At 69.0% G+C, this 41,698-nt stretch carries 34 protein-coding genes, 2 tRNA genes, 1 pseudogene and 1 riboswitch; of the genes and pseudogenes, 24 read left to right on the top strand and 13 right to left on the bottom strand.

Features of this window, described 5'->3' with window-relative positions:
• Nucleotides 1–378, top strand: a 378-nt coding sequence (locus tag LBC97_02680; GenBank protein MDR2564962.1) for a hypothetical protein, incomplete at its 5' end; no start/stop codon positions are given.
• 132 nt (nt 379–510) lie between these two features.
• On the top strand, nt 511–2,907 hold the full coding sequence (locus tag LBC97_02675) for a right-handed parallel beta-helix repeat-containing protein (protein MDR2564961.1): 2,397 nt from the start codon (nt 511–513) through the stop codon (nt 2,905–2,907).
• Between the two features lie 456 nt (nt 2,908–3,363).
• On the opposite strand, the gene LBC97_02670 is transcribed toward LBC97_02675, so the two are convergent.
• The 4 genes from LBC97_02670 to gabT all read right to left on the bottom strand — a co-directional run bounded on the left by LBC97_02670 (nt 3,364) and on the right by gabT (nt 8,851).
• Nucleotides 3,364–3,681: a hypothetical protein gene (locus LBC97_02670; protein ID MDR2564960.1), complete on the bottom strand. Its 318-nt coding sequence runs from the start codon at nt 3,679–3,681 to the stop codon at nt 3,364–3,366.
• A gap of 431 nt (nt 3,682–4,112) precedes the next feature.
• Nucleotides 4,113–5,852, bottom strand: coding sequence for an APC family permease (locus LBC97_02665; protein MDR2564959.1), 1,740 nt, complete (start codon nt 5,850–5,852; stop codon nt 4,113–4,115).
• Between the two features lie 39 nt (nt 5,853–5,891).
• The gene (locus LBC97_02660) at nt 5,892–7,319 is read right to left on the bottom strand and encodes an aminobutyraldehyde dehydrogenase (protein MDR2564958.1); all 1,428 of its coding nucleotides are present in this window, start codon (nt 7,317–7,319) and stop codon (nt 5,892–5,894) included.
• 173 nt (nt 7,320–7,492) lie between these two features.
• Nucleotides 7,493–8,851 (bottom strand): 4-aminobutyrate--2-oxoglutarate transaminase, encoded by a 1,359-nt coding sequence (gene gabT, locus LBC97_02655; protein MDR2564957.1) that lies wholly within the window; start codon nt 8,849–8,851, stop codon nt 7,493–7,495.
• 324 nt (nt 8,852–9,175) lie between these two features.
• On the opposite strand from gabT, the gene LBC97_02650 reads away from it, so the two are divergent.
• The 4 genes from LBC97_02650 (at nt 9,176) to nagB (ending at nt 13,256) form a co-directional block, all read left to right on the top strand.
• Nucleotides 9,176–10,672, top strand: a complete 1,497-nt coding sequence (locus LBC97_02650) for an NAD-dependent succinate-semialdehyde dehydrogenase (GenBank protein ID MDR2564956.1) — start codon at nt 9,176–9,178, stop codon at nt 10,670–10,672.
• Between the two features lie 102 nt (nt 10,673–10,774).
• Nucleotides 10,775–11,800, top strand: coding sequence for a class II fructose-bisphosphate aldolase (fbaA, locus tag LBC97_02645; GenBank protein MDR2564955.1), 1,026 nt, complete (start codon nt 10,775–10,777; stop codon nt 11,798–11,800).
• Nucleotides 11,801–11,888: 88 nt separating this feature from the next.
• Nucleotides 11,889–12,290: a DUF3151 family protein gene (locus LBC97_02640; GenBank protein MDR2564954.1), complete on the top strand. Its 402-nt coding sequence runs from the start codon at nt 11,889–11,891 to the stop codon at nt 12,288–12,290.
• Nucleotides 12,291–12,470: 180 nt separating this feature from the next.
• Nucleotides 12,471–13,256 carry a glucosamine-6-phosphate deaminase gene (gene nagB / locus LBC97_02635; protein ID MDR2564953.1) on the top strand — a complete coding sequence of 262 codons (786 nt, stop codon included), beginning with the start codon at nt 12,471–12,473 and terminating at the stop codon, nt 13,254–13,256.
• Here nagB and LBC97_02630 read toward each other — a convergent pair.
• From LBC97_02630 to LBC97_02620, 3 genes are all read right to left on the bottom strand, one after another.
• Nucleotides 13,253–13,966 carry an ABC transporter ATP-binding protein gene (locus LBC97_02630; protein ID MDR2564952.1) on the bottom strand — a complete coding sequence of 238 codons (714 nt, stop codon included), beginning with the start codon at nt 13,964–13,966 and terminating at the stop codon, nt 13,253–13,255. The two genes, nagB and LBC97_02630, sit on opposite strands and share 4 nt — an antisense overlap.
• On the bottom strand, nt 13,963–15,897 hold the full coding sequence (locus tag LBC97_02625; GenBank protein MDR2564951.1) for an iron ABC transporter permease: 1,935 nt from the start codon (nt 15,895–15,897) through the stop codon (nt 13,963–13,965). The genes LBC97_02630 and LBC97_02625 overlap by 4 nt, the downstream gene beginning before the upstream one ends.
• A 6-nt stretch (nt 15,898–15,903) precedes the next feature.
• Entirely contained in the window at nt 15,904–17,091 is a 1,188-nt protein-coding gene (locus tag LBC97_02620) for a thiamine ABC transporter substrate-binding protein (GenBank protein ID MDR2564950.1), read from the bottom strand.
• A riboswitch (TPP riboswitch) is annotated at nt 17,060–17,195 on the bottom strand. Its footprint overlaps the gene before it by 32 nt.
• 23 nt (nt 17,196–17,218) lie before the next feature.
• On the opposite strand from LBC97_02620, the gene LBC97_02615 reads away from it, so the two are divergent.
• A complete protein-coding gene (locus LBC97_02615; protein MDR2564949.1) occupies nt 17,219–17,464 on the top strand; it encodes a DUF4235 domain-containing protein in 246 nt (81 codons plus the stop codon).
• Between the two features lie 22 nt (nt 17,465–17,486).
• On the opposite strand, the gene LBC97_02610 is transcribed toward LBC97_02615, so the two are convergent.
• Nucleotides 17,487–18,641 (bottom strand): DUF6177 family protein, encoded by a 1,155-nt coding sequence (locus tag LBC97_02610; protein ID MDR2564948.1) that lies wholly within the window; start codon nt 18,639–18,641, stop codon nt 17,487–17,489.
• A 132-nt stretch (nt 18,642–18,773) separates the two neighbouring features.
• Here LBC97_02610 and LBC97_02605 point away from each other — a divergent pair, with 132 nt between their 5' ends.
• On the top strand, nt 18,774–19,181 hold the full coding sequence (locus tag LBC97_02605) for a sterol carrier family protein (GenBank protein MDR2564947.1): 408 nt from the start codon (nt 18,774–18,776) through the stop codon (nt 19,179–19,181).
• Between the two features lie 10 nt (nt 19,182–19,191).
• On the opposite strand, the gene LBC97_02600 is transcribed toward LBC97_02605, so the two are convergent.
• Nucleotides 19,192–20,052: a hypothetical protein gene (locus tag LBC97_02600; protein MDR2564946.1), complete on the bottom strand. Its 861-nt coding sequence runs from the start codon at nt 20,050–20,052 to the stop codon at nt 19,192–19,194.
• A gap of 255 nt (nt 20,053–20,307) precedes the next feature.
• On the opposite strand from LBC97_02600, the gene purF reads away from it, so the two are divergent.
• From purF to gnd, 4 genes are all read left to right on the top strand, one after another.
• Nucleotides 20,308–21,840, top strand: coding sequence for an amidophosphoribosyltransferase (gene purF, locus LBC97_02595; GenBank protein MDR2564945.1), 1,533 nt, complete (start codon nt 20,308–20,310; stop codon nt 21,838–21,840).
• Complete coding sequence (purM, locus tag LBC97_02590; protein ID MDR2564944.1) at nt 21,841–22,968, top strand: phosphoribosylformylglycinamidine cyclo-ligase; 1,128 nt, start codon at nt 21,841–21,843, stop codon at nt 22,966–22,968.
• A 101-nt stretch (nt 22,969–23,069) separates the two neighbouring features.
• Nucleotides 23,070–23,267: a DUF3073 domain-containing protein gene (locus tag LBC97_02585; GenBank protein MDR2564943.1), complete on the top strand. Its 198-nt coding sequence runs from the start codon at nt 23,070–23,072 to the stop codon at nt 23,265–23,267.
• 69 nt (nt 23,268–23,336) lie between these two features.
• Nucleotides 23,337–24,233: a decarboxylating 6-phosphogluconate dehydrogenase gene (gene gnd, locus LBC97_02580; protein ID MDR2564942.1), complete on the top strand. Its 897-nt coding sequence runs from the start codon at nt 23,337–23,339 to the stop codon at nt 24,231–24,233.
• Between the two features lie 12 nt (nt 24,234–24,245).
• Here the strand turns inward: gnd and LBC97_02575 are convergent.
• The 3 genes from LBC97_02575 to LBC97_02565 all read right to left on the bottom strand — a co-directional run bounded on the left by LBC97_02575 (nt 24,246) and on the right by LBC97_02565 (nt 25,108).
• Nucleotides 24,246–24,321, bottom strand: a tRNA-Phe gene (locus LBC97_02575).
• Nucleotides 24,322–24,368: 47 nt separating this feature from the next.
• Nucleotides 24,369–24,442 (bottom strand) — tRNA-Asp (locus LBC97_02570).
• Nucleotides 24,443–24,529: 87 nt separating this feature from the next.
• Nucleotides 24,530–25,108, bottom strand: a complete 579-nt coding sequence (locus LBC97_02565) for an isochorismatase family protein (GenBank protein ID MDR2564941.1) — start codon at nt 25,106–25,108, stop codon at nt 24,530–24,532.
• Nucleotides 25,109–25,513: 405 nt separating this feature from the next.
• Here LBC97_02565 and LBC97_02560 point away from each other — a divergent pair, with 405 nt between their 5' ends.
• The 12 genes and pseudogenes from LBC97_02560 (at nt 25,514) to LBC97_02505 (ending at nt 40,048) form a co-directional block, all read left to right on the top strand.
• Nucleotides 25,514–26,572, top strand: a complete 1,059-nt coding sequence (locus LBC97_02560; protein MDR2564940.1) for an ABC transporter permease — start codon at nt 25,514–25,516, stop codon at nt 26,570–26,572.
• Nucleotides 26,569–27,543 carry an ABC transporter permease gene (locus LBC97_02555; protein MDR2564939.1) on the top strand — a complete coding sequence of 325 codons (975 nt, stop codon included), beginning with the start codon at nt 26,569–26,571 and terminating at the stop codon, nt 27,541–27,543. The genes LBC97_02560 and LBC97_02555 overlap by 4 nt, the downstream gene beginning before the upstream one ends.
• Nucleotides 27,540–29,288, top strand: a complete 1,749-nt coding sequence (locus LBC97_02550; protein MDR2564938.1) for an ABC transporter ATP-binding protein — start codon at nt 27,540–27,542, stop codon at nt 29,286–29,288. The genes LBC97_02555 and LBC97_02550 overlap by 4 nt, the downstream gene beginning before the upstream one ends.
• Nucleotides 29,289–29,321: 33 nt before the next feature.
• Nucleotides 29,322–30,986: an ABC transporter substrate-binding protein gene (locus tag LBC97_02545; protein ID MDR2564937.1), complete on the top strand. Its 1,665-nt coding sequence runs from the start codon at nt 29,322–29,324 to the stop codon at nt 30,984–30,986.
• 19 nt (nt 30,987–31,005) lie between these two features.
• Nucleotides 31,006–31,344, top strand: a pseudogene (locus LBC97_02540) (LLM class flavin-dependent oxidoreductase).
• A 462-nt stretch (nt 31,345–31,806) separates the two neighbouring features.
• On the top strand, nt 31,807–32,172 hold the full coding sequence (locus LBC97_02535) for a hypothetical protein (protein ID MDR2564936.1): 366 nt from the start codon (nt 31,807–31,809) through the stop codon (nt 32,170–32,172).
• A 54-nt stretch (nt 32,173–32,226) separates the two neighbouring features.
• Entirely contained in the window at nt 32,227–33,567 is a 1,341-nt protein-coding gene (locus tag LBC97_02530; GenBank protein ID MDR2564935.1) for an amidohydrolase family protein, read from the top strand.
• Between the two features lie 212 nt (nt 33,568–33,779).
• Nucleotides 33,780–35,648: a methionine--tRNA ligase gene (metG, locus tag LBC97_02525; GenBank protein ID MDR2564934.1), complete on the top strand. Its 1,869-nt coding sequence runs from the start codon at nt 33,780–33,782 to the stop codon at nt 35,646–35,648.
• A 14-nt stretch (nt 35,649–35,662) separates the two neighbouring features.
• Nucleotides 35,663–36,508: a TatD family hydrolase gene (locus tag LBC97_02520; protein MDR2564933.1), complete on the top strand. Its 846-nt coding sequence runs from the start codon at nt 35,663–35,665 to the stop codon at nt 36,506–36,508.
• Nucleotides 36,509–36,755: 247 nt separating this feature from the next.
• Nucleotides 36,756–37,880: a ubiquitin-like domain-containing protein gene (locus LBC97_02515; protein ID MDR2564932.1), complete on the top strand. Its 1,125-nt coding sequence runs from the start codon at nt 36,756–36,758 to the stop codon at nt 37,878–37,880.
• A gap of 100 nt (nt 37,881–37,980) precedes the next feature.
• On the top strand, nt 37,981–38,928 hold the full coding sequence (gene rsmA / locus LBC97_02510; protein MDR2564931.1) for a 16S rRNA (adenine(1518)-N(6)/adenine(1519)-N(6))-dimethyltransferase RsmA: 948 nt from the start codon (nt 37,981–37,983) through the stop codon (nt 38,926–38,928).
• Complete coding sequence (locus LBC97_02505) at nt 38,918–40,048, top strand: hypothetical protein (GenBank protein ID MDR2564930.1); 1,131 nt, start codon at nt 38,918–38,920, stop codon at nt 40,046–40,048. The genes rsmA and LBC97_02505 overlap by 11 nt, the downstream gene beginning before the upstream one ends.
• A gap of 440 nt (nt 40,049–40,488) precedes the next feature.
• Here the strand turns inward: LBC97_02505 and LBC97_02500 are convergent.
• Nucleotides 40,489–41,698 (bottom strand): DUF4143 domain-containing protein (locus LBC97_02500; protein ID MDR2564929.1); only part of this gene is annotated, 1,210 nt, incomplete at its 5' end.

Below are 41,698 nucleotides of genomic sequence, written 5' to 3'. Positions count from 1 at the left end.
GGTTATATCCGCCTCCAGACCCAGGGTTCGGGCAACCAGCCCGAGTCCTCCCAGTATTCGCGAACCGTGACCAACGTTTCTTCGATCAACTGTCCCCCCAGCGTGGAGATCGACTTGCGGGCCTGGCGCGACGTGCCGCCCTCGGCCACCAGCCATGACGCCATCTTGGCGTCCTCGGCCGAAGAACTGCATAATCACGCGCACCTGGTTTCCGGCACTGTCGTCTGGTTCACGTACACGGTCCGCAATCCAAGCGGCGTGCGCCTGGAAGACGTGGAGGTGCGCGACTCCGGGCAGGGGCAGGATCCGGTATGCGTGATTCCGTCCATACCGGCGCGCGGATGGGCCGGTTGCGCCCGCAGCCACCTCATCCAGTAGCGCCATCCAGTAGCGCCACCCAGCAGCGCCACCCCCCAACGGCCTCGCTCCGCAGCGGTCTTTTAGCAATACGGCTATTGCACAATAGGCCCAAAACCGGAATATCCGTTCCGCCGGCAGCGTTACGTGGGCATGGAAGCAACCCAGAGCTTCAACCATCTCAATACTCGACGAGTCGCAGTAGCCGCCGTCCTGGCCTTGGCGATCGGGCTGGGACTGGCCAGCGGACCGATGGGCGGGCAGACGGCATCGGCGGCGACAGTGGTCACCTACCAAGTGAACACGGCCGACTACAACCCCACGGGCGCCTCCTCCTCTTGTTCAAGCCCCGCCGCGAACGGCGAGGTGTGCAGTCTGCGCAAGGCGATCGAACTGGGCAACGCGGCCGGGGACGGCGTCGAGGTCCGGATCGAGGTCGCGAACAACATAACGGACGCGTGGGTGACCGCGCCCACCGCCGAATTGTCATGGATGACGACCAGCCCGCCCACGGGCGTCGACATTGGCGCCTACTATCACATCAAACGGACAATGACCATCGACCTGGGCAACCGGCTCCACGTCCAGGCTGGCAACACCCTCTCCGGAACGGCCTTCTGGGTGGACGCGCCAGGCGTCCAACTGCTCAACTTCACGAACGTCTTCTCCGGCGCCACCGCGATCGTGTTCTCGCCGAAGTCGGACGGCTCGGTGTTGGAAGGCGGCAGTTCCATCCAAAAGGCGAACAACCGCTGCAAGCGGTTCGCGCTCATCATGGCGGGCGCGGACAACGTGACGATTCGCAACTACAAGATCGGGCGGATCGACAAGGAGACCGCGAGCTACGACGGCGCGATTTCAATCTCCAAAATCTCATGGCAGTCGGAGAAAGTGATCAACAACCTCACCATCTCCGGCGTCACGATCGACGACACGCCTGACGGCTCGTCCACCGCGTGCTCCGATTCAGGCGCCGGCGGCTGCGCCACCCGTGGAATCACGTTCTCGCAGGGAATCATCGTCAACGGCCTCACGATCCAAGACACCTACTTCGTCAACTCCGGCAAGCAAGCCATCCACGTGTACAACTCCGACCTGACAGGCGTCGCCTTGGACAACGTCCATTTCATCGGCACGAAGGACGACGCCTGGTATGCGTACAGTTCCCCCATCTCGGGTCTTACCGTCAAGAACAGCGAGTTCGCCGACCTGGCGGGGGACGCCCTGTCCCTGTACGGGTCGAGCGTTTCAGGACTGGTCATGCGCTGCAACACCTTCTCCAACCTGAAAGCGTCCGGCATCCATCCGCGCGGCTCGTCAGTCGTGACGGCCCCGACGATCCGCCACAACGCCTTCTCCGGCGTGGCGGGCGCGGCTGTCCTTATGGACGGAATAGCGACCGTGTCCAACCTGGACTTTCGCCACAACAGGTTCACCGCCATGCCGGGCAACGCTTTCGCGACCTCTTCGATTTACGCCCACCTGAAGGATTCGTCGATCCACGACAACAAGTTCTCCGATTTCGCCTCGAACGTGTTCCGCTTCGAGAACGCCGACATCTCCTCCTTGAGCATCCTCGACAACGAGTTCACCAACATCCACGCGGGCCTGGGAGCCGCCAACGCCACAATCCTCCTCCCGACCAATGACAGCATTGCGGGCAAGAACACCATCAACGGCAACACCTTCGACAATTCCGGCAACGTCGCAACCGGTGCCCGCCAGGGGTACGCGCTCTACTGGGACTCGGACGAGACCGCCTCCTCCACCACCGCGTCCAACCTTTTCGTGGAGGGCAATGAGTTCAACGGTTACGCGGTAGCGACCATCGCGCTGCGTCAGGCGGGCCTTGCCACGGTGCGGGGCAACATCTTCGGGGTCGCCACCGAGTCGAGGTACCCGAACACGGCCGAGGAGGAGACCCAGGCGACCACCGTGATGTTCAACAACGACGACTCCAACCGCAACATCCCGACCTGGTATCCGACAGCCGCCGCCTGGTCGGCCGAATGCGAGTTGACGGTCACCCTCGCCTCGACCACCAAACCGGCCACCCCGGTCACAATCGACTTCTACTGGACAAGCCTGAGGACGGCGGAGAAGTACCTCGGCAGCGTCACCGGCCTAAGCGCCGCTGGCACCTTCACCGTGCCGGAGGAACCGCCCGCCGATGGCTACCTCCGCGTCCAAACCCATGGCCGGGACAACACCTCCCAGCCGGAGTCGTCGCAGTATTCCCGCACAATCACCAACCCCGACAGGGGCGCCTGCGAGCCCAAGATGGCGGTCGCCTTGCGGGCCTGGGTCGACGTCCCGGCCGGGGCCACCGACTACAACACCATCGTCGAGTCGGGCGCCCACGAGCTCGAAGACCCCGCCCACCTGGTCTCCGGCGCCGCCGTCTGGTTCACGTACGGGGTGGAGAACACCGGCCGGGTCCCGCTCACCGACGTCGTGGTGCACGATTCGCACCACGCCCCCGTCTGCGTGATCGACCTCATCCCAGCGGGTCAGACAAGGGGTTGCGCCCGCGCGGCGACGGTCCCGTAGTTCGCCTGGACCAGCGCCCACCGGTTCGGGGCGTTGCGCCCGCGCGGCGACGGCCCGGTAGTTCCGCCTGATGCCCGATGCCGTCCCCCCAAACCCCCCCTCTCCCCTCCGCCACGCTCGCCCCGGCTTGGGCACCGCCGGGCCTCCGGCCCAGTCGCGGCCTGGTCCGGATTGACCTGAAACGGCTGCGGGACCGGGCAGTTTTCGGCTTGCTTCGGGGAGTTCCGGACAGGTTCCCGTACGCGGCCCGACCGGGCCGGTCCTGTGACCTGGGACGATGCCGTGTGGCGGGTTGGCGGCGTCGGCGGGGGTTGTCCGTTTCTCCCCGAAGCGGCGGTTTTCGGTTTGCTTTGGGGAGTTCCGGACAGGGCCCCTTACGCGGCCCGACCCGGCGGACGGTACGACCAGCAGCCCGCCGACCTGCGCGGACGCCCCTGGCCTAGGTCGCCCCGAGTGTCAACCGAGAGCTTGACTGATGCGGGTGATAAAGGGCATGGGATTGAGGAAGTCGTCGTGGGTCGCTTCGATGATCGTCCAGCCTTCGGCCTGTGGCGCGCGGCGGCGGCGAAGGTCTTCGCGGGCTTGCTCAGGATCCGTGAAATGTTGGCCGCCCTGGTTCTCCAAGGCGGTTTGGCGGTCAACCCAGGCGAGGTCAAGGAAGCGACGCTGCCCCTGGGCCAAGACCCCAAAGCTGACCTGTGGCACGGGGAATCCCGCGTCCCACACCAACAGCCTGGTCTGGGCCTCGGTGAAGGAATCCGTTTTGGGCCGCACATGCTGGTAGACCCTTCGAACTTGCGCGGCTCCCCACATCCTCGGTGCGGCCAGGCCGGCGTCGAATCGGTCAGCGGCAATCCGAGGACGCTTCCGGCGCATGGCCCGTCGCCCAACTGGACCGCGAGGAGGAAGCCCCGCTTGGGGCCGCCAAGGAACAACCCGCGCGGGGAGGGGCAGAGCTGGCGGTCCCGGTTCCACGGTTCCGGCCCGATGAGCGACAGCGCCGTCTGCGACCAACAGTAGGTGGGGTGGGCCACAACGATCCCGGTGGCTGTCCGCCAAGACGTCAGCGGATTGACTGGTCGGTGAACCTGAATGCTGGCACGGCGTGGGCCACGACCCGACGACTGGGGCACCAGGACGTGGACCGGGTTTGGCCGGAGTTCCCCGACCCGCCGGACAAAGCCGCCCAACCCCGGGCAAGACGCCTATTCCGGGGGAGCGGCGGCGACCTCGGCGGGGTCTTCGGAGGCAGTTGGCGACGCGGCGTCGTGGCGCAGGGAGAAGTCCTCGCCCGCTTCGGCGTTCTCCACCTCCGCGTCGGTCAGGGCGTGGAAGTGCGGGTCCAAACCGTTGCCCTCGGCCGCGCCGACGGGGATCGAGGTGGTCGCGCGCCGGAAGAACTCCGGCCGCTTGGTCTGGTTGTAGATCATGAAGCCCACGCCCAGCACAAGGATGAGCACGGACAGGATGAACACCAGCCCGATGTCCGCGTGCCACCGGATGGAGAAGAGTCTCAGGGTGAACGACAGGCTGGAACCGGTGCCGTACTCCGGGTCCAGGGACGCGATCAACTCGTGCACAAACATGAACGCCAGGAACAGGCCGCCCACCAGCGGGAAGAACAACTGGAACCAGAAGTTCCGGAGCGAGGCGAACCATTGCCGCCGGAAATACCAGACGGCCGCGAAAGAGGTCAGCCCGTAGTAGAAGCAGATGAAAATCGCGGTGGTGTACATGGTGTCGGTCAGCACGTTGTCGCTGAGGGGCCGCATAACGGCGTAGTAGCCGGCGGCGACGGCGCCCGCCACGATGGTGGCGGTGCCGGGGGTGGCGAACCGCGAGGTCTTGGCGAACTTGGGTCCCAGCCCGCCGTAATGCCCCATGGCGAGCATGGTGCGCGCGGGCGACACGAATGTGGACTCCAAGGAGGCGAGCGAGGAGGACAAGATGGCCAGGAACACCAGAATCGCCAGGCCTTGGCCCATCACGGGCACGGCCAGGACGGCGAACACGTTCTCGCCTTGCTGGATGGCCTCGCCCCGCAGCCCCAGCTCGCCTTTGCCGACGCCGGCGAAGATGATCGTCGCGATCGAGATGAACAGGTAGTAAATGGTGATCAGCACAATGGTCCAGGCCGCCGCGCGCCCCGGGGTTTTCTGCGGGTCTTTGGTTTCCTCGGTCATGGTGAGCACCACGTCCCAGCCCCAATAAATGAAGACCGCCACGGTCAGGCCGCTGATCAGCGCGCTCATGCCAAAGCCGTCAGCCCGCAGAATGCTCAACGGGTTGAGCCAATCCATTGAGAAATCCAGCCCGGCGGTCGAGGCGGTGCCGTTGTTGTGCTTCACAATCGCGATCACGCCGAAGATGAACACCGCCACCAACTGGAAAGCCACCATGATGTATTGGAACCGCGCGGTGATTTGGATGTCGTGGTAGACGAACCATGTGGCGCCCACGGTCAGCAGAACGACGGACACAACGTTGAACGCCACGTTGTCGGTGTTGAGCGAGGAGAGCGCGTTCCATGAGTCGTCGCCCAACAGGCGGATTACCCAGTCGATGGTCTCGTACAGGAACACCGCCGCGATCTGCGCCAACGAGGCGAGCACCACAATGGTGGACGCGATCAGCCCCCACCCGGTCAGCCAGCCGAAGCGCGGCCCCAAAGCCCGCGCGCCCCAGGTGAACGACGTGCCCGAGTCGGGAATGGACCGGTTTAGCTCCCGGTAGCCGAGCGCCACAAAAAGCATGGGCACCAAGCCGAGCCACACAATCGAGGGGACCCATGTTTGCACCGCGTCGGCCGCGCCGCCCAGCGTGGCGGTCAGCGTGTAGTCCGGCGCTATACAGGAAATGCCGATCGCGACGGCTCCGACAAGGCCAATTGACCCCTTGGCGAGTCCCTTATGCGACAGCTCGCGCTCTTTGGTTTTTTCGCTCATTGAAACAGCTCCTTAAAGGTGATCAGGGGCTAAACGCGGTTAGTGGGCTGACATGACGTGCTTGACGCGGGTGTACTCCTCCAGGGCGTAGTGGCTGAGGTCCTTGCCGTAGCCGGAGGATCCAAAGCCGCCGTGGGGGAATTCGGCCGCCAGTGGAATGTGCGTGTTCACCCAAACGGTGCCGAAGTCCAATTCGCGGGTGAACCGCAATGCGGTCGAATGGGACGCGGTCCAAACGCTGGACGCGAGCCCGTACTCCACGTCGTTGGCGAGCGCGAGCGCGTGGTCGGCATCGTCGAAGGTTTGCACTGTGATGACGGGGCCGAAGACTTCCTGTTGGATCACCGCGTCGTCTTGGCGGACCCCGGTGATGACCGTCGGCTCGATGAAGTACCCGCGGTCGCCTTGTCGTTTGCCGCCAACGGGCACCTGCACATGGGCGGGCAGCGCCTCCAGGAAGCCCAGGACTTTGGCGAAGTGGACGGCGTTGTTGAGCGGTCCGTAGGCCGCGTCCGGGTCCTCGGGGCCGCCGGTCCGGGTGGCCTTCGCCTGCTCGACCAGTTTGGCGGTGAACGCCTCGGCCGCCTTGGCCTCCACCAGCACCCGGCACGCCGCCGTGCAGTCCTGGCCAGCGTTGAAGAAGCCCGCCGCAGCGATCCCCTCCGCCGCCGCGTCGAGGTCCGCGTCCGCGAAGACCACGACCGGCGCTTTGCCGCCAAGTTCCAGGTGGCAGCGCTTCAAAGTGTCCGATGCCGTCCGCGCCACCGCCCGCCCAGCCCGCGTTGAGCCGGTCAAGGACACGAGCGCCGGGATGGGGTGCGCCACCAGGGCTTCGCCCGTCTCGTTGCCGCCCAAGATGACGTTGAACACTCCCTTGGGGAGGATTTCGCCCGCGATTTGGGCCAGCAGCAGGGTCGACTCGGGTGTGGACGGGGCGGGTTTGAGCACAATCGTGTCGCCGGCGGCGAGCGCGGGCGCGATCTTCCAGATCGCCATGAACAGCGGGTAGTTCCAGGGGGTGATCTGCGCGACCACGCCCAGCGGTTCCCGTCTGACGTAGGAGGTCAGTCCTTCGGCGTATTCGCCGGCGCCAATTCCCTCTAGGACGCGGGCGGCGCCCGCGAAGAACCGGAGGTGGTCCACCGCCACCGCGACCTCGTCGGCGCGGATGGAGGCGAGCGGTTGGCCCGTGTTCCTGACTTGCGCTTGGACCAGGTCTTCGGAGCGTAGCTCAATGGCGTCCGCCAACTTGTTCATCAGTGTTTGGCGCTCCGCAGGTGTGGTCTTGCCCCAGGTCTTGAAGGCGCGCGCGGCGGCTTGGACGGCCGCTTCGACGTCCGCCAGGTCTGACAGCGGCGCGAGCGCGACCACTTCCTCGGTGGCCGGGTTCACCACTTCGCTGGTGCCGGCGCCGTGGGAGGGGCGCAATTCACCGTCAATGTAGTTCTGTAAGACTGGCAGTGACATGCGTGGGTCCTTTCGGTTCGCGGGTCGAACTGACGCTGGCGCGCGCCGCGCCAGACGCGAAGGTCGGGTCAGTCAACCACGGTGATGTAACGAATGCGTAACCAAATGGCATTCTATGCAAAAGGAGGCTCAACTGGAGTTCCTTTGCCCACGGCGTGGGGCGCACGGTCCGGTCAGGCGGCGCGCAGCGCCTCGGCGAGCACGTCCATGGCGTCCGTCAGCAGTTCGCCGCTGATGGTCAGCGGCGGCAGGAAGCGGATCACGTTGCCGTAGGTGCCGCAGGTCAAAGTCACCACTCCCGCCGCGATGCAACGCGCGGCCACCGCTTTGGCCAGCGCAGCCGCAGGGGCTTTGGTCGCGGGGTCAACCAGTTCGATCGCCATCATGGCGCCGCGCCCCCGAACCTCGCCGACACGCGGGTCCCACTCTTGGATCGCTTCCAGCCGAGTCCGGAGCACTTCGCCGATCACCCGCGCCTGACGCACCAGCCCGTCCCGTTCGATCACGTCCAGCACCGCCAGCGCCGCCGCCGTGGCGGCTGGGTTGCCGCCATAGGTGCCGCCTATCCCGCCTGGCCCGGCGGCGTCCATGACCTCCGCTTTGCCGACCACTCCGGACAGCGGCATGCCGCCGCCAATTCCCTTGGCGACCGCGATCAGATCCGGGGTGATCCCGCTGTGCTCTATGGCGAAAAAGTTGCCGGTGCGGGCAATTCCGGATTGGATCTCGTCAGCCACGAAGATGACACCGTTGGCGCGGCTCCACGCCGCGATGTCTTCGATGAAACCGGGCGCGGGGACAATGAACCCGCCTTCGCCTTGGATCGGCTCGAAGACGACAGCCGCGACGTTCGCCGCCCCGATTTGGGTTTCGATTTGGGCGATGGCCGCCTGGGCGGCCGCCCGCCCGGTCAGCCCGTCGCGGTACGGGTAGGACGGCGGCACGCGGTAAACCTCGGGTGCGAAGGGGGCGAACCCGGACTTGTACGGCTTCGCCTTGGCGGTCATGGCCATGGTCAGATTGGTGCGCCCGTGGAACGCGTGGTCGAACGCCACCACCGCTTCGCGCCCGGTGGCCGCGCGGGCAATCTTGACCGCGTTCTCGACCGCCTCCGCGCCGGAGTTGAAGAAGGCGGCCCGGACCGAATCGGCGGGCAGTCCGGGGTAGCGCGCCGCGAGCCTTTCCGCCAAGGCGACGTAGCTCTCATAGGGACTGACCATGAAGCAGGTGTGGGTGAACCGCGCGACCTGCTCCTGGACCGCGCGCACAACCGCCGGGTTGGCGGCGCCCACTGTGGTCACGGCAATGCCGGAGCCCATGTCGATCAACGAGTTGCCGTCCACGTCCACCAGGACGCCGCCGCCGGCCTGCGCCGCGAACACCGGCAGCGTCGGGGACTGGAGCGCCCTTGGGACGGCCGCGTTCATCCGCGCGGCCAGGGCTTTGGACGCCGGCCCCGGTATCTCGGTGACAAGCTTCCTCGCCTGCGGCAGGGCGGGCGGGGCTGGGATGGGCTCAGAGTTGTTCGCCATGAGGGCTCCTTCGTTTGGCGGGCTTCGAGCCAAGCCTAACGGGCTGGCGGAAGCCCGCCCGCGCGCGCGGCGCTCGATCAAAGTGCGGTCCTCGGCTGCGATCACCGCGTTCGGCCCGCCCGCGCGCGCGGCGCTCGATCGCCGCCTCGTCGGCGGCCCCCCGCTGCCGGAAGCCCGCCCGCGCGGGCGGGGCGGTGACGGAAGCGCGCGCCTCCAGAACCAGGGCAACGCCGGCCTCGGCGCTTCCGCCCGCGCGGCGCGGGCGGAAGCGCGCCGGGATTACGCTTGTCGGCAGCCAAGAACCTCGGCCCGGAAGGCGGATTCGTGACCCAACAAGAGCAGACAACTGACCAGACCCAGGAGATAGAGGAACTGAAGGGGCGGGCGCTCGGCCTGGCCCCGGCGGCGCTGCTGGTTGGGGGGGAATGGCGGGGCACGGCATCGGGCGGGGAAATCCTGGTGGAAAACCCGGCGACCGGCCAGGTGATCGCGGCCATTCCGGCGGCGGGCCAAGAGGAGGGCGTGGCGGCGCTCGACGCGGCGGCGGGCGCGGCCAAAGCGTGGGCGGCGACGGCCCCCAGACAGCGCGGCGAAGTGCTCCGAAAGGCGTTTGACCTGATCACGCTGCGGGAACGCGAATTCGCCGCCCTGATCACGCTGGAAATGGGCAAGCCACTGGCGGACGCGCTGGGGGAGGTCCGCTACGGCGCCGAATTCTTCCGCTGGTACGCGGAGGAGGCGGTGCGGCTCTACGGCCGGACGGCGACCTCGCCGGAGGGCCACCTCGACATCTTGACAGTGCCCAGGCCGGTCGGGCCGTGCCTGTTCATCACGCCGTGGAACTTCCCGTTGGCAATGGCGACCCGCAAGATCGGCCCCGCGCTCGCGGCGGGCTGCACCTGTGTGGTCAAGCCGGCCTCGCTGACCCCTTTGTCAACGTTGGCGGTCGCCAAGGTGCTGGAGGAGGCGGGCGTCCCCCAGGGCGTGGTCAATGTGGTCCCCGCGCGCGGAGCGGGCGCGACGGCCGCGATCCTGGCGGACAACCGGCTCCGCAAACTGTCTTTCACCGGGTCCACCCCGGTTGGCCAGCGCCTGTTGGCGGACGCGGCGCCCGGCGTGTTGCGCACCTCCATGGAGTTGGGCGGCTGCGCGCCCTTCATAGTCTTCGCGGACGCGGACTTGGATGTCGCGGTTGACGCGGCCGTGGCCGCGAAAACCCGTTCCAACGGCGAGGCCTGCAACGCCGCCAACACCTTCTACGCGCACGCGTCCGTCGCGGACCAGTTCGCGGAGCGCCTGGCGGAGCGGTTCGCCGCCATCCGGGTGGGCGACGGCTTGTTGCCGGGGGTCGGTTTGGGCCCGCTGGTCTCCAAGGACCAGCGTTTGACCGTCGCCGGTTTGGTGGACGCCGCCGTGGGCGGCGCCGCCCGGCCGCTGACTGGCGGCGAGGTCCCGGAGGGCGCGGGGTACTTTTACCCGCCCACGGTGCTGGCGGGCGTGGGGGAGGGCGCATCCATCTTGACCACCGAGATCTTCGGCCCGGTCGCCCCGGTGACGTCTTTCGAGACCGTCGAAGAGGTCCTGGCCAGGGCCAATTCGGTGGACGTGGGCCTGGCCGGGTACGTCTACACTCGCGACATGGCTTTGGTCCAGCGCTGCGCCCGTGACCTGGAGGTGGGCATGCTGGCGGTCAACACCGGCCCGATCTCAAACGCGGCCGCGCCTTTTGGCGGGATCAAGCATTCGGGTCTGGGCCGCGAAGGCGGCCCGGAGGGCATCCAGGAATACGTCGACACCCTCTACGTGGGCCTGCCCCGCTGACGCCGCCGGCAGTGGGACTGGGCCCAACGCCGGAGCCCGCGTCCCCGGCCAGGTGGCAGGATTGGATGGTCTGTTAGTCCACGGAAGTCTTGGAGGAAAGAAATGCCTGTTGCAACACCAGAGATCTACGCCGCGATGCTGGACCGCGCGAAGCAGAACCGCTTCGCCTACCCGGCGGTCAATGTGACTAGCTCCCAAACCGCCACGGCCGCGATCCAAGGCTTCGCTCAGGCCGAGTCGGACGGAATTGTGCAAGTGTCCGTGGGCGGCGCGGAATACCTGTCCGGCTCCACCATCAAGGACCGCGTGGCGGGCTCGCTGGCCCTGGCCGCATACGTCCGCGAGGTGGCGGGGAACTACGGCGTGACCATCGCGCTGCACACCGACCACTGCTCCAAGCCGAACCTCGACTCCTGGGTCCGCCCGCTGCTCGCCATCGAGGCCGAGCAGGTGGCGAAGGGCGGGCTCCCGACCTTCCAGTCGCACATGTGGGACGGCTCGGCCGTCCCGTTGGATGAGAACCTGGAGATCGCGAAGGACCTGCTGGCCCTGTCGCAAAAGGCGCACACCATCCTGGAGATCGAGATCGGCGTTGTGGGCGGCGAAGAGGACGGCGTTTCCGCGGAGATCAACGAGAAGCTCTACACCACGGTCGAGGACGCCACCAAGACGGTGGAGGCGCTGGGCTTGGGCGAGAACGGCCGCTACCTGACCGCTTTGACCTTCGGCAACGTCCACGGCGTCTACAAGCCCGGCGCGGTCAAGCTGCGCCCGGAGATCCTGAACGAGATCCAGGCGGCGGTGGGCGGCGCCTTCGGCCGCGAGCGCCCCTTCGACCTGGTCTTCCACGGCGGCTCCGGCTCCTCCGAACAGGAGATCGCGGACGCGGTCAGCTTCGGCGTCATCAAGATGAACATCGACACGGACACCCAGTACGCCTTCACCCGCCCGGTGGTCGGCCACATGTTCACCAACTACGACGGCGTGCTCAAGATTGACGGCGAGGTCGGCAACAAGAAGGCCTACGACCCGCGCGCCTGGGGCAAGGCCGGGGAGGCCGGCATGGCCGCCCGCGTGGCTGAGGCCGCCCGGCAGCTCGGCTCCGCCGGCCAAAAGGGCAGCTACTAGAAGTCGTCTTCGCGGTTCCCGATGCCGTGTGGCGGGACACCAGCCCACGGCACGGGCGCCAGCGGTCGGCGTTGCGTAACCTGGCCGCATGCGTGAGTCCGCCGCCGCTTTGACCCTGCGGTCGCATCCCGATCAGGCCGCCCGCGCCGAGTATCAAGCCGGGGCGGACCTGAAGTCTGTCGCTGCGGCCTGGCTGGAATCCGGCTGGGCGTGGGGGGCGCTGGGCGCGGCGGCCCTCGGGGATGGCGACCCCGTGGCGGCCTACTCGCACGCCTTCCTGGGCCAGGCGCTCGCGTTCCGGGCGCTGCGGGAAGCGGGCTGGGCCGACGGGCAACCGGTCGACGCGGCGGCGCTGCTGTCAGCCATGGTCACGGCCCAGGCCGCGGAGGCGCTGGGCGAAGACGGCCAGGCCGCGAGGGCCAAGGCGTTCGTGGCCGAACTCGGCCACGACGTCCACGACGCGGAGCTTCTGGCAGCGCTGACCCGCTGAAGCGAAACGGCCGCGTGGCCTGGGGGAACCAGTAGGACGCGGGAGGGCCCGGAGGACGGAAGCGAGGACCTCGCCGAGGCCCTCAACGAGCCTGTTGTTCCCCGACTCCCGGTCCGGCTGTGTGGCGCGTGGCCCCGTGACCTCAGGTTTGGCGGCCTGAGCTGTGAAATGCTAGAGGCCATGGAGGTTGTGATCCTGGAATCCGGCGGGCAGATCGCCGTTTTGGCCGCAGATGCCGTCGAGCGGCTTTTGGCCGCCAAGCCCGCCGCCGTCTTGGGTTTGGCAACGGGCTCTTCGCCGCTGGCCCTTTACGACGAGTTGGCGCGCCGCTACGAGGCGGGGCGGGTGTCGTTCGCGCGGGCAAAGGCGTTCATGCTGGACGAATACGTGGGCTTGCCGCCGGACCATCCGGAACGCTACCGGAACGTGATCCAGCGGGAGATCGCCGGGCGGGTCGACTTCGCCCCCGGCGCCGTGATGGGACCGGACGGCAACGCCGCGGACGTGATGGCCGCCTGCCGGGCGTATGAGCAGGCGATCCGCGAGGCCGGGGGAGTGGACCTGCAGATCCTGGGGGTGGGTTCGGACGGGCACATCGCGTTCAACGAGCCCGGCTCCTCCCTGGCCTCCCGGACGCGCATCAAGACCCTGACCCGGCAGACGGTGGCGGACAACGCCCGCTTCTTCGGCGGCGATGAGTCGCTGGTCCCCCGTCACGTGGTCACGCAGGGCTTGGCGACCATCATGGAGGCCAGGCACTTGGTGCTGATGGCGTTGGGGCGCGGCAAGGCGGAGGCGGTCCACCAGATGGTGGAGGGCGCCGTCTCGGCCCTGTGGCCCGCGTCGATCATCCAGTTCCATCCCCACGCGACAATCCTTCTGGACCGCGCCGCGGCGTCCCGTCTGCAGCTGTCCTCCTATTACGAGCACGTCTACAAGGGCAAACCCGCCTGGCAGTCGCTTTAGCCCCTGAGGCGGCCTTCCGACATGTTGAGGACGCGGTCGGCGGCGGCCGCCTCCGCCGGGTCGTGGGTGACCCACAGGGCGGGAGTGCCGGCCGAGCCCAGAATTGAGCGGACCGCGTCCCCGAGTTCCTCGCGGAAGGAGGCGTCCAAGGCGGACAGGGGCTCGTCCAGCAGCATCAGGCGCGGGCCTGGCGCCAGCGCCCGCGCCAAAGCGACCCGTTGGGCTTGCCCGCCGGACAACGTCGCCACGTCGCGGTGTTCAAACCCGCCCAGTCCGACCAACTCGAGCCAGTGCGCGGCCCGCGCCGCCCGCTCTGAACGGCCCACGCCCGCCATCTTCAGCCCGTAGGCCACGTTGGCGCCCACGCTCAGGTGCGGGAACAACTGGCCGTCCTGGAACATCAAGCCGAAGGCCCGCTTGTGGACGGGGACTCCCGCGAGGTCCTGGCCGTCCCATAGGATCCGGCCCCCGGCCAGCGGTTCCAGGCCGGCGATCGCCCGCAACAGGGTCGATTTCCCGCAGCCGGAGGGCCCTAGCAGGGCCACCACCTCGCCCGGCCCCACGCGCAGGTCAACTCCCGCCACGGCGGCGGCATCGCCATAGCGAACGGTCACCGCCTCCGCTGCGAGCCCCGCAGCCGCCGTGGGCGCGACCGCCTCCAGTGGGCCTGGGGCATTCACCCGGTCCGCCGGGGCCTGACGCCGATTCATTGGCGCGCCTCCTTCCCGCGCGGCCGCCACGGCCGCCATCGGGTTTCCGCCAACACCATCGCCAACGCTGTGATCAGGGCCAGCACCACCGCCCCCGCCAGCGCCAAGCCCAGGTTGTCCGCCCCCGGCCGGCCCAGCAGCTTGTAGATGGCCACCGGCAAAGTGGTCGTGTCCGGCCGGGCCAGGAAGGACGTGGCCCCGAACTCGCCCACGGAGACCGCGAACGCGTAGGCCGCCGCGACCGCCGCCGCCCGCCGGGCCAGGGCCGCGTCCACCCCGGCGAAGACCCGCCACGGTGGCGCTCCCAGCACCGCGGCCGCCTGCCGCAGGCGCGGGTCGACCGCTCTGAGGGCGGGCAGGACGGTTCGCACCACCAGCGGCAGCGCCACCAGCGCCTGCGCCAGCGGGATCAGCCAAAACGAGGTCCGCAGATTCAGCGGCGCGCGGTTCAACGTGATCAGGAAGCCGAAGCCCACGGTCACCGCCGAAACCCCGAGCGGCGCCATCAGCGCCGAGTCGAACAGCTCCTGCGCCCGCCGCGCCCACCGCGCCCTGGGCCGCCGCGACAGCACCACCGCCACGGCCAGCCCCAACGCCAACGCCATCATCCCCGCCACCAAGGCGATCACCACCGAGCGCCCGGCCGCCTGCGCCAGCGAATACGGCAGCCCGTCCCGCGCGGCGCCCAGCGCCCAATAGTTGCCAAAGCCGAACCCGCCGCTGGTGCGCAGCGACCGGTAGACCAGATTCGCCAGCGGCAACCCGATCAGGCCCGCCGCCAGCCCCAAAGCCAGCCATGACGGCCAGTCCACCGCCCAGCGCGGGGCGGGTTCCAGCCCCGCCGCGCGTCCGCCGCGCCGCCGTCGCCCCCGCCCGCCGATGCCGTCCGGCCGCCCCCCAGCCCCCGCTCCGGTCCGGCCCTGCGGCGTACGGGCGACGCGCGCGCCGGCGGCGCCCGTCAGCTTGAGCGCCCGTTCACGCCGCCGCCGCGCCGCCGCGCCGAACCACAGCGCGACCGCCACCACCGCCATCTGGACAATGGACAGCACGGCGGCGGCGCGCAGATTGAGCAACTGGGCGGTCTGCAAGTAGATCTCGGTTTCGACGGTGGCGTAGGTGGAGCCACCCAGGATCAGCACGGGCGCGAACGCCGTCGCGCAGAACAGGAACACCAACGAGCCGCCCGCCGCCAGCGCGGGCGTGAGCGCGGGCAGCGTCACGGTGGCGAGAGCCCGCCACGGACCCGCGCCAAGCACCCGCGCGGCCATTTCCGGACGGGGGTCGAGCCCCGCCCAAAAGGTCCCCACGATCCGGGCCATCAGCCCCACGTTGAAAAACACCAGGGCCAGCAACACCGCCGCAAAGCCGTCGCCAATCCCCAGGAAACCGAGCGGCCCCCCTTGGCCCAACAGGGCGCGGAAGGCCAGGCCGACCACCACGGACGGCAAGGCGAATGGAACCGTCAACAGCGCGCGCAGGACCCCCCGCCCGCGAAACGACCGCCGGTACAGCAGCGACGCGATCGGCACGGCCGCGACCGCGCAGACTGCCGTCGCGGCCGCCGCCTGGCCAACCGTGCGCCCAATCAACCGCCAAGTACGGGGTTTCCCAAGCAACTCGGCGAAGCCGCTCCAGTCCCAGGCCCCGGAGGCGGTAAACCCCCGGACGACCAGCGTGGCGGCGGGCCAGACGAAGAACACGGCCAGGAACGCCGCCGACACGGCGCCGAGCAGCGCCAGCCCCGCCCGCCGCGCCCACGGCTGCCAAGTCTCCGGCTGGGCGGACCGGGCCTGGGGCGCTGGGCCTGGCGCGACGGCATCGGACGCCGGGGCGGTCCGGTCAGCCGCCCCACTGGCGGAGGCGGACCGTGCCCCGGGCGCGGCGCTTGCGTCCTGGGCCGGGTGGTCGGCGGTCGCCGGGCGGCTGATCATGCGGGTCTAGCCGAGGATCTGGTCTGTGAAATCGGCGAGCCACCGCTCGCGGCCTTCGGCGATGTCCTCGGCCGGGACGGACCACGGCTGGGCGGCCAGCGGCGCCCACTTGGCCCAGTCCTCGGGCAAAGGCGTGTCGGCCTTGACGGGGTAAACCCACATCTGGCCGGGCAGGTCCGCCTGGAAAGCCGGGCTGAGGAAGAAGTCCACCACCTGCCGGGCGCCCTCCGGGTTCGCGGCGCCCTTCAGGACCCCGGCGTATTCGACCTGGCGGAAGCAGGTGTTCAGGGCGGCGGCGGTGGCGGGCTCGGCCGCCCCTTCGGGGATCTCGGAAGGCGGCGAAGAGGCGTAGGACACCGCCAAAGGCCGCTGGCCTGAGGAGGACGGCCCGGAGAACTCGTCGTAGTAGGCCTCGTTCCAGCCGGAGACCACCTTCAGGCCGTTGTCCCGCAACTGGCGCCAGTAGTCCAGGTAGCCGTCCTCGCCCTTGGCCGCGATGGTGGCCAGCAGGAAGGCCAGCCCGGGCGAGGATGTGGCAGGGTTCTCCATCACGAGTTGATCCTTGAACTCCGGCTTGAGCAGGTCGTCGAAGGTCAGGGCGGCCCCGTCCGGCACGGCCCGGATGTCGGCGTTCAGGCACACATCGGAGAAGTCCACCGCCGTGAGCTGGCCTTGCAGGTCAGCGGCGTAGTTGTCCTGCTCCGGGCCGGCGGCCGGGGAGACGTACTCCTCCAGCACGCCTTCGGCGATCGCGCGCGAGGCGAACGTGTTGTCAATCCCGAAGACCACGTCCCCCAGGGGCGCGTCCTTGGTCAGGATCAATTGGTTGACCATGGCGCCCGCGTCATCGGCGGGCAGGATCTCCACTTCCAGGCCCGTCTGCTCGGTGAACTGCGCCAGCACGTCTTCGGAAACGTTGAAGCTCCCGTGGGTGACCAGGGTGACGGTTTTCACCGCCGCGTCGGCGTCCAGACTGCCGGCGCCGGGTGAATCCGTCCCGCTCGGCTTGTCGGTGCCGCAGGCGGCTAGCGCCAGGGCGGCCGTGGCGAGCGCCAAGGCGCCGGCCAGCGGTCTGGGGGACCAAGCGCGGGCGGGCCCGTTCTTGAGGTGATGCATCATGCCTCCGTAGTAGCTAAGGAGGGCGCCGGCCAGACGGTCTGGCCGGTGGAGAATCCCGACTTCCTGCGCCGGCATTGTCCGGTTCAGGTTCGAGGGTCTGCTCACGGGACTTCCCCGGAGCACTCTCAGCCGCTCGGCCCGCCGCTGGGCGGACCGGGTTGGCTCCCCTGTCGTTGCGCCAGCCAGACTACTCTTTTTCTGCATGAGGTTAACCCAGCGCCTGGCGACAAGCCTTGCGGCGGTCGCGGCCGGATTCATTGCGAGCCACCTGGTCAAGGCGGTCTGGCGCGGAGTCAGCGGTCAGGACGCGCCCGAAGACCCGGACGATTTGGCGGTGTCCACCATCCAGGTGACGGTCTTCGCCGCAGTCGTGGCGGCGGCCACCGCGATCGCGCAAACTCTGGCCACCCGCAAGGCCCTGAACGCCTTCGGCCACCGCGACGGCTGACGCCAGGCGCTGATGCGGCCGCTCAGTAGCTGGCCGCGTAGTGCAGGGTTTGCAGTTGTTGGGGTGAAATGCCCATTTGGGGGTTCGCCCTGTCCAGGCCCACGGCCTGGAACAACTCGGCCAGGTGCGGGCGGCCGCTGGCTGCAGCGTCGAGCGGCACCATCAGGCCGCGACCGCCCAGCGCGGGCGCGGCCTGGAACCTGGCCAGGGCGCGCCCGGCGTCAATCCGCAGGCCGGAGATCAACCCGTCGCCCAGCAGGATGGACAGCGGCACGGGCGCGCTCGCCAATACCGGCGGGGTGGTCAGCGCCTGATTGCCGGCGCGGGCCATAATCAGCGCGAAAGTGATGTCCGCGGCGCTCGACAGGGCCTCCATGACTTGGTCGGCGGCGGCCAGCTTGCGCCCCAGGCCCGGTCCGCCCAACCGGCCCAAACTGACCAGGCCGCTGACGTGTTCGTGGACAAATTCGGCGCGGCGCTGGAGGACAAGGGTCATGGCGGCGGGCACTTGCGCCGAGCCCGCCACCGCGAAGGCGGTGAGGTCAATCCCGGCCTCTTCGTCGCGTCGGCGCAACCGGGCCAGGTCGGCCGCGTCCCACGGCCGCAAAGCCGGTTCGGTCCGCCCAAAGGCCCACGGCGTCGCGTCGGCGCCGCCGGAGGCGGCCCCCAGCGCGGCCATCAACAACTCGACCAGTTCGCCGGGCAGAGGCGCGGTGGAGGCCAAGTGGCGGGAAGTGGCGTAGATCATCAACTGGGCGTGATCCGTCCGGGCGGGGCGCAGGTGGGCCATGTCGACCTCGTCTAGGTTGGCGGGGCGGGCCGGGTTCGCCGCCTCAGCCACAGCGCCCATCCGGCGCCCGGTCAGCCCATTGCGCAGCCCGCCCGCGCGGCCCATCACCGCCCAGCCGCCCCGGTGGAAGCGGATGGCCTGCCGCATCGGCTCGGACAACTCGGTGAACTCTCCGGACAGGATGACGGGACGGCGCCCGCGGGCGCTGGCGCACCGCAGGAAGGCCATGTGGGCGGCGGTGTACCAGAGGGTGCCCGGCGGGGCTTCGGTGATTACGGCGCCGCCGCCTTGGTGATCGGCCAACCAGGCGGCCAGGGCGTGTTCCACTGGGGTGGGGGCGCGCGAGGCGGGTTCGGGCGAAGCCCGAAGGGGCTCCTGGCTGGACATATTCGATTCCTTCCCCCTAAGGAAACCGCTGGGGCCCGCCGGCGTCCCGGTCCGATTGCTCCTTAGATAAAGGATAAGCGCCGTTGGCGGCCGTTCCCGCCGTCGGGCGGTCCAAAGCGGTAGATTGACCAGATGCCCGCCCGCCGCCGCGTCCCAACCGCCGCCGGCTTGAGCGCTCTTGGGACCTGGGCCGCCGAGGGGCCCCAGACTGACCGCGCCGCCTTGGCCGCGGCCGTCCGCTTCACGCTGGAGGAATTGGCGGCGCTCGCTCCGGGCAACTCGGTCGAGGTCCGGGTCCCGCCGTACGCCGCCGTCCAGTGCCTCGCGGGGCCCCGGCACACCCGCGGCACGCCCCCCAACGTGGTTGAGACGTCCGCCGAGGTCTGGCTCGAACTGGCAGTCGGTCGCCTGACCTGGTCCGATGCCGTTCGCTCCGGCCGCGTTCAGGCCTCGGGTTTGCGCGCCGACCTTTCCGGCGTCTTGCCGCTGCCCCTTCCGGGCGAACGCCCGCCCGAACCGGCCGGCGAAGAGGCCAGTTGAGCGGGCGGCGTCAGGGCCGGACGTCCGCCACCAGGATCGAGAAATTGTCCTGCGCCACCGCCTCGGCCAGGCGGGCCAGCCGCTGAACCGTCTCGCCGGGCGGATCGCGGCGGGCCAGGACCCGGCCCAAAATGGGGGGTTCGAGCGCGCCGTGCAGGCCATCCGAGCAGATCAGGTACCGGGTCGGGGAGGCGCCGGAATGCTCCACCAGTTGTTGGTGCACGTCCAGCAGGCGGGGTGGCCCGCCCAAGCATTGGGTGAGGACGTGCGCCAAAGGACCGGGCAGACGGTCGTCGGAGCTGAGCTGCTCCAAGCGGGAGCCGCGGGGCCTGGCGCCGACCGCAGCGCCGCCGCCTTGGCTTGAGGCCTCGCGAGGCTCGCCCAGACGATAGGACCGGCAATCGCCCACATTCAGGCTGACCGCGATGGCCGGGCCAATCACCAGCAGGGCGGCCGCGCAGCCCATCTGCGGCGTGCCCCAACTCCGCCCGGCCCGCAGGATCCGGTTGGATAAGCCCTCCAGCTCAAGCGCCGGGTCGCCCAGGAGCCGCCACGGGTCGGCGGCGGCCAGTTCCGTGGCCGCTATCGCGGCGGCGTGGGCGCCGCCTAGATGCCCGCCCATGCCGTCGATCACCCCCAGAACCAACAGGTCGTCCGGACCCAGGGCGGGGCTTCCCCCCAGGCGGGCGCCGTCGGCCACCGCCACGGCGCCGTCCGCGAGGATGGCGTCTTGCTGGCTGGAGCGGAACAGGCCTTGGTGCGTCACTCCGGCGTAATCGACCGACCATCCGCCGCCATGGGGGTCGGCGACGGCCGGACCGCGGGCGGCGCCGGGAATGCGTCCGGAGCGGTCGAACGAAGTTGCGGCCATGTTCCTCCCTGGAACAGGAAACTGGTGCACCCAATTCAACTCGCCGCTCGGGCGGCCGGCCACCGCCAGACCCGGCGAGTCCAAACCGGCCGCCCGGCGGTGTTCCGCCGAACGCCGAAACGGCGGGCGGCTCCCCGTGCGGCTGGCGGCGGAGGCGCTGCTCCGGGGCCCTCCCCACGGCATCGTGCGGGAAAGGCGGGTGGCCGGACGGAGTCGCAAGGCGAATCCGGTCCGGCTTTGTGACACCATAGGACGGTGGCGCGCGCGGACGGTCGGTTGGGGCTTGGCTTGTGGCCGGGGGAGAAGGCCCCGGCGGACGAATGCGGCGTGTTCGGGGTGTGGGCGCCGGGCGAGGAAGTCGCCAAACTGACCTACTTCGGCCTTTACGCGCTGCAGCACCGGGGACAGGAGTCCGCGGGGATCGCCACCTCCAACGGGCGCCAAATCCTGGTCTACAAGGACATGGGCCTGGTCTCACAAGTCTTCGACGAGGCGGCGTTGAACTCGCTGGTCGGCCACATCGCGGTGGGGCACACCCGCTATTCGACCACCGGCGGGTCGAACTGGGAAAACGCCCAGCCCACGTTGGGGCCAACCGCCGGCGGGACCATCGCGCTGGCCCACAACGGCAACCTGACGAACACGTTCAGGCTGGCGCGGCGGCTGGCCGAAAGCGACCCGAAAGGCGCCGCCAAAGCCGCGACGGACACGGCGGTGCTGACCGGACTGCTGGCGGGGGACCTGGACCACACGCTGGAGCAGACCGCCGCCCAGTTGCTGAAAGAGGTGCGCGGCGCGTTTTCGCTGGTGTTCATGGATGAGACCACGCTTTACGCGGCGCGCGACCCGCATGGGGTCAGGCCGCTGACGCTGGGGCGGCTGGAAAACGGCTGGGTGGTCGCCTCGGAGACCGCCGCGCTGGACATTGTGGGCGCCTCGGTGGTCCGCGAGGTGGCACCCGGCGAATTGGTGGCGATTGACGAGAACGGCCTCAGATCCGTCCGCTTCGCGGAGCCTACGCCCGCCACCTGCCTGTTCGAGTACGTGTATTTGTCCAGGCCGGACAGCCAACTGGCGGGCCGGTCCGTCAACGCGGCGCGCTTGGAGATGGGACGGATGCTGGCCCGCGAGCACCCTGTCGAAGCGGACTTGGTGATCCCGGTGCCGTCCTCGGGGACGCCGGCGGCGATCGGCTACGCGGCGGAAAGCCGGATCGAGTTCGCCCAAGGCCTGACCAAGAACGCGTACGTGGGCCGGACGTTCATCCAGCCCTCCCAGACCATCCGCCAACTCGGCATTCGGCTCAAGCTCAATCCGCTCAAGGAAGTGATCAAGGGCAAGCGCCTGATCGTGGTGGACGATTCGATTGTGCGGGGCAACACCCAGCGGGCGGTGGTCCGGATGCTGCGCGAGGCGGGCGCCCGCGAGGTCCATGTGCGCATCTCCAGCCCGCCGGTGATGTGGCCCTGTTTCTACGGGATCGACTTCGCCACGCGGGCGGAACTGATCGCGGCGGGACTGGCCACAGAAGAGATCAGGACTTCGATCGAGGCCGACTCGCTGGGCTACATTTCGCTGGCCGGGCTGGTCGAGGCGACCGGGCAAAGCCCGGACGGTCTGTGCACGGCCTGTTTCACCGGCCAATACCCCATCGAAGTCCCAGCCGAGTCGAGGGCGCTGGGCAAGTACCTGTTGGACTCCCCCGCCGACCACCCGAACCGCCGCCCCGACGGGCTGGCCAGCGCCGCTTTGGCCGGTGGCGGCCACACAGCATTGGAGCATCCGTAAATGACCGCAAACGCCTACGCGCGGGCCGGAGTCGACGTGGCCGCGGGCGACCGCGCCGTCGAACTGATGCGCGCCTCAGTCAAAGCGACGCTGGGACCTCAGGTGCTGGGTGCCCTGGGCGGATTCGCCGGCCTGTGGGACGCCTCCGCGCTGAAGGACTACGACCACCCGGTGCTTGTCACCTCGACCGACGGGGTGGGCACCAAACTGTCGATCGCCCAGGCGCTGGACGTGCACCACACGGTCGGCTTCGACCTGGTCGGCATGGTGGTGGACGACATCGTGGTGACCGGCGCCAAGCCGCTGTTCATGACCGACTACATCGCCACGGGCAAGGTCGACCCGGCCCGGATCGCGGCGGTGGTGGCCGGGATCGCGGCCGCCTGCCAGGCCACCGGCACCGCGCTGATCGGCGGCGAGACGGCCGAACACCCCGGCTTGATGATGCCGTCGGAATACGACATAGCCGGCGCGGCCGTGGGCGTGGTCGAACAATCCGAGCTGCTGGGGCCAGACCGGGTGGGTCAGGGCGACGTGATCCTAGGCCTGGCCTCGTCCGGACTGCATTCCAACGGGTTCTCGCTGGTCAGAGCGGTGGTTGACGACCTGGGCTGGTCCTGGGACCGGCAGGTTCCGGAATTCGGGCGGACGTTGGGCGAAGAACTGCTTGAGCCGACCCGCCTCTACACCCGCTCCGTGTTGGAGCTGGCCCGGCGGCTGGGCTCCGACCTGCACGCGCTCTCCCACGTCACCGGCGGCGGGTTGGCCGCCAACCTGTCGCGCGTGCTGCCAGCCCAGTTGGGCGCGGTTGTGTCGCGGGCGTCGTGGCCGGTGCCGCCGGTTTTTCAAGTCCTGCACAACGCCGGGCATGTCGGCTGGCCGGATCTCGAAACCAGCCTCAATCTGGGGATCGGCATGGTCGCGGTGGTGGCCGAACCGGCGGTCGGTGCGGCCTCGGCCGCGTTGGCGGACCTGGGCGAACAGGCCGTGCCAATAGGCCGGGTGGCGCTGCTCGCGGACGTGCGGGCGGAAGCGGAGGACAGGGGCGCCAAAGCGGCCGACCTGACGGCCGGCGCCAAAGGCGTGGCGGGCGGCACGGTTCTGCTGATAGATGAATACCACGCCTGATTTGCGGGCGCCCCGCGGGCTCGGCTCGACTGGCCGGGCACAATCTTGTAACGTAGGCGCATACGATCATGCCGACCAGATAGCACGAGGGGGTCACGTACATGGGGCGGGGCCGTCAAAAGGCAAAGCAAACCAAGGTCGCTCGTAAGCTCAAGTACTACACCCCGGACACCGACTACCGCGCGCTTGAGCGCGAGTTGAGTGGGGGGTCGGGTGCCGGCTCCGAAGACGATCCTTACGCGGAATACGCCGCCCGCTACGCCGCCGATGACGAGGTCTCCGACGAGGCCGAAACCTGACCTCAGCCAACGGGCCGGGTGGTTCCGGAAACGGGGACGGTACCTATTTCCGCCGAGTCAGGCGCCGGAATGGAGGTCAGGGACATGCGATTGGGAATGATTGGGCTTGGCCGGATGGGCGGCAACATGGTCGCCCGGCTGCGCGCCGCCGGCATTGAGGTGGTCGGCTACGACCGCTCGCCCGAATCGGCGCGGGACGTCGCCTCGCTGCCGGAACTCGTCGCCGCTTTGGAGCCGCCCAGAACCGTCTGGGTGATGGTCCCGGCGGGCGCGCCCACCACGCAAACGGTCGCCGAACTGGGCGACCTCTTGGAGGCCGGGGACCTGGTGGTGGACGGCGGCAACTCGCCCTTCGCCGAAGACCAGGCCCACGCCGAGGCGCTCGCCGCCAGGGGGATCGAGTTCATGGACGTGGGGGTTTCCGGCGGCGTCTGGGGGCTGACCGAAGGCTACGCGTTGATGGCGGGCGGGTCCACGGCCGCCTACGAACGGCTGGCGCCAGTGCTTCAGGCCTTGGCCCCGGAAGGGCCCGACGGCTTGGTGCACGCCGGTCCGGTCGGCGCCGGCCACTTCACCAAGATGGTCCACAACGGGATTGAATACGGGATGATGCAGGCCCTGGGCGAGGGCTACGGCCTGATGCGCGCCTCGGACCTGGTGCCGGATCCGGACGCGGTGGTGCGTTCGTGGCGGTCCGGCACGGTCATCCGGTCGTGGTTGCTGGACTTGTTGGCCCGCGCGGTCGCGGAAGACCCGGGCCTGGAGTCGCTGGCCCCCAAAGCCGCCGAATCGGGCGAGGCCCGTTGGATGCTGGCGGCGGCGTTGGAATTGGGCGTCCCGCTCCCGGCGACGGCCGCCGCGCTGTACGCCCGTCAAACCTCCCAGGGCGGCGACAACGCCGCCATGCGGGCGGTGGCCGCGCTGCGCCACCAGTTCGGCGGCCACGCCACCAGCCCCAAGAGCTGACGGAGCGGGCGTTGGTGGCTCGAACCGGCATCGATCCGGTGACCTTCCGCTTTTCAGGCGGACGCTCTCCCAACTGAGCTATCGAGCCTCTAAAGGCAGCTCAGACCGGCCATTGGCCGGTCTGGCAACTGTCCGCGACCCCGACGGGACTTGAACCCGCGACCTCCGCCGTGACAGGGCGGCGCGCTAACCAACTGCGCCACGGGGCCTCAAACGCGCGCAAGACGCGCGGTCTAAAAGCATGCCAGTTTTCCTGGCCTGATGTCCAATCGTCGGAGCCTGTGCCCGCCCGCCGGCTACGCTCCGCCGGTTGTCAGCACCACGCCCGCGCCCGCGAGGCGAGCGCGGGCGGCGGCGCCCAGCTCCGGGGAGACGGGTTCGGTCAAATCGGTCAGGACGCGCGCGGCGAACCCGGCCCGGACGGCGTCCAGCGCGGTCTCCGCCACGCAGTGCGACTCGGCCAAACCGACCACGTCCACCCGCTGGACGCCCGCCGAACGGAGGATGTCGGCCAAACCCCGCCCGGCGGCATCGGACCCCTCAAAGCCGGAATAGGCGGCGGCGTGCTGGCCTTTCTTGATGGCGACGTCGGCCGCCAAGCCGGCCAGGGCCGGGTGCAGTTCGGCGTTGGGCGTGCCCGCCACGCCGTGCGGAGGCCAGGTGTCCACGAAGTCCGGCGCGTCGGAAAAATGCGCGCCTGGGTCGATGTGCCAATCCTGGGTGGTCACAATCAGGGCGTAGTCGCCCCGGTGGGCGTCGGCGTAGGCGGCCACGCGTTCGGCCACGGCGTTGCCGCCCGCCACGGCCAGTTCGCCGCCCTCGCAGAAGGTCGGCTGCACGTCCACAACTATCAGGGCTGAGGGTTCGGTGGTCATCGCCACAGCCTACGCCAGCCGCCCGTCCGCCCGCCCCGCCCCGACACACCTCATGCGACCACCCGGCGCAATGCCGCGCCACCGCGCCAAGGACCGGCGCCCCGACTGCGCCTTTACATTTGCTTTACAAATGTTGACCATCGCGTCCGGGCGCTGCCAGCATCAGACCGTGCCAACTGAGCCCCGGCCAACGCGTCGCGCGTGTCGCCGAATGCCCTCGGCCGCATTCCGCGCGGCCGCCCGCAGCGCAGCCATCGTCTAGCGCCGTCCGCTGATCCCCAGCCGACCGTCCGGGCGTAGCGCGCCCCAGCGCAGTACCCACGGCAGTTCCAATTTCCTTGATTTCGTCAGCGCCGCGCGCCGGCCCTTCATCCGACCCCCATCGCAAAATGACTTGGAGTCGCAATGACCACATCGCTCGCCACCGTCACGCCCACCGACCACGACCCGCCCGGCGGCGCCACGCTCCCGGCCGCCCTGTCCACCATCGAGGAGGCGCCGGCGGACCCCCGCAGCCGGACGCGTGTCGTCGCCTGGCTGATCGCGCGGCGGCTGGGGGGCGCGCTGCTGGTGTTGTGGATCGCGGTGAGCGTGACCTTCGTGGCGGTGCAGATAGCGCCCGGCGACACGGTGTCGCTGTTGCTGGGGGAGAACCGCGACGACCCGGTGATGCGCGCCGCGACCATCCAGCGTTGGGGATTGGACCAGCCGCTTTGGGTCCAGTACTTCACGTACTTGAGCCGCATCCCGAGCGGCGACCTGGGCGTTTCCTACACCATGCGCCAAAACGTGGCGGACCTGATCGCCCAAGGGGCCGGGCCAACCATCACGTTGACGTTGACCGCGACGGTGACGGCGTTGGTGATCGCGGTCCTGGCCACGTTGATCAACACGGCGCCGGTCAAGGGCCTGCGGGCGGTCACCTCCGGCATCCAGTTGGTCATCTTGTCGCTGCCGCCCTTCTGGTTGGCCATCCTGCTGCTGACCGTGGTCTCGTTCCGTTGGGGCTGGTTCTCCATCATTGACCACGACAGTTGGCAGGCCCTGGTTCTGCCGACCTTGGCTCTGGCCATCCCGTCGGGTTTCTTCCTCACGCAAGTGTTGTCGGATGGCGTTTTTCGGGCGGTCGAGCAGCCTTTCGCGGTCAGCGCGCGGGCGCGGGGCCTGTCCCCGGCGCGGGTCCGCTACCGCCACGCCGTCAAGCACGCCGCGTTGCCCGCCGTGAACCTGGTCGGTTTGCAGATCGGCGGTCTGTTGGGCGGCGCGGTCATTGTCGAGCAGATCTTCGGCCGCCCCGGCCTTGGGCAGTTGGCGGTGAACGCGGTGACCGTCAAGGACGTGCCCTTGATTCTGGGCGTCACCTTGGTCTCGACCGCCGCTTACGTGGCCGCTTCGACCGCCGTCGACCTGATCGGCATAGCGCTCGACCCGCGTCTGCGCAGCGGAAGGGGGGAGCAGCTGTGAACGCCCCAGTCGCCGCCCCGCCCGCGTCAGTGGCGGAAGGAGCCGCCGATGCCGTCTCGGCGGCCCCCGGCACCGTTTCAGATTCGCCTCGGCCGGGCCGGCGCCGCTCAGCCCAGGCCGCCCCGCCCGGCCCCGGCACGGCGCCCAGCCGGACGCGTTGGTTCGCGCGCATCCAGTGGGACTTGGTCTTCGCGGTGCCGGTCTTGGCGCTTGTCCTGCTGATGGCCGTCGCGCCGGGCTTGCTGACCAGCGGCGACCCGTTGGAAGGCGATCCCAGGGCCTCGCATTTGGCTCCCAGCGCCGAGCATCTGGCCGGCACCGATTTGCTGGGACGGGACGTGTTGACCCGCATCATCTACGGCGCGCGCTATTCGATCCTGATCGGGCTGGGCGCCTCCGTGGTCGGGGTGTTGCTCGGCCTGGTGGTGGGCCTCGGCTCGGCCGTCGGCCCGCGTTGGCTGGAGCAGGTGGCGGGGCGTTTCGTGGATGTCGTGGCGGCTTTCCCGGCCCTGCTGCTGGCCATGTTCCTGATCACGTTCACCGGGCGTGGCCCGGACAACCTGTTGCTTGCGCTCGGCATTGGCGCGCTGCCCGCCTACGCCCGGCTGGTCAAAGCGAACGCCCTGGTCACGCTGCAATCGGGTTACGTGGAGCAGGCCAAGACGTTCGGCTTGGGCAAGCTGCGGGTCGTTTGGCGTCACGTCTTGCCGAACGCGCTCGGGGCCCTGCCCATCATGGTCACAATCGGGCTGGGCGGCGCCATCATTGGCTCTTCCGCCCTCAGCTTCCTTGGTTTGGGGCCCCAGCCGCCAGACGCCGAATGGGGTCTGCTCTTGTCCGAAAGCCGCGCCTACCTGCGCCAGGCCTGGTGGAGCGCCGTTTATCCGGGGGTCGCTCTGACGGCGGTGGTGGTCGCCTCCACCGTTCTGGGCCAGAACCTCCAGCGCCGCTACGAGAGGAGAGACCGATGACCGCGGTCCTAAGCAAAGCGCCACTCGCGGCTCAGGGCACGCCGATCGTCCAAGTCAAGGGACTGCACGTCGAGTTTCGGGGCCGCGAGCGGTACGTCCACGCGGTGCGCGGCCTTGACCTGGCGGTTTACCCGGGCGAGGCGGTGGCGTTGGTGGGCGAGTCGGGTTCGGGCAAGTCCGTCACGGCGTTGAGCTTGCTGGGGCTGACCGGGAAGACCGCCCGCGTCACGGCGGATGAATTCGCCGTGGGGGGCCGCGACGTGCGGACCTTGAATGATCGCGGCTGGCGCCAAATTCGCGGCACCAAGATCGGCCTGATCCTGCAAGACGCCCTGACTTCGCTGGATCCTTTGCGAACCGTCGGCCAGGAGATCCATGAGGCGCTGGTGGCGCACGGCGGCCAAAAGAAGGGCGGCGCCGAAGCGGTGGAAGCGCTCCTGGCCGAGGTCGGCTTCCCGGATCCGGCGGTCCGGGCCCACCAGTACGCCCACCAGTTGTCCGGCGGGCTGCGCCAGCGGGCGCTGATCGCGTCCGCGTTGGCGGGGAACCCGGAGTTGCTGGTGGCGGACGAGCCGACCACGGCCCTGGACGTGACGGTGCAGGCGCAGATCCTCGACCTGTTGGGCAAGCGGCGAGACGCCGGCACCGCCGTGCTGCTGATCTCGCACGACCTCGCCGTGGTCTCGCGGGTGGCCGACCGCGTCTTGGTGATGCGCGACGGCCTGGTGGTTGAGCAGGGTCCCACGGCCCAGCTTCTGCAAGACCCGCGCCACCCGTACACCAAAGCGTTGCTGCGGGCGGTCCCATCGGCGGCGACGCGCGGACAGCGCCTGTCCGGGGGAGCCCCCTCGGGCCAACCGGGGCCCGGACACGAGGGCGAATCCGGCCCCGGCGCGCGGGCAGGCCGGGCCGCGCCGGACCGCCAAGGGCCGGTGCTGGCGGCGCGGGGGGTGTCGAAGGTTTTCAAACTGGGCGGACACCGCCAACTGCGGGCCGTGGTGGACGTGGACGTGAGGGTGGAGCCGGGCGGGAAACTCGGCATCGTCGGGGAATCCGGTTCGGGGAAGTCCACGCTGGCGCGAATTCTGCTGGGACTGATGGAACCGGACCAGGGCAGCGTCGAGGTGATGGGCCAACCTTGGCGGTCGCCCAACCAGGGCGAACGGCGCGGCTTGCGGCGGGCCGTGCAATTCGTCTCCCAAGACGCCGCTTCCTCGTTCGATCCGCGCTACACGGTGGAGCAAATCGTCGCCGAGCCGTTGCGCACCACGGCCCGTTCCAAGGCCGAACGGCTGGGCCGGGTGCGCGAGGCGCTGGCGCTGACGCACCTGGAGCCGTCGTTGCTGCAGGTGGTGCCCCGCAATCTGTCTGGCGGACAGCGCCAACGCGTGGCGATAGCGCGGGCTTTGGCCCTCGAACCCGAGGTGCTGATCTGCGACGAGCCGGTGTCCGCCCTGGACGTGTCGATCCAGGCTCAGATCCTCGACCTGCTGGCGGAGTTGAACGAGCGCACCGGCACCGCCCTGGTGTTCATCTCCCACGACCTGGGCGTGGTCCACCACCTGGTTGACGACGTGCTGGTGATGCACCGGGGCCGGGTGGTCGAAGAGGGTCCGGTGGACCGCGTCTTCACCGCGCCGAGCCATCCCTACACGCAAGGCCTCTTGGCGGCCGTTCCCCGTCTTCAAGCGCGGGGGGCGGAAGCGCCCTTGGGGAGACGCGAGCTTGTGGCCAACGCCAACTAACTAACAGCAATCACAAAAGGAGACCAGTTCAAAATGTCCACCTATCGCCGCGCCGCGGCCCTGATCAGCGCCGCAGCTTTGGCTATCACCCTGGGCGGTTGCGGGAAAACCGAGCCCGGCGCCGCCCCCTCGTCCGGCGGGGCCACCCAAGCCCAAACGCCCGTTGAGGGCGGAACGTTGTACTGGGCCGTGGCGACCGCGCCACCGACCATCAACCCGCATCTCAACGGCCTGGCCAAAGTCACGCCGTTGCTGCGCAACGCCTTTGCCTCTTATCTGTACTTGACGGAGGACGGCATCTATGAGCCGTGGCTGGCGGAGGGGTACGAAGAGTCGGCCGACGGCCTCACGGTCACGCTGAAACTGCGTGAGGGCGTGACGTTCTCAGACGGGGAGCCGCTGAACGCGGACGCCGTGTTGGCCAATTTCGACAAGATCAACTCCGACAGCTACGGCCGGGGCGCTCCCTCGGGGCTGCGCAACGTCCAGGAGATCAACAAGGTTGACGATTTGACGCTTGAGTTTGTGCTGAGCACAACCGACATCCTGTTCCTGCAGTACCTGGCCGGGCTCTCCTCCACGCCGCTGTCGCCCAAGTCGCTCGAATTGGAGCAGACGGTGCTGGAATCCGGCGGCCCGGAGTTGGCCGGCGTTGGGCCCTTTGTGCTCACCAGCTACACGCCGAACACCGAACTGGTCTTCGAAAAGCGGGACGACTACAACTGGGGGCCGGACTCGATCGCCAAGGGACACCAGACCGCCTACCTCGACAAGGTCATCTACCGCATCCTGCCGGAGGGCGCGACCCGGACCGGCGCGCTGGAGCAGGGGCAGGTCCAGGCCGCCTCGGACATCCAGCCGCTTGACGTGTCCTTGTTCGAAGACCGTCCGGGCTTCCAGTACCTGCGGAGCATCTTGGCGGGCACGCCCTACTTCGTGGCCTTCAACCCCCACAAGGCGCCCCTGGACGATGTCCGGGTCCGCCAAGCGTTCGCGCTCGGCTCGGACTTGGACGCCATCCTCCAGGCCGTCTACCACGGCGCCTACGACAGGGCGTGGGCGCCCGTGTCCTCCCGCGGTCCGTGGGCCGCTGACCTGGGCACCTGGAACGCCACCGACGTGGCCAAGGCCAACGAACTGCTTGACCAGGCTGGCTGGACCGAGCGCAACGCGGACGGCATCCGCGTCAAAGACGGCAAGACGTTGACAATCGACCTGTACACGGATTCGACCCGCCTTCGCGAGTCCCGCGACCAGGTCCACTTGGCGATCAGCGCGGCGCTGAAGGACAACGTCGGCATTGACTACCACTACGAGGTGGTCGATTCGGGCACGGCCGCGGACCTGAATGGCGGCGCCGACTACAGCATCATCGACCCGTCGTTCCTCAGCCCCGATCCGGCCGGCGGCTTCGAGTCTGTTTACCATTCGGATCCGTCCCGCGGGGTGATCGGCCAGGGGACGTTCAAAGACCCCAAGATCGACGAGTTGATCGACACGGGCCGTTTCACAACCGACCTGGAAACCCGCAAGGCCGCATACAAGGAGCTCCAGGAGTACTTGACGACTGAGACCTGGCTGGTCTTGCCCGTCTACGAACCCCAAGACTCCGTCGCCGCCACCGACAAGGTCAAGAACATCACCCTCGACGGCTCCGGGCAGCCTTTCGGCGCCTACACCATCTGGCTCGAGTCCTGACGACTGAAAGGAACCCCTCATGACCATCACATCCCTGAGTTTTGTCCACATTGTCCCGCTGGCGCCTGACAACCCGGCTGACAGCCTCGAAGAGGGAATCAAAGTCTTCCAATTCGCGGAACAACTCGGTTTCAACGCGGGCTACATCCGCACGCGGCACCTTCAGCACGCGCCCGCCGCGCCGGCCGTGCTGCAGGCCGCGATTGGTCAGCGCACCAGCGCCATCGAGATCGGCAACGCCTGCATAGTGGGCCAATACGAGAACCCGTTCAATCTGGCCGAAGAGTTGTCGCTGGCCGCCGCGCTGAGCCGGGGCCGGCTCCGGCCAGGCTTGTCGGTGTCCCCGCCGCAGGGCTTCGAGGCCGGGCAGGAAGAACTCTTCTACGGCGCCGGCTGGCAGGGCGAGGACTACTCACGGGCGCGGCTGAACCTGATCCGCGACTTGGTGGGCGGCCGCGAGATCCAACTGGACCTGACCAAGTTCGGACCCCGCGGGGCCTCCAAACAACCGGTTGAAAGCGACGAGGTGCGGGACACCAGTCCAACTCCCACGGGCATCAACGGGCAATTGTTCTCAAACCGGGTCGAGCCGCACTGGCCGGGGTTGGACAAGAAGTTCTGGCTGTCGTCCACCTCGGTCGACTCGGCGGTCTGGGCGGCGGAGAACCAGTGGCACATCATCAACGCCAACATGTTCCACGGCCGCAAGGCCCTGGGGCTCACCGCCGCCACCACCTTCGACCAGGCCCAGGCCCTCCAGGGGCAGGCGTACCGCGCCCACCAGGCGGCCGGCTTCGCCGGCCAAATAGCCCACGGCCGGGTGATTGTGCCGACCGACGCGGCCACGCCCGCGCAGGCCGCGAAATACCAGGCCTACCTGGAGGAGCGCACCCCGCGAACCCTGGCCCCGATCGACAACGGCGACGAGTTCTTCTACATCCGGAAGGATTCGGTCGCCCCGAGCGAGGCGATCCTTCAGGACCTGGAGGGGGACCCGTCTTTCGCCTACGCCGACGAGTTGGCCGTCCTGCTGCCGTTCACCTTCGCCTTTGAGGACTACCTCCAAATCCTCGAGCTGGTGGCCACCAAGATCGCCCCGGCGCTGGGTTGGCGCCCGGCCGCGGGCGCCCAGGCCTCGACTCAGACCCCGGGCCCGGCCCTTGAACTGGTCGGCGCCGCCCGGTAGGCGGCCGGTGGCCGCCCGACGCCTGCTCGTGCTGAAACGAAAGGAAACCTAAAGATGGCTGCCAAATTCCCGCGCGCCGTTGACGCGACGGCGCCGCCCGCCCCGGACCGGGTGCTGACTGCGGACCGGCTCTTCACAGGCGCCGCGACGGCCCACATTCAGTCCGGTGCCGTCGCGCTGACCGGCGGAAAGGTGGCGTGGGCCGGCGCCGCGTCCGAACTCCCGGCGGACTACGCGACCTGGCCCCGCACCGACCACGGCGCCGCGACCATCCTGCCCGGCCTGATTGAGACCCACGCGCACCTGGGCTCCTATTCTTGGGCGATCCAGCCCCAGGTGGCGGACCCGGCGCTCCACGCCACGGCGTGGGAGGTCCTGTCCTCCGTCAAGATCGCCCGGCAACTCGCCTCCCTGGGCGTCACCACGGTGCAGTCTCTGGGCACCCGCGACTACGTGGACGTGGCCTTGCGGGAGGCGATCCGGGCCGGCCTGGTCTCCGGCCCCCGCGTGGTGGCCGCCGGACCAGCCATCAGCTACTCCGGCGGGCACGGGGCCAGCGCGGGCTGGGCGGACTCCGTCACCGAGATCCTCCGCCAGGTGCGGGCGCACCACCAAGCGGGCGCGGACGCCATCAAGGTGATGGCGACCGGCGGCTTCATGTCCCACGCCACCGCCCCGTGGAACGCCCAGTTCACGGTGCCAGAGCTGCGCGCCTTGGTGGATGACGCCCACCGGCTGGGCAAGCACGTCGCCGCCCACGCCCACGGCACGGAGGGAATCAGGCGGTCGGTTGAGGCCGGGATTGACTACATCACCCATGTCACCTTTGTCGGCAAGGACGGCGTGACGGACTTCGACCCGGCGTTGGCGGACCAGATCGCGGAGCGCGGCATCTACGTGGACGGTTGCGCCCCGCCGTCCTACCCGCCGGTGCCGGGCGAGACTCGCACGCCCCGCGCCCTGCAGTTGTACCAGCACGGCGCCAAGCTGGTGACCGGCCATGACATCGGGGCGGTCTACCCGGCCAGCGCCTACACGTCCGGCCTCAAACAACTGGAGGCTTCGGGGCTGCCGCGGGCCGAGGTCCTGATCGCCGCCACCTCCAGGTCGGCTGGCGCCGTCGGCTTGGCCGGGGTGACCGGCGTGCTGGCGCCCGGCTACGCGGCGGACTTGATCGTGGTCCAAGGCGACCCGCTGGCGGACTTGGGCGCCTTGGACCACGTTCTGGAGGTGGTGATCGAGGGGCGGGCCTTTGAACGCGAGTGGGTCGAGCCGTTCCAGCCGGAAGACTCACCCGAGTCCCGCTCTAACGCGCCGGGATTGCCGGGCGACCCACGGGCGGCTTTGGCCGAACGCCGCCGCCGCGCCGCCGCCCACCCGTTCCCGCGAGCCTGACCGGTGTCAAAGCCAAGCTCCAGGAGGACGTCGCGGGCTATCCGCGCCTGCTCGCGGCCCTGGCCGAGAAGGGCTGGTCCGCCCCAAGACCTCGCCAAACTGGCGGGAGGGAACGTGCTGAGGGTGCTTGAGGAGGCCGGGCAGGCGGCATCGGACCCCCTGTGGCCCGGCGCCTCGAACCTCCCGTAGGCAACCCAAGTAGGCTAGCCCCCATGAATCGCGTTTTGTCCGCAGTGGCTTGGCCCTACGCCAACGGACCTAGGCACATCGGCCACGTGGCCGGCTTCGGCGTCCCCTCCGACGTGTTCTCCCGCTACATGCGGATGGCCGGCAACGACGTGCTGATGGTGTCCGGCACCGACGAGCACGGCACGCCCATCCTGGTCCAAGCGGAGGAGGAGGGCATCAGCGCGCAGGCGCTGGCCGACCGCTACAACCGGGTCATAGTCGAGGACCTGCAGCGGCTGGGCCTGGCCTACGACTTGTTCACGCGCACCACCACCCGGAACCACTACGCCGTGGTGCAGGAGATGTTCCGCACGGTCCACAAGAACGGCTACATGGTGGAAAAGACCACCATGGGCGCGATCTCGCCTTCCACTGGGCGCACGTTGCCGGACCGGTTCATCGAGGGCACATGCCCCATCTGCGGGTTCGACGGGGCTCGCGGCGACCAATGCGACAACTGCGGCAACCAGCTAGACCCGATCGACTTGGTCAACCCGCGCTCGCGGATAAACGGCGAGACGCCCAAATTCGTGCAGTCGAACCATTTCTTCTTGGATTTGCCGTCCCTGGTCGAATCCCTGGCGGCCTGGCTGGAGACCCGCGCGGATTGGCGCCCGAACGTGCTGAAGTTCTCCTTCAACCTGTTGGAGGACGTGCGCCCACGGGCCATGACGCGGGACATCGACTGGGGCATCCCGGTGCCGCTGCCGGGGTGGGAGGACAACCCGAACAAGCGCATCTACGTTTGGTTTGACGCAGTGGTCGGCTATTTGTCCGCCTCGATCGAGTGGGCCCGTCGGCTGGCTTTGAAGACGGGCCAAGCCGCCGATGCCGACCGGTGGCGCCAGTGGTGGAACTCGCCCGAGGCCCGCTCCTATTACTTTATGGGCAAGGACAACATCACTTTCCACTCGCAAATCTGGCCGGCCGAATTGCTGGGCTACAACGGCGAGGGCTCGCGCGGCGGCGAGCCGGGCCGTTACGGCGAATTGAATCTCCCCACCGAGGTGGTGTCCTCGGAGTTCTTGAACATTGGCGGCGAGCAGTTCTCGTCCTCGCGCGGCCGGGTGATTCTGGTGCGGGACATGCTTTCGCGCTATCAACCGGACGCGCTGCGCTATTTCATCGCGGTGGCGGGGCCGGAGAGCCAGGACGCGGAGTTCACCTGGGAGGAATTCGTCCGGCGGACCAATTCCGAGTTGGTCGCGGGCTGGGGCAACTTGGTCAACCGGACGGTCAACCTGATCCACAAGAACCTGGGTTCCATTCCGCCCGCGCCGACCGCTCCGGCGCCGGAGGACCAAGCCGTGCTGCGGGCCACCGAACTGGCCTTTGGCGAGGTGGGGCGCTTGATCCGGTCGCACCGCCAAAAGGCCGCGATCACCCAGGCGATGAAGACTGTGGGAGAGGTCAACAAGTACCTCGCGGACACGGCCCCGTGGAAGCTGGCCAAGGGGGATGACGCGGACCGCGCGCGTATGGCGGAGGTGCTGCATGTGGCCGCCCAATGCGTGTCGGACTGCAACACCATGTTGGCCCCGTTCCTGCCCCATTCGGCGCAGGATGTCGACGCGGCGCTGGGCTACAACCGGCCTTTCGGCGACAAGCCGTCCATCGAGGACGTGTCCGACCTGGACGATCCGTCGCGGTCTTACCCCATCATCACGGGCGACTACGGGCGGGAATCCGGCCGCCCGGCCCCCGCTTGGCGGCGTCAACCGCTGCCCCAGGGCCAGGCGGTCCCGCCCGCCCAGCCGATCTTCGTCAAACTTGATCCGGGAGTGGTGGCCGTTGAGAACGCCCGTCTGGCGGGCTTGGACGAATCGGCCGAACCGGGCGACCAGGCCGGGTAGGCGCGGGGAAGGCCATGGCCCAGGACCGCTCCTACCCGCCCGCGCCCGCGCCGCTGCCGGCGCCGGTGACGGACAACCACACCCACATCGAGCCGTTTCAGCATTTCCCGGCGGCGCCTTTGACGCTGGGCCAACAGGTCGCGGCGGCGGCCCAGGTCGGCGTGTCCCGGATTGTCCAATGCGGCTGCGACCTTGAAGCGGCCCGTTGGACCGCCAATGTGGCGGTGGGGGAGCCCGCGGTGATCGGCGCGATCGCCATCCACCCGAACGAAGCCGCCCGGCTGGCGGAAGCCGGGGCCTATGAGGGGGCTTTCGCTGAAATCGCCGAACTCGCCCGTTCCACCTCCCGGATCCGGGCCGTAGGCGAAACCGGGCTGGACTATTTCCGCACCGGGCCGGCCGGGCGTCCGGCCCAATTGGCCGCTTTCCGCGATCACATCCAGCTCGCCAAAGAATTGGGCCTGGCGTTGCAGATTCACGACCGGGACGCGCACGCGGACGTGATCGCGACCTTGAATGATGTCGGCGCCCCGGAACGCACGGTGTTCCATTGCTTCTCCGGCGACCGGGCAATGGCGGCGCTGGTGGCCGCCCAGGGTTGGTATTGCTCGTTCGGCGGACCGGTCACCTTCAAATCGGCCGGCGAATTGCGTGCCGCTGTGAGCGAACTGCCGCCGGAATTGGTGCTGGTTGAAACGGACGCCCCTTATCTCACGCCGGACCCGTTCCGGGGGCGCCCGAACGCCCCGTACATGATCCCTCTGACCATGGCTGTCTTGGCCGAACAAATGGGCTTGGAGCTGGAACGCGCATGCCACCAGATTCAGGAAAACACCACTCGCGCGTACGGCGATTGGTGAAAATTTGGTGAAGGTACGGCAGTATCAACCACAGAAACGGCGAGCCTGGGAGTAATGGGAGTCGCGCCGTCACGATAAATCCGTTATGGTCGAACCCGACCGACGTACCCGACCTTCATGGGAGTATCGCAACTTGTCGATGACACATCCCAGTGGCCACGCGGCGCCACGTCAGCGCAGCCGAGCCCGGCGCACCGCCTCAGGCGGACGCCGGATCAAGCTCGCCGCGCGCGTAGCCGTCTTGGCTATGGCCGCCGCCGGCATAGCCGGCTTCGCCCAGGCGCACAAGACCGTCACGGTGACCGTCGACGGCGCGAGCCGCGAGGTCACCACCTTCGCCGGCTCTGTCAAGGGCGTTTTGGCGCAGGAGCACATCGCGTACACCGACATGGACCTTGTGGCGCCCGGACCCGACGCGGCGGTGCCGCGCTCCGGGGAGATCGTAGTCCGCACCGCCCGGCCCATGGAATTGACGATCGACGGCGAGCGCCGGACCATCTGGACCACGGCCGCCACCGTTGAGGAAGCCTTGGCCGACCTGGGAGTCCGCTCCGAGGAGGCGCGGCTGTCCGTCTCCCGGCGCGCGTCGATCGAACGCTTGGTCGGGGTGGTCAACGTCTCGACCCCGAAGGCGCTGTCCGTGGCGGTTGACGGCGCGGTCATGAACCTTTACTCGAACGCCGGCACGGTCCGCGAGCTCTTGGGCGAGATGGGCGTGATCCTGGCCGAAGACGACCAGGTCTCGCCGGCCCTTGACGAGGTCCCGCAGGACGGCCAGCAGATCCTGATTGAACGCGCGGTGGCGACCAGCGGCACCGACATGGTGGCCATCCCGTTCGAGACCATCGAAAAGGAAGACCCGACCCTGCCGAAAGGCGTGAAGAAGGTTCAAACGCCTGGAGTGGCGGGCCAACAGGCCATCACCTACGCGGCCAAAGTGGCGGGCGGCAAAGAGTTGTCCCGCGAGGTGCTGCTCTCGACCGTGATCTCGCGGCCGGTCAACCAAGTCGTGCTGATAGGGACCAAACAAGTCGCCGTGGCGCCACCCGTCAGGATTGACGTCGACCCGGGCAGCGCGCAGGGGATCGCCAAGCAAATGATGGCCGATTCCTACGGCTGGGGAGACGACCAGTTCGCGTGCCTCGTGTCCCTCTGGCAGCGCGAGTCCGGTTGGCGCGTGGACGCCGCCAACCGTTCCTCCGGCGCTTACGGCATCCCGCAGGCCCTGCCGGGCTCCAAGATGGCGACGGCTGGCGCCGACTGGCAAACCAACCCCGCCACCCAAATCAAGTGGGGCCTCGGCTACATCTCCGGCCGCTACGCCACGCCGTGCGGCGCGTGGGGCGCGTTCCAATCCAAGGGCTGGTACTGACCCCCAAAATGGGGCTGGCCAGAAATGGGGACGGTACCTATTTCCGGCTGGCCGGAAATAGGTACCGTCCCCATTTCTCGTCTCACGGAGGGGCCCCTTGTTGTTGACCCCGACTGACGTGCGCGAGTTGGTCGCAGAGTTGGGGGTGCGCCCCGCCAAGGCCCTTGGGCAGAACTTCGTGGTCGATCCGTCGCAGGTCCGGCGGATTGTCGCCGCCGCCCAACTCGCTCCCGGCGAACGGGTGGCGGAGATCGGGCCCGGCCTTGGATCCTTGACGCTCGCCCTGCTTGAGGCGGGCGCGTCCGTCACAGCGGTGGAGATCGACCCGGTGCTGGCCGTCGCCCTGCCGGCCACCGTCGGCCGGAGAACGGAAGCCGGCCAGACCGCGCTGGCGGAGCGGTTGACCGTCCTGAACGCCGACGCGCTCCACATTGCCGACCTGGGGACGCCGGAGCCAACCGCGCTGGTCGCCAATCTGCCCTACAACGTCGCCACGAAGGTGTTGCTGCGCTTCATGGAGCGGTTCCCCTCCATCCGGCGCGCGCTCGTCATGGTCCAGGCCGAGGTGGCGGACCGCCTGGTGGCGCCGCCCGGGTCCCGCACCTACGGGATTCCCAGCGTCAAAGCCGCCTGGTGGGCGTCGGCGCGCCTGGCCGGCCGCGTGCCCCGCAGCGCGTTCTTCCCCGTGCCCAGGGTGGATTCCGCCTTGGTCTACCTTGAACGGTGCCCGGTCCCCGCCGGCGCCCCGCCCCGCGCCCAGGTCTTCGCGGTGGTCGATGCCGCCTTCGCCGCCCGCCGCAAAACCCTCCGCGCCGCTTTGGCCGGTTTGGCAGGCGGCCCCGCGCGGGCGGAGGCGGCCCTGCGGGCCGCCGAGATCGACCCGTCAGCCCGCGGCGAAACCCTGGCGGTGACAGACTTCGCGCGGCTGGCGGTGGCCCTGGCCAACTTGGACGCGGACGGGGCCGGGGACCGCGCGACGGCATCGGCGGGAGCCCTGGGGGCAGCGGGCGGGCGCCAGACGCCGAGGCGGGGTCGCGGTGACACCTGAGCTGACGGCCGTAGCGGCGGCAAAGATCAATCTGGCTCTGCGGGTCGGCCCGCGCCGGGCGGACGGCTACCACCCCCTGAACAGCCTGTTCCACTCGGTTGACCTGGTTGAGCGGGTGACGGTGACGGCATCGGCGGCGGGGGGCGACGAACTGGCGGTGAGCGGGCTCCAGGCGGACGCGGTGCCGCTCGATCAGACCAACCTGACGTTGCGGGCGGCCGAACTGCTGCGCGGCCGGTTCGGGCCGCTGTCCCCCGTGTACCTGCGGATTGACAAGGCGATCCCGGTGGCAGGCGGGCTGGCGGGCGGCAGCGCGGACGGGGCCGCCGCCTTGGTGGTGCTCAACGCCTGGTGGGGACTGGGGTTGAGCCGTCTGCAACTGGTCGAATTGGCGGCGGAGTTGGGCTCGGACGTGCCGTTTGCCGTTCTGGGCGCGGGTCTGGCAAACCCGGCGGTGGCCGACGGAGTGAGCGGGCTTGTGCCCGGACCCGCGCTGACGCTGCCACAGCGTGACGCGCTGAGCACGCCGCCCGTGAGCGATCCGACCGCCGGGTTGCCGTCCCAACGAGGCAACGGGGTTGGCGCGCGCTTCGAGGCGGACCCCGCCGCCCCACAGGCCTGCGCGGGGGGCAACGCGTTGGGCCGTGGCCGGGGGGAAGACTTGCGGCCTGTCCAGTCTGCGGGGACCTTTGAATGGGTGCTGGTGACCAGCGCGGACGGGCTGTCCACGCCGGAGGTGTTCGCGCGCTTCGACGCGATGGGCGCCGCGCGCGGCCTGACGGAGCCGCCGGATGTTCCAGAGGCGCTGTTGGCCGGCCTGGCGGCCGGCGATCCCTGGCGGGTCGGCGCCCACCTGGTCAATGACCTCCAGCCGGCGGCGTTCGCCCTGCGCCCGCAATTGGCGGACACGATTGAATGCGCGCTGGCGGAGGGCGCCTGCGGCGCCCTCGTCTCAGGCTCGGGTCCCACGGTGGCCTGCCTGACCGACTCGGCCGCGGCGGCTGAGGCGCTGAGGGCGACTTTGACCGAGCGGCTGTCGTCAACGCACCCGCCCGCCGCGATCCTGAGGGCCGCCGGCCCGTTCCCAAGCGGGCAGGCCACCCTCAGGGCGGCGCCCTGAGCGAATTCGCACGACTGCCCGCTCTCCTGCGGGCAGGCCCGCGCACCGAGGCCGCCCTCGGGCGGCCCGGGCCAGACGGGAACCTACACTCGGCGCCGAACGTAGGTTTTCATCTGGTCGCGGGCGCCGACTGTAGGTTCTCATCTGGTCGGGATCGGCGAATGTAGGTTTTCATCTGCCGGTTGGCCCGCCCCGAGGCTGTGACCTGGGAATACGGAAACGTCCCCAAGACAGGAACCTACATTCGGCCCGGCGGGGCAGACAGGAACGTACATTCGGCCCGGCGGGGCAGACAGGAACCTACATTCGGCGCCGAACGTAGGTTTTCGTCTGGTCGGGGGCACCGACTGTAGGTTCTCATCTGGTCGCGGGCGGTCCGCCCCGCCGGGCACGGCCGCCATTTCGTGGCGCGTTCTTTGCCTGCTCGGGCGGAGCGCCCGTCAGGGGCCCAACAACGCCAAGGGCACAACGGCTATCCCGTCTCTCCGTCGATAGGCGTGGGTTCCGGTGGTGAGGACCGCGGCGTCAACCAGATTGCCGCCAAGCTGCTCTGACAGCCAACGCAAGTGGCGAACATCCCGGTCCTCCACGGTCTGGGCGAGCTTGACCTCGAAGGCCACCACTCGGGCGTCGTCTGTCTCAACAATGAGATCGACCTCGTGCTCCCCCCGCTCCGTGCGCAGGTGGTAGACGCGGGCCTCGGAGCCGGCGGCGTGCACTCTGACGCTAAGAGCCGCCAGATGCTCGAACAGTGCCCCCAAGAGCGAAGCGTCCGCCCCCGCGATGCGGGGGGTTTCCGCGTTTCCGGCCAGGAGGGCGTCGGGGCTCACGCGGAGCAGTCGGGCGGCTAGGGCCGGATCCGCCAGATAGTGCTTGGGGGCCTGGCCTAGCCGTTTGAGGCGGTTCCGGCCGGGGAGCCAAGCGGGCAGCGGGTCAAGCAGATAGAGCTCCGAGAGGATGTCGCGGTACCGGGTTACAGCGCCCCTGGACGGCTTATCGCCTTCGCCGGGCGTCGCGGCCGCAAGAATGCGCTCATAGCTGGCCGTTGTGGCCGTGGCCGCCGCGTAGGCGCTGAGCCACGCTCGCAACGCCTCCGGGCGCCGCACCGCGCGCCCTTGCTCCGGGAGTTCCTTCGACAGGGCTTGGTCCAGGTAGGAATCGAGAAGCAGCCGCCGCATTCGGGGCGGTTGAGGGCGTATGCCGGGCAGCCCGGAGGCGGTCAACTCTTCGACGTAGTGGGCCAGTCGGACAGCTGTGCTGCCCTCGATGACGGCTCCGCCGGCTAGCAGCCCGCTCAGGGAAACCGTGGTCTCCGCGACGGCCCGCTCCGGGAGGCTCATGGGGCGCATGTGGAAACCGACGATTCTCCCGGCCCCGGAATGAATCTGCGTTCCTTCCGGCACTGTGGCGCTGCCCGCGAGAAGGTACCGGCCTTTGGCAGCCCCGTTGTCGACATGTCGCCGTACCACGTCCCAGCAATCGGGTTCACGTTGCCATTCGTCTATCAACACTGGCGGCGGCAGACGTGTGATCAACTCTGGGTCTGCCCGGTGGCGCTGCCTGTTCTCCGCGACGTCAAGAGACAAGACGGAGCGGGCCCGTCTGCGCGCGGTGGCGGTCTTGCCGACCCCTTTTGGCCCGAACAACCGC

It is taken from the genome of Bifidobacteriaceae bacterium, from assembly GCA_031281585.1.
Taxonomy (GTDB): Bacteria; Actinomycetota; Actinomycetes; order Actinomycetales; family WQXJ01; genus JAIRTF01.
The sequence above is the reverse complement of the archived record's forward strand: the minus strand, read 5'-3'. Positions and strand labels throughout refer to the sequence as shown.

Bases quoted from the DNA above. Each gene is read 5' to 3' on its own strand.
- LBC97_02675 (MDR2564961.1), top strand. From the start codon at position 511: ATGGAAGCAACCCAGAGCTTCAACCATCTCAATACTCGACGAGTCGCA.
- LBC97_02665 (MDR2564959.1), bottom strand. From the start codon at position 5,852: ATGAGCGAAAAAACCAAAGAGCGCGAGCTGTCGCATAAGGGACTCGCC.
- LBC97_02660 (MDR2564958.1), bottom strand. From the start codon at position 7,319: ATGTCACTGCCAGTCTTACAGAACTACATTGACGGTGAATTGCGCCCC.
- gabT (MDR2564957.1), bottom strand. From the start codon at position 8,851: ATGGCGAACAACTCTGAGCCCATCCCAGCCCCGCCCGCCCTGCCGCAG.
- fbaA (MDR2564955.1), top strand. From the start codon at position 10,775: ATGCCTGTTGCAACACCAGAGATCTACGCCGCGATGCTGGACCGCGCG.
- LBC97_02640 (MDR2564954.1), top strand. From the start codon at position 11,889: ATGCGTGAGTCCGCCGCCGCTTTGACCCTGCGGTCGCATCCCGATCAG.
- nagB (MDR2564953.1), top strand. From the start codon at position 12,471: ATGGAGGTTGTGATCCTGGAATCCGGCGGGCAGATCGCCGTTTTGGCC.
- LBC97_02630 (MDR2564952.1), bottom strand. From the start codon at position 13,966: ATGAATCGGCGTCAGGCCCCGGCGGACCGGGTGAATGCCCCAGGCCCA.
- LBC97_02625 (MDR2564951.1), bottom strand. From the start codon at position 15,897: ATGATCAGCCGCCCGGCGACCGCCGACCACCCGGCCCAGGACGCAAGC.
- LBC97_02620 (MDR2564950.1), bottom strand. From the start codon at position 17,091: ATGCCGGCGCAGGAAGTCGGGATTCTCCACCGGCCAGACCGTCTGGCC.
- LBC97_02615 (MDR2564949.1), top strand. From the start codon at position 17,219: ATGAGGTTAACCCAGCGCCTGGCGACAAGCCTTGCGGCGGTCGCGGCC.
- LBC97_02610 (MDR2564948.1), bottom strand. From the start codon at position 18,641: ATGTCCAGCCAGGAGCCCCTTCGGGCTTCGCCCGAACCCGCCTCGCGC.
- LBC97_02605 (MDR2564947.1), top strand. From the start codon at position 18,774: ATGCCCGCCCGCCGCCGCGTCCCAACCGCCGCCGGCTTGAGCGCTCTT.
- LBC97_02600 (MDR2564946.1), bottom strand. From the start codon at position 20,052: ATGGCCGCAACTTCGTTCGACCGCTCCGGACGCATTCCCGGCGCCGCC.
- purM (MDR2564944.1), top strand. From the start codon at position 21,841: ATGACCGCAAACGCCTACGCGCGGGCCGGAGTCGACGTGGCCGCGGGC.
- LBC97_02585 (MDR2564943.1), top strand. From the start codon at position 23,070: ATGGGGCGGGGCCGTCAAAAGGCAAAGCAAACCAAGGTCGCTCGTAAG.
- gnd (MDR2564942.1), top strand. From the start codon at position 23,337: ATGGAGGTCAGGGACATGCGATTGGGAATGATTGGGCTTGGCCGGATG.
- LBC97_02565 (MDR2564941.1), bottom strand. From the start codon at position 25,108: ATGACCACCGAACCCTCAGCCCTGATAGTTGTGGACGTGCAGCCGACC.
- LBC97_02560 (MDR2564940.1), top strand. From the start codon at position 25,514: ATGACCACATCGCTCGCCACCGTCACGCCCACCGACCACGACCCGCCC.
- LBC97_02550 (MDR2564938.1), top strand. From the start codon at position 27,540: ATGACCGCGGTCCTAAGCAAAGCGCCACTCGCGGCTCAGGGCACGCCG.
- LBC97_02545 (MDR2564937.1), top strand. From the start codon at position 29,322: ATGTCCACCTATCGCCGCGCCGCGGCCCTGATCAGCGCCGCAGCTTTG.
- LBC97_02530 (MDR2564935.1), top strand. From the start codon at position 32,227: ATGGCTGCCAAATTCCCGCGCGCCGTTGACGCGACGGCGCCGCCCGCC.
- metG (MDR2564934.1), top strand. From the start codon at position 33,780: ATGAATCGCGTTTTGTCCGCAGTGGCTTGGCCCTACGCCAACGGACCT.
- LBC97_02520 (MDR2564933.1), top strand. From the start codon at position 35,663: ATGGCCCAGGACCGCTCCTACCCGCCCGCGCCCGCGCCGCTGCCGGCG.
- LBC97_02515 (MDR2564932.1), top strand. From the start codon at position 36,756: ATGGCCGCCGCCGGCATAGCCGGCTTCGCCCAGGCGCACAAGACCGTC.